We start from the raw sequence: 57,671 nt of genomic DNA on the forward strand, positions 1-57,671 counted from the left end.
TGCGACGCGCTTTCAGCGCGCGCTCCACCATCCCTTTACCGATAATCGGCAGCGGGCTGGCGGTGGAAGAGATAATGATGTCGGCATCGGCCAGACGGGTTTCGATATCGCCGAGGCCAATCACTTCTGCCCCCACTTCATCGGCCAGCAGCTGAGCGCGTTCGCGGGTGCGGTTGGCGATCATCAGCTTCTTGACGGAGTGTTCGCGCAGATGACGCGCCACTAACTCGATGGTTTCACCAGCGCCGACCAGCAGCACGTTAACGGTGCTGAGCGATTCAAAAATTTGAGGCGCGAGTGAACAGGCAGCGAAGGCGACCGATACGGCGCTGGCGCCAATCTCGGTTTCGGTGCGCACACGCTTGGCCACCGAGAAGGTTTTCTGGAACATGCGCTCCAGTTCACTGCTCAGCGCGTGGTCGCGTGACGAATCAACAAAAGCTTTTTTTACCTGACCTAAAATCTGTGGTTCACCCAACACCAGTGAATCCAGCCCGCTGGCCACGCGCATCAGATGGCTGACCGCCGCGTTATCCTGATGCCAGTAGAGGCTGTTGCGCACATCCTCTTCACGCAGATCGTGATAGTCACACAGCCAACGCACCAGCTTCTCCTGCAGGTCGGCTTGCTGCTCTACACTGAGGTAGAGTTCCGTACGGTTGCAGGTCGAAAGGACCACACCGCTCTGCACCATCGGCTGGGACAGCAGGCTATTCAGCGCCAGTTCCAGCGTGTCTGGTGTAAACGCAACGCGTTCGCGTAGCGCAACAGGTGCAGTTTTGTGGTTGATTCCGAGTGCAAGCAGCGTCATGTGATTCGGGTTGGGATATCCCAAGTGTTGTCAGGGTTTTGTGCAGCGCATTCTACAAGATGCCACAGGTCAAGAAAAGCCATACAAAGCCTATGACAGTAATAAGATTAAACTGATCGTGCGCAATTATTGCCATAACAGCATTGACGGCTTACATGCGGATGGTTAGCGTTACCGGTTACGAAGTAAAAACGTGTCTGAGGAGATGACCACGTGATGCATTTGCCCCCGCGCAAGTTACTGCGCCTTTTACCCCTTGCCAGCGTGTTACTGGCTGCATGTACCATTAACAAACCACAAGGTCCGGGCCCAAGCACCACGTCACCGCAATGGCAGCAGCATCAGCAAGCCGTGGCGAAAATCAGCCAGTATCAGACGCGCGGTGCGTTCGCTTACCTGTCGGATAAGCAAAAAGTGTATGCACGCTTTAACTGGCAGCAAACCGCTGCGGATCGCTATCGCCTGCTGCTGACCAATCCGCTTGGCAGCACCGAATTGCAGTTGGATGCACAAGGATCCGTGGTGCAGATCGTGGATAACAAAGGCAAGCGCTACGTGAGTAACGATGCCGAGAAGATGATTTCACAGCTTACCGGCATGGATATCCCGCTCGCCAATCTGCGTCAGTGGATGATGGGGTTGCCGGGCGATGCCAGCGATTATCAGCTGAATAACAATTACCAGTTGCAAAGCCTTAACTACAGCCGCAACGGTCAGCAGTGGAAAGTGAACATTTCTGATTACGACAGCAAAGTGAATCCGCCGCTGCCGGCCAATCTGGAGCTGTCTGAAGGCGGTCAGCGCATCAAATTACGCATGGATAGCTGGACCACCCAATGATCACCACGTGGCCCGCGCCAGCAAAACTGAATCTGTTCCTGTATATCACTGGCCGTCGTGCTGACGGCTACCACAATCTGCAAACGCTGTTTCAGTTCCTCGATTACGGTGACACGCTGGAAATCACACCGGACAGCAGCGGCAAGATAACGCTGCTGACGCCGCTGACTGGCGTGCCGGATGACGAGAATCTGATTGTGCGTGCTGCGCAGGCGTTAAAAACCGTTGCCGCTGCGCGTGGCACCTTGCCCGCGCAGGCCGGTGCCAGCATCGCGCTGGAGAAGCTTTTGCCGATGGGCGGCGGGCTTGGCGGCGGCTCTTCAGATGCGGCAACGGTGTTAGTGGCGCTGAATCATCTGTGGCAAACCGGATTAAGTGTTGCTGAGCTGGCGACGATTGGCATCAAACTGGGCGCGGATGTGCCAGTGTTTATTGGAGGTCACGCGGCCTTTGCAGAAGGCGTGGGCGAACTATTGCAGCCGGCTGAACCGGCAGAAAAATGGTATCTGGTGGCGCATCCAGGCGTGAGCATCGCGACGCCTGATCTGTTCCGCGATCCCGAACTGACGCGCGATTCACCAATCCGCACATTAGATGAACTGTTACAGCGTCCTTTTCACAATGATTGTGAGGCTGTGGCAAGAAAACGTTTTCGTAAGGTTGATGAGCTGCTTTCCTGGCTGCTAGAATACGCGCCGTCGCGCCTGACTGGGACCGGAGCTTGTGTGTTTGCTGAATTTGACACCGAATCCGACGCACGTCAGGTGCTGGAGCTTGCCCCGAAATGGATTTGCGGATTTGTGGCGCGCGGGCTTAACCTCTCGCCGTTGCAGCGCACACTTTCTGGGCTAAAAGCGTCTACGTGACAGTGTCACCCGTTCCAGACACTGCATGTTGCGCATTAACACACCCGTATGAACATGCTCTTTGGTATTCGCCGGTTACTCTAGAGCCGTTCATTCTCTGGACGCCAAGCCTGAGGTTCTTCTCGTGCCTGATATGAAGCTATTTGCTGGTAACGCCACCCCGGAACTAGCACAACGTATTGCCAACCGCCTTTACACTAGCCTCGGAGACGCCGCTGTTGGCCGTTTCAGTGATGGTGAAGTAAGTGTACAGATTAACGAAAATGTACGCGGTGGTGATATTTTCATCATCCAGTCCACCTGTGCCCCCACCAACGATAATCTGATGGAGCTGGTTGTGATGGTCGACGCCTTGCGTCGGGCTTCTGCTGGTCGTATTACTGCTGTCATTCCTTACTTTGGCTATGCGCGTCAGGACCGCCGTGTGCGTTCTGCTCGTGTACCGATCACCGCCAAAGTGGTTGCCGATTTCCTTTCTAGCGTGGGCGTTGACCGTGTTCTCACCGTTGACCTGCATGCTGAACAGATTCAGGGCTTCTTTGATGTCCCGGTGGATAACGTCTTCGGCAGCCCAATCCTGCTGGAAGATATGCTGCAAATTGGCCTGGAAAATCCCATTGTAGTTTCCCCAGACATCGGTGGCGTAGTGCGTGCGCGCGCCATCGCCAAACTGCTCAACGATACCGATATGGCTATCATCGACAAACGCCGCCCTCGCGCGAACGTTTCGCAGGTGATGCATATTATTGGTGACGTTGCGGGTCGTGACTGTGTACTGGTCGACGATATGATCGACACCGGCGGTACGCTGTGCAAAGCGGCTGAAGCGTTGAAAGAGCGCGGCGCGAAACGTGTTTTCGCTTACGCTACTCACCCAATCTTCTCCGGCAATGCGGTGGAAAACCTGCGTAAGTCGGTGATTGACCAGGTGATTGTCTGCGATACCATTCCGCTGTCTGAAGAGATGAAATCTCTGCCAAACGTGCGTACTTTGACGCTGTCTGGCATGTTGGCCGAAGCGATTCGTCGTATCAGCAACGAAGAATCAATCTCCGCGATGTTTGAGCATTAATTCATCGCGTGAAACCGGGCCTCGTGCCCGGTTTTTCTTTGCACCCAGCCCTCAATCTGACTCACCGATTAAGCCACTTTCCCCATTGATATTTGCGCGATAAATTTCGTTAAATCTCGCTATTCTCGCTGCCATCCACTCTTTTCTGGTGACTCGCATTGCCGCCCTTTAGCGGTCCAATGTTTAATGCTATTTTCTTCCCACTTTTTCCCCGAGCTCCGACCATTATGACTCTCGACCTCTACACGCTGTTTGTTTGCGAGCTCTTTGTGCTGGGGTTTTTGAGTATCATTTTAATTTTTGCCTGGATCGGTGCGCAGTACGATCGCGTATTGGGCTGCACCACGCTGGCGCTGGTTTTAACCCTGGCGGCGGTGTTCCTTAGCAGCTTACGCAGTGCGGGATTCCATTTTTTACCGGTCGCGGTCGGCAACGTCATGCTGTTGCTGGCTTATGGCAATCTGCTCAATGCCTTCCGCATCTTCTGCGGAAAAGCGATTGGCCTCAGCTGGTTAGGCGGCGGTTTGTTGTGGGCGATTTTGTGCCTGTTCCCCGCGTTTTATCACAGCCAGCCGAAGCGCGTGCTGGTGGTTTGCCTGCTGTGCATCATCTATACCGGCGCGCTAATCCGCTTGCTGTGGCGCGTGCGCGCGTCGTTGACCGTCACCTTCTGGCCGGCGCAAATCCTGCTATGGATCCATTTGCTGTTTCACGTGGCGCGTATCTTTCTGGACGATGCGGTGGCGATGCCGGTGCGCGGTGCGATTGGCGGTTCCAGCTTCTCGGTGTATGTGATTCTTGAATCGATCCTGTTTGTTATTGGCCTGAGTTTCACCATTCTGGCGATGGTCAACGAACGCACGCAAATCGCCCATAAACTGGCATCAATGCACGATCCGCTCACCAGCGTGTGGAACCGCCGCGCGCTATTCGAGCAGGCCGATAAAATGTTATTGCGCAGCGCGCGACAGTCACAACACTTTGTCTATAGCGCGGTGCTGTTCGATCTGGACCATTTTAAAAGCATCAATGACCGTTTCGGCCATCAGCAAGGCGATCAAGTGTTAATCGATTTTTGTCAGGTGGTGCAGGCGTTGATGCCGGAGAGTGGACATTTTGCCCGTTTGGGTGGCGAGGAGTTTGCTGCGATCATTCCCGGCGATGCCGAGCAGGCGCAGCGGGTATGTGAACGTATCCGTTTGGCGACACAGCTGTCGCAACCTAACGACGTGCGTTATACCGTCAGCATCGGTTATGCCACCGCGCTGCAGCCTGGCGAACCCTTCCCGCTGTTGCTGGCGCTGGCCGATGAAGCGTTGTACCGCGCAAAAGCCAGCGGCCGTAACCGCATCGAACGTTATCTCGCGCAGTTACAGCCGCTGCAGCAAACCGTACTCACTTAATGTGATGAGTGATTGCGACGGCAACGCTTATCGCCGTAATGACGTAACCAGTAATAACGATCTTCCACGCGCTCACGTCCGCTGACGCGCGCGCCCACCAGCCAAAGTAAAGCGCCAACGAAGATGCTGAACATCGCACCGTGCGCAAGGAATTGCGGCAGGTTGAGTGAAGGAAGCTGGTTGATAATGGAATAGCCGACGCCTAATACCATCGTCAGTAAACCCAAACACATCAAACCGTTACCTACAAAGCGGCAATTTTGACGTTTCATGATCCACCTCCATCCTTTTAAAAGCAAAACAGCACGTATGGTTAACTAGCCATAAGCTTAGGCAATACCTGCCGCTTAAGTTGCGTACAGGATCACATATCCTTCACAACCTTTGACAAATCTTTACCGCCAGCGCCTTGATTTCGATAGAAAATGATTAGTCACGTAGAGACATTATCTGTGGCGCGTGGCCTTTGTCATCCGTGCCACCAGGCAGTAAACTATCGCCCTTTCCGCAGCAAGACAGGATAAACATCGTGAGCAGCATTAAACTGATTGTGGGGCTGGCCAATCCCGGCGCTGAATACGCCGCAACCCGCCATAACGCTGGCGCCTGGTATGTCGATTTACTGGCGAGCCGCAACAATCAGTCGTTAAAAGACGAGCCAAAGTTTTATGGCTACACCGCGCGCCTGTCGCTGGCGGGAGAAGATGTGCGCCTGCTGGTGCCCACCACTTTTATGAATCTCAGCGGCAAAGCGGTGGCGGCGATGGCGACTTTTTATCGCATCGCGCCAGAAGAGATTTTGGTAGCGCACGATGAGCTGGATTTACCGCCGGGCGTGGCGAAATTCAAGCAAGGTGGCGGCCACGGCGGCCATAACGGCCTGAAAGACATCATCAGCAAGCTGGGCAACAACAATAATTTTCACCGTTTACGCGTGGGTATTGGCCATCCTGGCGACCGCAATAAAGTGACTGGTTTCGTGCTGGGTAAGCCGCCAGCCAGCGAACAAAAGCTGATTGATGATGCCGTAGACGAAGCGGTGCGCTGCACCGAACTGTGGCTGAAAGAAGACAAGATTAAGGCGATGAACCGCCTGCACGCGTTCAAGGCGGGCTAAGGCCAATTCCCGCGCCGCAGAAGGCAATTCTGTGTATAATGCGCGAAATTTTTTGAATCTGTCGGCGCTATTTAATAGCGCTGCGCACTCAGTGAGAAAGGTAATCAGACCATGGGATTTAAATGCGGTATTGTGGGCCTGCCGAACGTCGGTAAATCCACCCTGTTCAACGCGCTAACTAAAGCGGGTATCGAAGCAGCCAACTTTCCGTTCTGCACCATCGAGCCAAACACCGGTGTGGTGCCAATGCCCGATCTGCGCCTCGATCAGCTGAGCGAGATTGTTAAGCCACAGCGCGTCGTGCCCACCACCATGGAATTCGTCGATATCGCCGGTCTGGTGAAAGGCGCGTCCAAAGGTGAAGGCCTGGGCAACCAGTTCCTGACCAACATCCGTGAAACCGAAGCCATCGGTCACGTGGTGCGCTGCTTCGAAAACGACAACATCATCCACGTAGCGGGTAAAGTTAACCCGGCGGAAGATATTGACGTGATCAACACCGAGCTGGCGCTGTCGGATCTCGACACCTGCGAACGTGCGATTCAGCGTTGCCAGAAGAAAGCCAAAGGCGGCGACAAAGATGCCAAAGCCGAGCTGGCTGCGCTGGAGAAGTGCCTGCCGCATCTGTCAGAAGCGGGCATGCTGCGCGCACTGAATCTGGATGCTGACGAGAAAGCGGCCATCCGCTACCTCAGCTTCCTGACGCTGAAGCCAACCATGTACATCGCTAACGTCAACGAAGACGGTTTCGAAAACAATCCGTACCTCGATCAGGTGCGTGCGATTGCCGAAGCCGAAGGTTCGGTGGTGGTGCCAGTGTGTGCTGCCGTTGAGTCTGATATCGCTGAGCTGGAAGATGACGAGCGCGACGAGTTTATGGCTGAACTGGGCCTGGAAGAGCCGGGCCTGAACCGCGTGATCCGCGCCGGTTATGCGCTGCTCAACCTGCAAACCTACTTCACCGCAGGCGTGAAAGAAGTGCGTGCATGGACCATTCCTGTTGGAGCCACCGCGCCACAGGCGGCGGGTAAAATCCACACTGACTTCGAGAAAGGCTTTATCCGCGCTCAGACCATCGCATTTGAAGATTTCGTCGCGTTTAAAGGCGAACAAGGCGCGAAAGAAGCCGGTAAAATGCGCTCAGAAGGTAAAGAGTACATTGTAAAAGATGGCGATGTGATGAACTTCTTGTTCAACGTCTAATCTCTTAACCGCAATAAAAAGCCCAGTTAATTAACTGGGCTTTTTTTTATAACCAAAATCTCACGTCTTTCAGGCCGCTTTGTCCGTCATCGCCACCCGCGCATCCAACTCTTCAGGCGTTTTCAGGAATGGCGTCAATACCCCGCTCAAAACATAAAGCCCGGCATAAATCCCCAGCACCCCACCCGCACCCAGCGATGAGTAGAACAGTGCGGTGATAGCAGGAGCTATAAACGCGCCCAGACCTGCACCCAGATTCAGCACCGACATTGCCGCGCCTTTGCTGTCCGGGGCCAGCAACGGGAACAGCGCCGACAGCGGCACATAACCGGCCATGGTAATACCGCACAGGCACAGCACGAACGCCATCACATAGAAGTTGTGGCCCAGCACCTGCGGCACCGCCCAAACCAGAATCAGCACGGCGGCATAACCAAAGCCACCGACCCACATAATAGTGGTACGCCAGCCAAACTTATCGCCAAAGAAACCAAAGAACAGGTTGGCGAAAATCGCCACCAGGAACACCGCCGACCACATATGCAGCCATTCGGTTTTGCTGTAGCCGAAACTGATCAGATAGAGCGGCAGGAAGGTCGCCAGACCATATTGGGCGATGCCGTTGACCGATTTCACCACCAATCCCATCGCAATCACCGGACGCTGCAAAATGGTGATGCCTTTAATTAACTCCGCCGCGCTGAAGGGATGAATTTCAGATGCCGGAACCACGTCGCGGTTCACCCAAATGCCTAACACGGAGCCGACGACCACAAATACCATGCCGACCCACAGCACATGAATTTCGCCCATCACCGGCAATGCCAGCGAGGAGAAGAACGGACCGATGACGCTCAAACCCAGCGAGAAGGTAAACCAGAACCAACCCACTGCGGTAGAACGGCGCTCCACCGGCGTGCTGTAGTTAATCCAGATGAGAAACGAGTAGGCAAACAGTGGATAACCGATGCCGCGAATGGCATAAAACGGCAGCATCCAGGCCATGTGCATGGTCTTGAGGCCAACGCCGATAAACCCGATACTGCCGATAACAAAGGTGATCAACCCATACAGCATCACTTTGCGCGGGCCGAGGGTTTGCACCAGTACGCCGGTCACCCAGGCCGCCAGCGTCACGGTGACACCGTATGCGGTGATCAGATAAGAGGCTTGCGCGACAGACAGCCCTTTATCCACCAGCCAGATGGCAATCCACGCTTGTTCTACACCATCGCCGATCATGAATATCGCGAGGCCGATATAGCCCCAAAGCAAGTTTTTAGGCAAACCTATTTTGTCGAACATAGTTTCCCCCGTGTCAGACACTGACTGGTGGTAGTTAATAGAGGTAAGTTTTGATTTTGTTTTTATTCAGCGATGATTTTCATCAGCATGCCCTGCACTTTCAGCGCATCCTGGCTTTTAATCAGCTGATCGATTTCATCAATGCTCAGGCGATCAATAAAGCTGGAGAGCGCTTTATACATGCGAATGTTTTGCGCGCATTCGGCAACCGGATCTTCACGGCTTGGGAAGGTATCGAAATAGATCAGGCCGCTGAAGTTAACGCGTTTTGCGTAATAGATGTATTCCAGCGTCTGCATCAGGTGCACGGAACCCAGCATCAATCCATCATCAAAATGGCCATAACCATCATTCAGGTGGAAGCCCACCAGACGGTTTTTGCGTGCCGACTGGAACAGTGAGAAAGCGGGATTCTCTTTCTTCATGATCATGTGACAGAAATCGAGGGTAATACCGAGATTGTCGGAGCCTACATCATCAATCAGCATCAGCGTTGAAGAGACATCACCAATAAAGGAGAAGGTGCGCGGTTCATACGGCTTATATTCAAAACTGAATTGCATATCCGCGTGTGCCTGGGTCACGGTCTGCAGTGCGCTGACCAGCCACTCATAGGCGCGGAAGTAATCCTGCTGGAATGGATAATCGTAACCATCATAGCCAAACCACAGCGTGACGGTATTGCCGCCGAGGTATTTGCACATCTCTGCGGCTTCGAGGGTAATTTCGATCGCTTTTTTACGCAGTGCGGCATCAGGATTGGTGAATTCACCCTCGATGAACTCTTTGTTATAACGCAGAGCGATGCCGCCCACCTGCAAATTGTTATCAGCGATGGTCTGTTTAATCAGCGCTTTATCCTGACCAATAAAGTGCTCCGGATAATTCAGCTCAATATGCGTCAAGCCCGCAACGCTACCCATACGCGTAATAAGATCGCAAGTATCCATGTTGTTCTTCGCCGCAAACAGATCGGCTCTGGAGCGAAATGAATTTATACGTGATGAGAATTTCATTTTTTAAATTACCTTTAATGGGATTTCCATTTCCTTATAAATGAGAATATTCATCAGGTAAATGCGATCAGCTAAATACTACCGCTAATAAAATAAACGATAGATTTATAATAGTAAAAATTTTACTGCTAGAAAAATCATTGTAATACAATAGGTTAAATGGCCATTTTACTGTTAATGAAATAACAGTCGCAATAAGGATACTTTTATTTTACTAACAGTAAAATGCATCAGTAAAACGTTTTACAGTGTGTGATCCAGTTAACACTTTTCCCCTAAATGCCATGCTAGCTTAGCGACAACTTTTTTAATGGGCGCGCAAAATGCATAATCGACTTAAAGGCAATGAGATATTCCTGCTGGCTCGCACCCTTGCGCCTGAGCTGGGAAAAAAGGAACGTTCAATTGCACGTTTTATTGACGACAATCCGCAGTCTTTATCTAAAATGTGCATCACTGATATTGCGAATTATCTGAATGTTAGCGTCTCGAGCATTACTAAAGTATCGAAGAAACTCGGTTTTACCGGTTTTCACGATCTGAAAATCAATATCGCCCGGCAAGTCAGCACGCAGGAAGATATCATCGATATTCCGGTAATCCCGGATTCAGAAAAATATGTCGAGCAGGTGATTGAAAGCACCTTTTTAAATTCGGTGCTGGCACTGCAGGATTCCCTGAGCGTGATTAACAGTGCCGTGATAAAAGCAGTGGCGTATCTGTTTATTAATAAACCAGAAAGCGCACGCATAGTTATTGCCGGGTGCGGTGGTTCAGGTTCTATCTGTGATGACTTCAATCATAAGCTGCTGAAGATCGGCATCTTCTCGTCGGTGTTTAGTGACAGCCACAAGCAGCTGATGACCGCCTCATTGATGCAACCCGGCGATATCCTGCTGGCGATTTCTCACTCCGGCCAAACCACGGACATTATTCAGATGGTAAAAGCGGCGAATGAGAACGGCGCAGAAACCATCTGCCTGACCAATTATCCCAACAGCCCACTGAGTTTAATTGCCCGGCACTCGATTATCTCGTCGGTTAAAAACAATCCAATTACCGGAGAGAACGCCACCACGCGCATTGTGCATCTGAATATTCTGGATGCCATCTTTACCCTTATCGCCAGCAAGACCAGCGAAAAAAGTCAGACCAGTTTACACAACACCAGAAATGCGGTTGCGTCCAAGCGCACCGCCAATTAAGGGCCGAAATGATGAAACATAATATTGTTGTTATTGGCAGTCTTAACTACGACATTCTTGTCCAGCAGGATCGCCTGCCGGAAATTGGGGAGACGTTTACCGGCAACGAATTAATGTTGATGCCGGGCGGTAAAGGGGCAAACCAGGCGGTTCAGTGCGCCAAGCTGGGGCTGAACGTCAATATGGTGGGCTGTGTGGGCAATGATATTTATGGCAGCGAACTCATAAAATCGCTGAATGAAAACGGGGTATCGGTAGATAACATTAGCCAGCGCGGAAAAACCTCCGGCATTGGCATCGTGCAGATTCTGGAATCCGGCGATTATTGCAGCACCATTATTAAGGGCGCAAACTACCTGATTAGCGAACCCGATATTCACGATGGATTATTTAGCGATCGGCCTCTGTTAATCCTGCAGTCGGAAATTCCCGATCGTGTGGTTGAACGAGCCATCAGCGTGGCACGCCGTCATGATTGCCAGATTTTGCTCAACAACGCGCCGGCGCGCGAAATCTCTCCGCAGGCGCTGAGTCAGGTCGATTTACTGGTGGTGAATGAGACCGAAGCCAGCTTTATGAGTAAAACCGCTGTCACTTCGGTTAAAGAGGCGATGGCCTGTGCGGCAGCGCTACAGCAGAAGGTGAATGGCCGGGTGATTATCACGCTGGGCGAGAAAGGCGCGGTGTTATCCGGTGATGCCGGTGCCAGACATTATCCTGCCGTGTTCTGTCCGGATGTGGTGGATACCACCGGCGCAGGAGATTCCTTTATTGGCGGTATCGCCTATTGCCTGGTGAACAACATCGATCTGGAAGAAGCGATTCCTTTCGCGGCTGAAATCAGTTCCTGCTCAATCCAGAAATATGGCGGTCAGAGTTCTTTCCCGATGCTGCCTGATGTGGCGCACGCGCTGACGCAAAACCGCCAGCGCCTGTTTGGTTGAAAAATACGGACCTGAAGCTCTGAGCGGCACCTTTACATCATCAGACCATCAACTTCGCAACCTTCGTAAACGCCGATTAAGTACTGGCGCGCGCCACAAAGTGCCAGTCCATCATAATGCGTTGAGCCGGCGAATCAGGTTGATCGATCTTATTCAGCAGCAAGGTAAACGCCTTGCGCCCCATAGCGCGCGACGGCTGCGCCAGCGTGCTCAGCGGCGGCGTGACCATTTCGGCGAGGTCGGATCCATCAAATCCCGTCACCGCTATATCCTGCGGCACGCGTAGCCCGGCGGCATGAATGGCTGACAGCGCGCCCGCCGCTAAGGTATCCGACACGGCGAACACGGCATCTGGACGCTCGGGCGCTCTCAGCAAGGCTTCCATCGCCTGTTTACCGGCATTAAAACTCAGCTCGGTGGCGTACGTGATGGCCTGCCAGCTGCGTGCTTCATGGATAAGTTGCTGCTGATAACCCGCCTGCCGCAGCTGCGCATATTTATAGCTGAGATCGTGGTTGATTAAGGCAATACGCTGTCGTCCCCTGCCCGCCAGAAACGCCACGACGTGCTTTGATGCCTGCACATCATCAATGCCCACGCAGGAGACATCACCGGCATCGGCGTATTCCGCGCATTGCACCCACGGCGTTTCGCCAATCAGCTGCGCCAGTTCTGGCAACTTACTGAACGCATCCATAGTGATAATGCCATCCACCATTTTCCCGGCCAGCAATTGCAAACTGGAGCGGGAGCGCTCGATGTCTGAGCCAGAATTGCACAACAGAATGCGATAACTGTTTTTCTCCGCCTGCTCCTCAATGCCTTTCACCAACTCGGCGCAAAAGGGATTGGAGATATCCGACACCATCACGAGAATCATTGAGCTACGCGCAGTACGCAACTGACGCGCTAATAAATTTGGCTGGTAATTACTCGCTTTAATAGCGTGCAGGACTTTCTCACGATTCAGCGCTTTTACCGTATCGCTGTTATTCAGTACCCGTGAAACTGTTGCCACAGAAACGCCCGCTAAGCGGGCGATTTTTTGGATGGACATGCTTGCAACTCTTGCTCAGTCAGATACTACGGAGGCTAGCATAATTTCGCGCCCGCCTTAATCATGCGACTCTGCCGCACTCAGCCCCAACTGCGCGCGGATGCTGGCTGCCTGCTGCGGTTGTGCGGCAAAGTCATCGAATGCACGTTCGGCCACCGGAATGATGTGGCGACGAATGAAGTCGGCGCCCTCGCGCGCGCCGGTTTCCGCCTCTTTCAGGCAACACTCCCACTCCAGCACCGCCCACCCGGCATAATTGTACTGCGCCAGCTTGCTGAAAATGGCCGGAAAATCGATCTGTCCGTCACCGGGTGAGCGGAAGCGACCAGCACGATCTATCCAGCGCTGATAACCGCCATACACGCCGCTACGTCCGTTCGGCAGATATTCGGCATCTTTAACGTGAAAGGCCTTAATGCGCCGATGGTAGATATCGATGAACTGCAGATAATCGATATGCTGCAAGTGCAAGTGGCTGGGATCGAACAAGATGTTGCAGCGCGCATGATTGTTCACCAACGCCAGGAAGCGTTCAAACGTCACGCCATCATGCAAATCCTCACCGGGATGGATCTCGTAGCAGACATCAATGCCGTAGCGATCAAACTCGTCCAGCACCGGCAGCCAGCGCCGCGCCAGTTCTGAGAAAGCTTCACTCAATAGCTGAGGATTGTGTGGCGGCCACGGATAGAGATATGGCCAAGCCAGCGAACCGGAGAACGTCGCGTGGGCCTGCAATCCCAGGTTGGCTGACGCGGCCGCTGCCAGCTTCACCGTCTGAATCGCCCACGCGGTGCGCTTTTCTTTGTCGCCGTGCAAGGCGGCGGGGGCAAAGCCGTTGAAGGCGCGATCGTGCGCCGGATGGACGGCAATCAGCTGGCCTTCCAGGTGCGTCGATAATTCACTGATCTGCAAGCCGTAGTTGGCCAGCAAACCCGTCACTTCATCGCAATAGGTTTGACTGGTTGCGGCGCGCGGCAGATCAAAAATTAGCGGGTGATTACAAGGCATCTGCAGCGCCTTGTAACCGAGCGCAGAGGCCCATTGCGCCAACCCTGCCAGCGAATTAAATGGTGGCTGTTGCCCAATAAACTGCGCGAGAAAAATTCCCGGTCCTTTTAACGTTTTCACCTACACCTCCCGTCAATCAAACCGCTTCATCCCGGTATTTAAAGGTGAAGAGGAAAAGAACGGCGATCGCCGCCGCGGCAATCGCGGGGATCCACCAGAATGTTGCCCAGTTTTGCGCCGTGCCCTGTCCGGCAATCAGGCGGTTATACAGCGCGCCCGAGATCTGCGAACCCAGCAGCATGCCAATACCGTAGGTGAACATCACCACCATGCTCTGCGCCTGCCCTTTCACTTTCTCGCCGGCGATGCGGTCGGTGTAGATAAAGCCCACCACAAAGAAGAAGTCATAACAGACACCGTGCAGCAGAATGCCCATGTAGATCAGTGCGCGGCTTTCATCGTTCATGCCCATGGCAAACAGCGCGTAGCGCACAAACCACGCCACCATGCCGACCAGCAACATGTATTTGACGCCAAGGCGGCGGAACAGCAGCGGGATCACCAGCATGAAGACGATTTCCGACATCTGACCAAATGACATCGCGGTACTGACGTTACTCACGCCCGCATCCGCCAGCCAGGACGCGGTGTAGGCGTAATAGGTGCCGAGCGGGATGGAGATCAAGGTGGCGCAGAGAGCAAAGACGAAGAAGTGACGGATTTTCAGCAGCGCAAAGGCATCCGCGCAGAACAGATCGCGCACTTTTAGCGGCATGCCTTTCGCCGGTGCAGGCGTATGCGGCAGCGTGAGACTGTAAATTGCCAACGCCACCGAGCAGATTGCGGCCAGGGTGAAAATCGCGGTACTGGAGGCGATGCCGGTAACACCAATAAAGATGCCCGCCACAATCCAGCCAATGGTGCCGAACACCCGCACCACCGGAAAACTTTTGTCACTGCTGGCCAGGCTGTGAAAGGCAATGTTGTTAGAGAGCGCCAGCGTCGGCATAAAACACAGCGTATAGCCAAACAGCAAGCCAATCAGCAGCGCGCCGTTTTCGGCCACCAGCGCGCCCGGGACAAACCATAAAATCACCGCGCCCGCCAGGTTCATCACCGCCATGACTTTCTGTGAAGGGAAGAAGCGGTCAACCAACATGCCCAGCACAAACGGCGACAGTATTGAGGCGATCGGCCCTGCTGAGAAAGCATCACCAATCAGCAATGACATGTTGTGCTGCGTCATCACCAGCCCGAGCGTTACGGACCAGCTTCCCCAAATGAAAAACTGCATGAACATCATCAATGACAAGCGGGGAATCAGCAGACGCTGCTGCCTCACCGCAATCTCAGAACCTGTAGTTGTCGAAACCATGCTGACCTCGCGCCAAAAAGAAATCGATTACATTCCACAGAGAGAAACAAAGTAATCGATTACTTTGAGCAGTTCCTGGTGACCGATCACAATTCTTTTACAAGTGACCCGAGCATCACCGAGCGGCTTAGGCTGACAGTGATTGCACGCGCAGCCTTGCTGATTTGCACTATCCTGTGCGGGAGAGATTTTAATGACGATTCAGAGGAATGGGATGAGCGCCGATAACGAACATGAAAACAGTGCAGAAACGCTACTGCAAAGCGGGCAAGCCTGGAATGGCCAGCATATTGAACACTATCCAGCCGGTAAGCCCGAGATCACGGTGATGAAGATGACCATTCCTGCACATTCCGAGCTGCCGTGGCATACGCATCCTATGCCGAATACCGCGTATATTTTATCGGGATCGCTGACTATCGAAGACAAAGCCAGCGGCGAGACTAAAACGTTTAACGCTGGCGAAGCCTTTAATGAATCCATCGACATTGCCCATCGTGGTTTCACCACGGATCAGCGTGCCGAGCTGATTATTTTCTACGCCGGGGTTGAGGGCATGGAACTCTCTATTCCGCTGCCGGGTGAAGAAGCCGAATATTAATTATTCAGCAGCGCCTGTTTAAACGAATAGATATGCACCCGCGCCGCCTCTTCCGCTAGCTCGGCATTTCCCTGCTCCAGCGCCGCAATGATCGCTTCGTGTTCGGCGATGACTTCGTTCATGTGCGCAGCGCTGGAAAGCGTGGTGGCCCAGAAGCGCTGCGCCTGCGCGTGGATAATGCTGAGAATATCGGCCAGCCGACCGTTGGCGGCGATGTCCGCCAGTACCTGATGAAATTCGCGGTCCAGCAGCATCATCTGTTCGCGATCGCGTGAGGCGCTGGCATTGGCAATGCGCTGATTCATCTCCCGCAGATAGACGATCTGCGCCGCATTGACCCGCTGCGAAGCCAGCCGCAAGCACAGCGCCTCATTCACCAGACGCACCTCAATTAACTCCAGCGCATCATCAATTGACAGCGGCGACACCATCACGCCCTTGCGCGGGATAATCTGCAACAGCCCTTCCGTCTCCAGCCGATGCACCGCCTGATTCACCGGCGTTCTGCCCATCTCAAGATCATCCATCACCTGCGCGATATTGAGATAGTCGCCCGGTTTGTAGCGCAGCGTGATCAGCCGGTGCTTGAACGCCAGATAGGCGCGCTCGTTAAGCGAAATGCTTTTCGGGGTCGTCGGCGAGCTCACATTTTCAGCCATCACATTACTCATCACGCAAATCCTTATTAGGTAACTGAGACATATTACACAAAAACCTGGCATGAAAATGGCTAGATTGAAATGACAGTGAAATTTCACACGCATTTCTCACCTGGAGATCGATCCCATGCAATTACGGTTTACAACAGATTACGCCGATGCGGCAGTACTGGATGTTGAGATTAATCAACTTGTTATCGCGGGCTGGGTAGGACGCGATCAGGAAGCGGTGCTGCACCATATCAGGGAGCTGGAAGCGCTGGGCGTGCCCGCTCCTGGTGCAGTGCCGCTGTTTTATCGTGTCGCAACCAATCAATTAACTCAGGAAACGCAGCTGGAAGTGGTCGGCGATCAGACGTCCGGTGAAGCTGAACCCTTCGTGTTTTTCCATCGCGGCGAATATTGGGTTTCGCTGATTTCTGATCATACCGATCGTCATCTGGAAACGTTCAGCGTGGCGCTATCGAAACAGGCGTGCATCAAACCGGTGGCCGGTCACGCGTGGCGCATGACGGACGTCAAAGCGCACTGGGATCAGCTGGAGCTGCGCGCCTGGATCAACGTCAACGGTGATTGGGTGACTTATCAGCAAGGCGCCCTCTCCTCGCTGCTGACGCCACTTGATCTGCTAAGCCGCTATTTTGCCGCGGGCCAGGTTGAGGAAGGTTTCGCCATGTCGTGCGGCACGCTCAGCGCCATCGGCGGGATCCGTCCTTCCAGTGAATTCCGTATGGCGCTGCACGATCCGGTGCTGAACCGCACGCTGGAACACACTTACATCACGGGCTCGCTGCCGGTTATCGCCTGAGGTTCTCTATGACAACGTTATGGCAAGCGAGCCAGCAGCTGCTCGCCGGGCAAATCAGCCCTGAAACCCCGACCCAGCATGCACTGAGTGCAATTGCAGCGGAAAGCGGAGAAGGCAAACGCGTCTTCACCAAGGTGTATACCGCTGCTGCGCGCCAGCAGGCCGAACAAGCCGGCGCGCGCTGGCAGCAGCAACAGCCACGCAGCGCGATTGATGGTCTGCCCATCAGCATTAAAGATCTGTTTGATGTCGCCGGAGAAGTCACTACCGCCGGTTCCCGCTTGCTCAGCAACACCAGCCCAGCCACGGCGAACGCCAGCATGGTGGATCGGCTGCAGCAGGCTGGTGCCGTCATCGTTGGCAAAACCAATATGAGCGAGTTCGCCTTCACCGGCCTCGGCGTCAATCCGCATTACGGCACACCCGCCAATCCGTGGCAGCGCGCGCAGCAGCGCATTCCGGGCGGTTCCTCTTCCGGTGCAGCGGTGGCGGTGAGCGACGGCATGTGCCTGGCGGCGGTTGGCACCGATACCGGCGGTTCGGTGCGCATTCCGGCGGCGCTATGCGGCTTAACCGGCTTCAAACCGAGCGCCAGCCGCATAGATCAACGCGGAACGCTGCCGCTGGCGGCATCGCTCGACAGCATCGGTGTGATCGCTCACGACGTGCGCAGCTGCTGGTTGCTCGATAGCGTGATCGCCGATCGGCCCCTCACAATCGATGAGCGGAATCTGTCAGAAGCGCATTTCGTTATCCCGCAGACGCGCGTGCTGGCTGGCCTTGACGAACACGTCAGCGCCGCCTGGCTGCATGCGCTCGATGTGCTGCGCGCGCAGGGCGTGAAAATCACCGAGCTGCCGCTGCCAGAGCTGGCAGAACTGGATTCCATTAACGCGCGCGGCGGCATTACCGCGTGGGAAGCCTGGCAATGGCATCAGCATTACGCCCAATCCCAGCCAGAAGCCTACGATCTGCAGGTTCTGACGCGCATTAATCGCGGCAGCTTACTGAACGAAGAGGATGCCGCCGAACTTTACCAACTGCGCGCCGACTGGAAACAGCGCGTCGAGCAGGCGGTTGCGCCCTTCGACGGCATCCTGATGCCGACGGTGCCGTTGATCGCGCCCACGCTGACTGAGCTCGAGGATCCCGCGCGTTATATGCAGGTCAATCTGCTGATGCTGCGCAACACCAGCGTGATCAACATGCTGGATGGCTGTTCAATTTCTCTGCCTTGCCATCAGCCCGGCGCTGCGCCGGTTGGCCTGATGCTCTCTTCCACCCATGGCAACGATGCTGCATTACTCAGCTGGGCTGCCGCGATTGAAACCACCCTGAAACGGAGTAGCTGATCATGACTCAACCCCACGGCATGCTGTTTGTCGCCACCAATATCGATGCTGTAGATGAAGCGGATTTCAACCAATGGTACGACCACGAACACGTTGAAGAGCGCGTGGCCATCAGCGGCTTTCTTAGCGGCACGCGTTATCAGGCGGTGGATGCCGAACGCAAATACCTCGGCCTGTATGAAACCTCATCGCTGGAAGCCTTTACCAGTGCGGATTATCACGCCGCCTTCACGCGCCAGACCGAATGGTCGGTGAAGAACCTCAACAAAATGGTCAATCCGATGCGCCGCGTCTGCGCCATCTCGCATCAGCATGGACAAGGCACCGGTAGCCATCTGGCGGTGCTGACCTTAAAAGCGGGTACAGATGTTGCATCGCTGGGCAGCTGGCAAAGCAGCGTGCAGCAAACGCCCGGCTATATCGCCTCACGTTTACTGACGCCTGACACCACGCTGAGCTCGCCGCTGCCACGGGAAACCAGCGCAACGCGACCAATGCATCCGATGCTGCTGCTGACCTGCCGCGACGCCCAGGTGTGTAAAACCCTCGCCGCCGATGCCGCGCAGGCACTCAACGCGGACGTACAGCTCTACTCCCTCAGCTGGCAGTTAACCCAACAGGAGATGGCTCATGGCTAATACCGATTCAACCTTGCCGCACGCGTCAGGCGCGCGCGCCAGCCACAGCAAAACCGGTCGCCTCGCGGCGGCCAGCTCCATCGGTACCGCGCTGGAGTGGTATGACTTCACGGTCTACAACATCATGGCGGCGCTGGTGTTTAACCACGTGTTTTTCCCCAGCTTCGATCCGCTGGTCGGGACTATTTTGGCGTTTTCCACCTATGCGGTCGGCTACATTTCCCGTCCGGTGGGCGGCTTTATCTTTGGTCATCTCGGCGATGTCGCCGGGCGTAAAGCAGTATTGATCACCACCCTGGTGATTATGGGCGTCACCACCGCGCTGATGGGCCTGCTGCCTGGCTATGCGGTGTGGGGCATCTGGAGTCCGGTGCTGTTGGTGGCCTTGCGCTTTATTCAGGGTATTGCATTAGGCGGCGAATGGGCCGGTGCAGTGTTGCTGTCGATGGAGCATGGCGATGCCGACAAGCGTGGCCGTAACGCCTCGTTTGCGCAGGTAGGTCCCTCGTGCGGTACCTTGATTGGTACCGGATTTATCACGCTGGTAACGGTTGCGTTGAGCGGCGAGCAGTTTCAGGAGTGGGGATGGCGCATTCCATTCCTGCTGAGTCTGCTGCTGGTGATGTTTGGCTTATGGCTGCGTCGCGGCGTAGAAGAGACGCCAACCTTTGTCGCGATGCAGCAGGCGGAGAAAACCACGCATACGCCGCTGAAAGAGGTGTTTGTTCGCTATCCGCGTGAGCTACTGATCGCTGGCGGTTCACGTATCGGCTCCGACGTTTTGTACGCGTTGGTGGTGGTGTTTACCCTCACCTACGTCACCACCGTGCTGCAACTGCCGCGTCCGCTGGCGTTAATGGCCACTATGCTCGGCGCAATTGGCAATGCGATTACGGTGCCGATGTTTGGTGCGCTCTCCGACAAGCTCGGCCGTCGTCCGGTTTACATTGCCGGTGCGCTGCTGGCAATCGTTTGGTCGTTTGTGTTCTTTGTGCTGCTGGATAGCTCACAGCCGGTGCTGATTGTGCTGGCGGTCATTGGCGGCTTGCTGATTCATGCGGTGATGTACGGACCGCAGGCGGCGTTTGTCACCGAACAGTTCCCCAGCCACGTGCGCTACGCCGGATCGTCACTGGCTTACACGCTGGCGGGTATCATTGGCGGTGGCTTTGCGCCCCTGATCATTACGACCTTGTATAAAGAGATGGGCAGCACGCTGTGGGTATCGCTGTATGTCAGCCTGGCGTTGCTGATCACGCTGTTTGCGCTGTGGAAGGCGAAAGAGACCGCGCATCGCCCGCTTTAATCAGAGAGGTGTTTGGCGAGGGATTGCCAGACTTCAGCAGAGGAGAACAACAAGGCGCGGCACGCGCGACCCTATTAATGCAGTTTTTTCGCCAGGATACGAATGGCTTTCTCGCAGGCGACTTTAGTTTTGCTGTCGGTGGAGCGCAAACTTAGGCGATACAACGCGCCTATGAGTTCCTGAACGGTAAGCGCTTCATCAGGACGCAGGATACGTGTCACTACCCTGCCCACCAATGCGCGAATCTCTTCCGTAATATCTGAATCTTCGTCTTTCACTTGCCCTCCGTCTTTACGCTTCGCTTATTTAGGAAGTATCCGACTCCTAATTAGACAAATTTTAGTCCAGCAGCTTCATAACTAACTTGATGGTCTCTGGTTCATCTTTTACATCGGTGATCTTGCCCACAACGCGCATGCCAAAGGCGATGCAGAGGATCAATCCCGCGGCGGTGTCCACATCCAGATTGGGCGTCACTGAGCCATCTTCCTGGCCCAGTTTGAGCAGCGAGGCGAGGAAGTTTTTATTACGAATGACCGCTTCACTCACCAGTTGCGAAAGATCGTCATCCAGCACCTGCAGCTCTACCGCGCTGCCCACCACTAAACAGCCGGTGCGACCTTCCACCGCCCGCGCGGAATCAAGGTAAAACTGCAGCAGCTCGCCGAGCTTCTCGCGGCCGCTGGTGAACTGTGCCAGACGCTGGCGCAGATCGGCATTACGCACCGAAAGATAGCGTTCAAACACCAGCAGAAACAAGCTGCGTTTATCTTTAAAAGCCTTGTAGATGCTGCCCGCTGTCAACCCCATCGCTTCGCCCAGATCGTTAAGTGAAGCCGCATGAAACCCCTTCTGACGAAAAACAATCATGGCTTTGTCCAGAGCCTGTTCGATATCGAACTCTCTTGGGCGGCCACGTTCTCTGCTTTTCATGTCGGTGGGTTGCGTTTTACTCATACGGATGGCATCAGGGAATGCGGGTTTCCAAAAGTTGACGGAAATGTCTTATCGGCGGTTACTATATCGCAACCCACCCTTGCCTGTATAGCCGGGAAAAAATAATGCCTTACAGAGCAAAGAGTTAGTGAATCACTTTTGGCTATTAACGGTTTTTTTCTCCACGCTGGCTCACACAATCGCAAATTTATGAGTCAGCTCACAGCTCAGGCAAGCAAAGCGCAAATCCTGTGCCAGGATTAATTCACCCGCTGGCATCAGGCCAGCGAAGGGCAGCACACAGTCACCACGAAATAGGGAGATCAACATGAACGAAGATCGTATTAGCGGCAACTGGAAGCAGTTCAAAGGGAAAGTGAAGGAAAAATGGGGCGACCTGACCGATGATGACATGACCGTGGTTGAAGGAAAACGCGATCAGCTGGTCGGCAAAATCCAGGAACGCTACGGTTATGAAAAAGACCGTGCGGAAAAAGAAGTTAAAGAGTGGGAAGATTCGAATAAGTACCGCTGGTAACGCCGCGCCGTTATGCCGGACAACTTTGTCCGGCATACAGCGATCAGTGCTGTGTTGAGTCATCCGCCGAAACGTTTTTCGCTCTAAAGCTCATCACGTTCTCTTCCGATTGTTCAACCTTGTCGGCTGTGCTGCTGTTCGTCACCAGCTCTAAAGCCAGTCTGGCGATCCGTACCTCTTCCGCCGTCACACCCGCATGTATCATCTTCTCTAATTGCGCGAGCAGCGTGGTACGCGAAACCGGCGCATCCTGGTTAAATAATTCCATCACCGCATCACCAATCGCGATGTCGCATAACTGTTTGTCATTACTGTTTTTCATGGGCTCTCTGTAATCGTCTCAACCAACCCTGGCCGGAGGATCCTGACGTGGCTGAGCATACCCACTGAGAAAAAAACGTCAAATACAAAAAAATGTCGATGCAATCGAAAATGCTTCGACATACAACGCTTGCGGCAGCTGAACGTCACGCCGCAAACGTTAGTCTGGCTTAGCCGCCAACCCGCTCCTGCAGAGCAGCAGGATAACGTTCAACAATCACTCTGTAAGTTCCGCATCGCCGTGCAGCTCGCGCGCCATGATCGGCATGGCGGGCAGATAGATATCCGTGGAAAACGAAGTGATCACCATTAACCCACTCAGAATGAGGATAAACGGCAAACCACTCGACTTGACGGTAAAGGATTACGTACGCATTGAGGCGTGATCCATGTTGAATTCCAGCGAGATCGAATTCATCCATGTTAGCGGATGTGATTGTGAAGATAATGGCGTGAAATGACGTTGCGCCAGGGAGGAAAATCATTAATCAAAGTTGCCGCATATCGTGATCTGCTATGCCTGGAAATAATCCAGATGCCATGAGACACTCTGGCTCATCCTGTCAAAATATCTATTTCACGCCATGAAAACCTTTCTGATTATTGTGCCCGACGGCGGCATGCTGTTTGAAGCGGCGGGTATCGCCGATATCCTGATGCGCGCCAATCAGCATCTGCCGGTTGGCGTCGATCAGCAGCGCTATCGCGTCAGCCTCGCCACCACCCAATCGCATCAGGTGATCCATGGCCAATCCGGCCTCAATCTATTAGCCGACCTCAAACTGGCCGATCTCGATCCGCGCACTGCGTGGGACACCATCATGATCACCGGGCGAGGCGACAGCGTGGAAGAAGGCAATATGGTGGTCGATTTCATCAAGCTGGCGGCTCCGCAGGCGCGTCGCGTGGTGTCGGTATGTGGCGGCGCGATGCTGCTGGCGGAATCCGGCTTGCTGGCAGGTCGCCGCGCCACCACGCACTGGCGCTTGCTCGATACCTTGCAATCGCGCTATCCAGCGATTCAGGTGGAAGGCGGTCCGCTGTTTATTCAGGACGGACCGATCTGGACCTCCGGCGGCGTCAGCTCGGGCTTTGACCTGACATTAGCGCTGGTGGAAGAGGATTTCGGCTTTAGCGTGGCGCGTGATATTGCGCAGGACATGGTGATGTATCTGCGCCGTCCCGGCGGACAGATGCAGTTCAGCCGTTTTCATCTGCAGACGCCGAGCGGCATTGGCCCGATCGCTGAACTGCAGCGCTGGATCCGCGCCAACCTCGCCGAAGATCTCTCAGTCGAGAAACTGGCGGAGCGCGTCGCCATGAGCCCGCGCAACTTTACCCGCGTGTTCACCCGTGAAACCGGCGCGCCGCCCGCGCACTATGTGGCCGAAGCGCGTCTCGCCGCCGCGCGTGAACAGCTGGAGCAAAGCAACGACACGCTGGATCGCATCGCGCAACAGACCGGCTTTGGTAGCAGCATCAATTTACGCCGCAGCTTTGAGCGTCAGCTCCATCTCACGCCGGGCGAATATCGCCAGCGCTTCCACTGCCGGAAATTGGCGTAAAGTGATCCTTTTTTGGCGTTTACGCCATCACACCATCGGCTTAGAGTGACTCCAGCATCTTCGGAAAAGGAGTCAATCATGACTAAGATCGGCATTAACGGCTTTGGCCGTATCGGACGTAACGTTTTTCGTGCAGCGCTGGGCAGCGATGATATTGAAATCGTCGCCATCAACGATCTCACCGACAGTAAAACCCTCGCGCATCTGTTGAAACACGACTCCCTGCTCGGCAGGTTACCGGCGGAAGTGGAAGCCGGTGAAGGCGAATTACGCATTGATGGCAAAGCGGTGCGCGTGTTTAGCGAGCGCGATCCGGCGAATATTCGCTGGCGCGATGTCGGCGTGGATATCGTGATTGAAGCCACCGGCTTCTTCACCGAACGCGACAAAGCCGCAGTGCACATCACCAGCGGTGGCGCGAAACGCGTGATTATCTCCGCGCCGGGCAAGAACGATGACCTGACAATTGTGCTGGGCGTGAACGATCAACGTTACGATCCGCAGCAGCACTTTGTGGTGAGTAACGGCAGCTGCACCACCAACGGCTTAGCGCCAGCGGCGGCAGTGCTGCACCAGGCGTTTGGTATCGAGCACGGTTTAATGAACACCACGCATGCTTATACCAACAGCCAGGTGCTGCACGATCAGCCGGAGAAAGATCTGCGCGGTGCGCGGGCGGCGGCGTTGTCGATTGTGCCTTACTCAAGCGGGGCGGCGAAGGCGCTCGGTCGGGTGATTCCGGAGCTGGAGGGTCGATTGACCGGCTATTCCCTGCGCGTGCCGGTGCCGGTGGTGTCGATTGTGGATTTGACCGTAACGCTGAAACGCGACGTGACCGCAGAAGAGGTGAATGACGCGTTTAAAGCCGCGGCGGCAGAAGGTCCGCTGCAGGGTATTCTCGGATACAGCGACGAGCCGCTGGTATCAAGCGATTATCAGGGCGATGCCCGTTCATCGATTATTGATGGGCTTTCGACGCTGGTGATTGGCGGTAATCTGGTGAAGATCCTTGCCTGGTACGATAACGAATGGGGCTTCTCCAATCGTCTGGTGGATTTAGCGCGGTTGATGGTAAAACGCGGGTTGTAAGGTATAACGGTCGCCGTTAATGGCGACCGTTATCCTGGCTACTTCAACCCCATCGCATCCTTCAGGGTAAAGAACAGATCGGTCTGATCGGTCAAGCCCACCACGTTAGCCGCATGCGGGCCGTACGCCGCAATGCGCACCTGCGTGCCGGTGTGTTCCTGCGAATCCTCTTCTGAATTGCCGTAGCTGATGGTCATCACCGCGCCATCTTTGGTATTCACCGCTTGCGTCAGACCCGGCGCTTTGGTGCCATTCTCCACGATCTGGCTGCTGTGCGCGTGGTCGGCGGTCACCACCACCAGCGTGTCGCCATGTTCGCGCGCAAAGGCCAGCGCCTGCTGCACCGCTTCATCCAGATCAACGGTTTCACCAATCTGACCGCATGGATTGGCCGCATGATCCTGCTTATCAATTGACGCGCCTTCCACCTGCAGGAAGAAGCCTTTCTCATTAGTGCTTAGCAGATCGATGGCTTTTTTGGTCATCTGCGCCAGCGTCGGTACCGAAGCGGGACGCTCTTTATTCACTTCACAGGTCACCACCGGCTTATCAATGTTGCCGTGATAGCTGGCTTTCGGTCCCTGCCAGCGCACCGGCATATTGCCGTCGGCAAACAGGCCAAGCACCGGTTTACTCTGGTCGGCCTGCTGAATGGCGTTCATGCCATCGAGATTATCAACCCACTGATAACCCAGCGCCTGTGCCTGTTCGCGCAGGGTTTTACCCTGATACTCGCCAGCTTTGGCGGTTTCGCCGAAGGATTTTGCGCCGCCGCCCAGCGTGACGTCCGCACGGGTTTTTAGCATCTGCTCGGTAATCGATCCTTTACCGCCCTGCTCCAGCGCGTTAGTCGGGCACAATTCGCTGGTTTTCTCCGGGCCGTAGCATTTGCGCGAAGTGACGTGGGCGATCAACGCTGCTGGCGTGGCATCCTGCAGTTCAGCAGTGGAAACGTTGCCGGTGGCTTTACCGGCGGCTTTCGCCAGCTCAAGAATCGTTACCTGATCTTTGCCGTTCACGTCGACGCCAATCGCACCGTTATAGGATTTGGTGCCGGTGGCCCACGCGGTGGCCGACGCGGCGGAATCCGTCACGTAATTCGGCTTGTGGGTTTTCTTATCCAGTGAATAGTGCGTGTATTGACCGGTGAGCGGCAACGCATCAAGGCCGGGGAAGAAACCGCCTGCACCCCGCGCCTGATTACGCGCGGCGGTGATTTCCGAATCTCCCATGCCGTCACCAATCAGCAGAATCACGTTTTTCGCGGTGCTATTGCTTAATGACGCTCTTAGCGCTTCGGTCTGGTCGCCAGTGAGACGACGCGCGCCGCCGTGCTCGGTGACATCGCCGGTAGCAGCGCGGGAATAGTGTGCATCGTCTGCCACTGCTGATGTCGCGATCAGAGAAGCCAGCAGCGTAACCGTAAAGAGAGGTATCTGTTTCATTTATAAGCATCCTTTTCCATAGATATAACCAAATGTTTCCGCGGACAAGTCTGCGACAGTGCGGTGACATTTTTGTGACAGAGAGGGAATGATTTGATGACAGAATCGCCATGATGAGCAGGCCAACGGCAATACGCTCAGAGCTTAAGCGAATAGAACAAAAGGAGAAAATAGCGCTTGACCCTTTTCAGCGATCTCCCTATAGTAGCGCCCCGTTGACCCAGCGCGGTTGACAAAAAAATGTGGTGAGGTGTCCGAGTGGCTGAAGGAGCACGCCTGGAAAGTGTGTATACGGCAACGTATCGGGGGTTCGAATCCCCCTCTCACCGCCACATTCTAAAGAAGAGCCTGAACGAAAGTTCAGGCTTTTTTTTGCCTGTTTTCTGCGAGGGGGATTCAAACCCCCGCAGAGTTTGATAGCTGCGAATACCGGTTGGCTGCGGATTTTGCTATTCCTGCTCTTTTGACGATGTAGCTATCGTTTGGTAACTGGCGATAAGCTGCTTCAGGTGCATTTCCGCTTGTGTTAACTGATTCTGTGTAGCGTCATCGTCCGATTGCTGCAACACGCGCAGTTCCTCTTCCAGTGGCACCGTTCCGTTGAACGCCTGCGTCATATTGTAGACCGCTGTTTTCAGTTCGCTCACCGTCAGATATTTGCCGCGCTTCTCGTCAAGTCCATTCAGGCGCTGCGACAACGTGTTGAGCTGCTCCATGCCCTGTTGCCATCCCTGCATTTTATCTGCTGGCATTGCTGCCGCTTTAAGCTGCTTGTTCCAGCGTGCGCTCATCGTTTTAACCCCATCCGAATCAGGCAACAACAGGCTGGCCTGCATTACCAGCGCATTACCGAGCTGCAGATTCCAGTCCGGCGATACGTTTTGTAGCCGGTTCAATTGCTGCTGTGTTTGCTCCAGCCATGCCGTTTCGTTTAGCCATTCGGCGGAATTCGCCTGCAGCTCAGCCATCATTTCCGGTGTGAGAGGCGCAGGAAGTGGTGATATTGAAGCCAGTAATGCTTGCTGCAACGGAGATTCCTGCTTAGTTTTTTGCACAACCAAATAGCTTATAGCGGCGATAAGTGACACGCTCAGCAGCGTCGCGCCCACGCCATTGATAAATGCCCGACGCCGCAGCCGCCGCAAATCGGGTGCAGGCGCACCCGGAGAAGGAACGTACACCCAGCCGCTGACTTCTGCACTTGCTAACGTCAGTGCGGGCTTCTCAATCGGAACGACTTCAGGCAGCTTAGCCAAGGCATCAGGCTTAGATACTTCGCAGTGTTCCAGCATCCCCACCGCACTGCGAATGCGGTCCAGCAGCGGATCAATCTGACTAAGCTGACGCAGTTCAAGACGTTGCAGATGATCGCCGGCTTCGCTGAGCAAGCGCGCCGCCTGGCTCAGCGCCGTCAAGTCTGCATCGGTTATCGTTTGAGTACGCAGGAATTGCTGCAACCGACGACTCAGTCCCGCCAGCAGTTCGATACGTGAATGTGCCGGTTGCGGCCATAACGTCGGCCAATCGCGGGTAATCAATGCTACTAGCACCGCCAGGCCTTCCGTTATACCTGCCGTTCCTGCCGTGTTCGCGCGCGATAGCGTGTACCAGACCGCACTTTGCAGCTCGACACCGTTTTTTTCGAACAGCGTTAAACAGAGCATGGAGACGTGCGGCCAATCGACATCCGGACGCGCCGGATGCGTGAGTTTCTGCATTTCCTGGCGCAACGCGGCATATTCGGCAAACGCACGTGGATCGCCGCCGGTTTTAACGTAGCGAGGTTGAGATGAAGTCATTGCTGTGTTCCGAAAAGCCTTAATCAGGCAAAAAAATTAAACAGATGCCCTGGCATCCAGATATTGCTGCTGTTTCATGTGACGGATCATCACGCGCCCTTCCGGCATAAATTCGGTGCCGAAGCGCACCAGTCCTACTTCCTTTAACTCGGCATCAATCGCGTAGCGCAATTCGCCGGGCTGCGTTTGCTCCAACATCACAATGTCAACCCGCTTCAGACGCGGCTCATATTTCAGTAGCACGCCGGAAAGTGTGTGCATCAACTGGTGCGCGGTGCCGGGCATGCCCTGCAGGATGCGCGTCATATCCGGCAGGCCGTAATCCGGCAGGTGCGCCAGCGAACCGGCGCGGCTGTTGAGAATGCGCTGCATGTTATCCAGCACCGACAAAATCACTTGGTTCTCTTCGCCAACACGTTCCAGCTCCAGATCACCTTCAAAATTGCCGTACAGAATGTCGTAAAGTGAAGGTGTCATGATTACTCCTTCTTCACGGCCAGCAACGTCAACGTACCGTCGCCCAGTTCAATAATGCGCGCCTTGTCGGGATCGAGGTCGTCACGCGTTAGCACCAGCCGCCATTTCTCATTCTGCTGGTCCGGTGACAAAAACATGCCCGCTACTGCGACAAACTTTGCATTCTCTTCCATCGGCACATCAATACTCACTGACTCGCCGGGACGCACGCTCACCGATTTCTCCGCCACTAAATCGGTCTTCAGCGCCTGGCTGTCGGCGGCCAGCAGCGATGGATAGTCCGAGCTGTCGAACGCTTTACGATCCTTCAACTGCCAGACGCGCACCACGGTTGTCAGCGCTGCGCCCTGAGCATTGCGGTTAACACCTTCGCGCGCGACAAAGTCGAGGTGCAGCGTTTTAATCTGTTTGTAGAAAATGGCTCTGGTCATCGAAACAGTGCCGTCCGACACTTTCTGCGTCAGTCCGCATCCGCTGACGGCCAGCGCGAATATTATAGGGAGCAGGGTTTTACCAGCGGTAATCGCCTTCTTCATCGGTCTCAATCCTTGATGTGTTGACCCGGACGCGCTCATAGCGGCCGAGCTGAATAGTAATAACGTCATCTCTTTTAGAATGTGATGCGCTCAACTGGGGCAGCACGGCAGTGCGTCCCAGCAGCACTGCATCAGCTTCACGGCAGCTTAGCTGTGCATCGGGTAGCAGGCTGCGCTCCACGCATAGCTCCAGTCGCGCATCGAGCTTTGCTCCGAGGTAAACGTGCAGCATCGCCATAAAATCACCGTGCAGTTGTCCACCCGGCAGCCAGCCGCTGACTTCGTCGCGATTGCGCGTGAACAGCCGAATCAGCACCTGGCCGTTGACGTCGGTGGCGTGCGTGCCCATCACCGGGCGATTCTTCATGCTCACCGGCTTACGTACACTCATCGCCAGGACGTTTCGCTGCTCAATGCGGCGCGGCTCCCAAGGCTTTATCTCCGCTCGCGTATCCGGCGCCAGCAGGGTGACCAGCGAACTCACACCCTCACCGGTGCGCCCCGGCAGCAACATCACTGGCAGAAGCGCCAGGAAACGCGATACCGGCGTGGCGACGTTTTCTGCACAGCCTTTAATGCCGAGTCCGGCCAGTCCCAGCAAATACTGCGAGGTATTATCGCGACCGCCTTCTGCGAAGGTTGCCGGATAGGAATACTTGCGCCAGATACGATAGAACTGGGTGGTCAGGCGATGATTAAAGATATCGAGAAAATCCTGCATCGCCTCATGGCCATCGCGGCGCAGAGCGATGTCATCGATATAGCGCGTTGGCAACGGCGATTCGGTGCCGTACAGCCCCATAAAGTTGACGCGCACAGTCGGCGGCAAACCGGGACGGGCAGGATTTTCATAGCCGCGGATTTCGCCCGCCGGAAAGCCCATGCCCGGATGCGGACGGAAGCGTACCGGTTCATGGCGCACCTGCCAGCCGCTGCCGGGCACTGGCGCGTCGGGATCGCTTTGCTCAAGCAGCTGGCAGAAGCGGTAAAAGTTCATGTACGGCAGCCGGTCACCCAGCTGCGCAATTAGCCGGGCAGGCGCTGGCTGTGATTCTCTTTCCACCGGATGCATTTTCCTTCTGGCCGGATGATGAGGGAGAGCTGAATGAACTGATTCATGTCGGCGTAAAGTGACAGGAAGCGGTTGAGCATCTCGCCGAACAGGTTGATGTCACCGTCACCGGTGAAGCCATTGCTGTCCAACGTGATTTCCACTTCGAGACCACGCAGCAGATAACCGTTTTCAAAGCGCTGCAGACGGTGATGCTGCACGTCAAGAATGGCGTCGAGCTTGCGGTTACACAGCTCGTCATCCTGCCAGTTGTAGAGCGCAAGCGTGCCGCGTAGCACTTCTGCACTGCTCATCATATTGATGAAGCCAGAGCCGAGATGGCTCAGCACGCGCCAGTGAAAGCGATCTTCTGCCGGTGGATAAGCGGGCAGCGTTGGACGACACAGGTTGCGCACCGTTACCGGCGTCTGTAATACCTGTTCGCAGCGATCCAGCAGCGTGCTCTGCAGCGCCCGGCGCGGTAGCTGACCGTTAGTGCCGGTGATGCGCAGCGACAGCGTATCTTTGGCCAGCTCCTGCCCCGCTTCCCATTGCTGGCCGCCGAGAATGAGCCAGGTATCGTGTAGCCCGCTCACGCCTTTACGCACGCGGGTATGGAAGTAGCGCTCAGGTGCCTGTCGACGCATCATGCCGCCCTTGTGGCGGAAACTCGAGAACGGCACGTAATCTGCGCTGCCGCCAATGCCCGAACCGTTAACCGCATCCACCGCGTAGATTTCGGTATGGCCGTCCTGCAGTCGCTTCGGACGAAGCAGGTATTCGCTCTCCAGTCCGCTCACCGTCAGCGGATCGGCCTCCAGCGTGAACAGGTTGATCACCGGCACACAGTGCAGCCGCAGAGACTCATCCGTCACTGGCAGATCGCTCTGCCACTGCGCGCTAAACACCACCTCAATATCGAAATATGCAAGGCCCGGCGGCAGCGTGATTTTCTCCAGCCCGTTGAGATGAACAAAGCGGAATTTCTCCGGGAAGGTGAAGTATTCGAGCAGCAGCTGATAGCCACTGAAGGCGCTGTCGCCCTTAGGCCACAGCCGGTCATCGTCGCCAAATCCGCCGGGGCTGAACCAGCCGTCGAGCCGCGCACGCTCTTCCTGACCCGCAAGGCGGATATACAACGCCGCCTGGCGACGCGTCAGCATCTGGTGCAGCGCGTTACTGAACGGTACGTCTTCACCCAGCCAGAAGCGTAGGCGGCTCAGGTCGGTCTGATTCCAGTCAGCCTGACCGCTGCTGTTGATGCGGATGCGCAGCAGCGAACGCCCATCCGGCTCGGTTGCCATTGTCACGCCAGCGACTTCCAGCGGATTCAGCGTTAGCGCCTGCGTGGTGCGGTAGCGGCATACGGTATTTTTCGGGCCAACCGGACGCGAATAGACCTCCAGTCCGGCTGGCGCCACCTCCGCCATTTTCATTTTTGGCAGGTCTGGTGTCAGCGCCACCACCGACAGCGACGGAATGGTGCGCAAGTAGTGCGGCCACAGCATGCTGACCAGCCCTTCAGTCAGTTCCGGCAGATCGTCATCAATTTTCTGACGCAGGCGACCGACGGAAAAGGCAAAGCCCTCCAGCAGACGTTCAACAAACGGGTCCGGCGCGCCAGCGCGATCAAGGTTAAGCATCGCAGCGCGATCGGGATGCGTGGCGGCAAATTCTTTCGCGGCATCACGCAGGTAGCGCATTTCGGTATCGTAATAGCGCAGGGTGAGATCTTTCATTATTGAGCCATGAGTTGTTGCGTTAAGTATTAGAGTTTTGGTCTTTAGCTGGCACGATCAGCGTGGCCCACAATTGCTCGGTTTCTAATCCCGTTCCACTCAGCATAATCTGTGGGCCTTCATTTAAGGAGGAACTGGCACAAGCGATAGTAAGCCAGCATGCAGCAGGCCCCGGATAACCCAACGTGCTGTTAATGTCGTGCAGATCCTGTCCAATATTGAGCGGTAACGATAGCGCTTTAAGAGCCATTGCCACCCTCTGCTGCCATGAAGAATGTATGCCAACCAACCATCCGCTTTTGATTTGTTCAGTCGTGGCATCTCCCCACAGCGCAGCATGTTGCACCGCATAGTTCAGATCCTCCTCAGTCACACTGTAAGCCTGTTCAGGTCGATGCAATTGCGCTAGCGGTTTGGGCGAATCTGGCAAACCCGGATTTGCCAGCAGTAAATAAACTAGCGATTCAGCCGATCCTTCCAGCTGTATAGGGGAAAAATTGACGGCTAATACTAAAAGCAATGAGGATTTATTGCTGCGATGATCAAGCCACTCATCGATAGCTTGAAGTCCAGAACCATGCAGCCATTCAATCGCTTGCTGGATGTGAGCATCGTTAAAATGTTGCTGCCACATTTTTTGAAAATTGATATCCGGCATGCCGATGTGATTTTCCAGTAGTAGATGCAGCGGTAAATCAGATGGAAACGATGCTAACGTCTTACTCAATTGATTAATTGTTGCGCTCATTGTTTGGTTAAGTATTTGCTCCGGCGATTGATCAGCCGTGGCATTTAACCGGCTATGTCTAATACCACGTTCGCTTTGCCATGAAGGCTGGGTTTTCAGTGCCTGCTGTTTTTGTTGGATCGCCTGCCATTGTTTTTTACCATCCTGATCATCAGGAAAACGCAATGCAGTATGAAGGCTGACGTCTAAGATGTTGAGGTAGCGCTGACCCAATTGCACTTGATGCTGAATAGCCTTTTCTCTTTTAGCATTCAGTTTATCCACTGTTGCAATATCACAGGAATAATAAACCATTCGCAAGACTAACAGTGTCAACCAAATAGCGGCTGGAATCACTAATGCTTTTTCCCAAAAGGCTTCAGCATCGATGGCTTTATTTTCCAGGTTTACTGACATTTGATAAGCGGTGCCTGATACCAAAAACAGAGCGAGTAATAATAGCCAGATCCACCATCTTGGTAATTCAGGTTGTTTGAGCGCAGTAGGTACCTGCCTGAGGTTGATTGCCATAATTACTCTGCCACAGCTTGTGTCAGGCTGGAGATTAATTCACAACCACACGCACACCGATGCCCCTGAAATGCCACTGGCACACCATTATCTTTAAACGTAGCATGGCCCTCAGCAATAAAATTCTTACCGTGACCAATAATAGGACAAATAACCGCATCCCCCTTACGTGCTGCGCCGATACCAGAAAATTTCATTGTGGTTGAACCTTCCAACACCGTGCCGCCACCATTATGGCTATCGCCTAAACGGATAATTCCTTTCATTAAATCACTCCTTTAAACTGAGAAAACGCCAACATTTTTTTGCGGCAATACATTTAAATAAAACAAACCATAATATTTAAATCTCAGCAATTAAACGCCATGCCATCATTTTTTCTTCAATCACAATTTTGTCCTCAAATGGCCAGGGACGAGTGACAACGCGCCGTACTCTGTCAGCTGGCAGAATATCTCCCTGATTAAAGCGCACTATCCTCTGAGTATTTAGGCTGTTGTAATCCCACCATTCCATTTCCCAATATCCACTCACGGGACACACCTCACCATTACGGCATGATAGCTTGATGGAATCATCACGAACAAAATGTGGTGACTCTGGTAATGGTTTGCCGGTAGCAGGATCGAGCTGTTTATCCCGCGCCATTTGGTTAATGAGTGCTTCACTGGGCTTTTCAGGTGGAATATTGGCTTCTCTTTCTTCCAGCCATTTCAACTTTCCATCCCAGGCGGGTAACGGTGCGGGTGGAAGTGGCACAATTTCATCTATTTCTGGGACTGTAGGATTGGTATAGGAGTATCTCTCAAGAACATCCCATATTATTTCGTAGCGCCTTACTCGCTCCTTATCCATCTCCTGCCCCATATAGTAAAGTTCATTATTTAACTCTGGCCCATCAAAACCACTTGATAGAAAGCTAGCTGCACTCGAGTTTCCTGCTTTAACTCCAAGTTGAAAAAATTTCAGTGCAGAATTAAAATCTGCACGATTCTGGTAATAAATACCTAAATTACGAGCAGTCTTACCTTCACCTTGCTCAGCTGCGCAACGGCGAAATTGAATACTAATATCAGGTGCCACATTACTTGGTGCTAATTTCTCTCCGACATATGCTTGAGCCTGAGGGCTACCTTCATCTGCAGCTTTACGCATGTAACGTAATGCCATCTCTTGATCCCGCTGCAACCCAGCTATGCCATGTTGAAGATAGATTGCAATAAAGTAATACCCAGCTCCTACACCTGCGTCTATCAACTGCTGGCTCAAACGCAGTCGTTCTTCGTCATTAATAATAAATCGGCCTTGTAATGCACCATTTTGAAGATTTATATTTGCTTTTAAATTTCCGTTTTCAGATGCTATACGATAAAGGCGAGATACTTCAGCCTCAATTGAAACATTCTGATTAAGTTGATTATTTTTCTGTAACCAACGAGCATATGCAAACAATTTTTCTGATTCATTTTTTGAATCAGAAATCATCTGATGCTTACATGTGAATTCTAATTTCATCTTAACTGAACTTAATGCATTCATTTTCTTAGTCTCATTGAAAGCTGAGTTAATATTTATTTCATCACATGCCGTAAGAAAAAAAACAACACAAAGAATTAGTCTCATCATCAATCTAGATCGCTTAATGTATTTTCATTGTATTGAAATTCAATAATTGAGCATAATGGATTCATCAAGCCTTCGCCATGCTGACTTGATTTAATTCGATCAGAATTTTGCGCCATTAAATCCTCCCATTGCTTAAAGGCTACCTTAACATCATCCTGCCCACCCAAATTATTCGTATGCAGATTCCATAATCGCTTCCTCATCTTCTTGGTTACTGGCGCATTACAATGCGCAATATTCATTTCACTATCGACCTGCATACTTCGTGTGTTGATATTGGCTGAACCATGGGTGGTAAAAACATCATTGATAATCATCAGTTTTGAATGAATATATACTGGCATCCAGTTATTTCCCTCTGAATCAGGTGCCACCAGCGAACAGACGTGGATTTTTAATCCCGGATGCTCTACGGGGACAACGACACTATTGTCTATTTCCTGCATTTTCGCTTTGACTTCCGCCTCTTTATCCTTTCTTTCCTTAATATATTTTATTTTTTCATCAAGTGAGGCATCAATCGATGGCGGATTTGGCATTTCATTCCACAGCGCCTCTTTACGTCTTAATTTGGTAATACCTGGAATGGTATCTGCCCGGCCTAAACTCTCCAGCATGCGTTGCGTATTAACTGTACCGGCTCCAATACCGCCATCAGTCACATTAGTGGTAACAAAAACATAAAGCGAGCCGTGCTTACCCGGATCGCGCCCTCCTCGAGTTTGATCCGCAGCGACTTTCTTGATCAATTCTGCCAGTGGTGGCCAGCGGAAATACTGGTTTTCAATATAGATAAACTGTGTGGCGTTATTTGTTGCCTGTAAATAGAGTTTCTCAATATCGCGCTTACCTGCCTGCGCCTGGGTGCGCAGCAATTGGGCCATAATCGGCGAGCCAAGTGATTTTTGCGGCCTCATGTTTTTAGCCGCCTCACTGGCATTACGCTGCCACAGAAGATTCTGCCCGGTTTCTTTCTGCCAGGCGGTCGCGAAATTATGGTGTAAATGTTCCAGGACTGGCCCGGTTACCCGGCTTGAAATATCCTGGCGTGGCAGTGCACCGGTAGCACCTTTATTCGGTTCGGGTGCATGAGCACCCCGATATCTGGCTGAGTGTGCATCAGTATCCCAGTACTCATCCAGCATGTTATGTCCCATCACAAAACCCACGGCCCTCTCGGGCAGTTCATAATCCACTAATACGGTTTTTTGATGATGTGTGACAGTTCCTGCCATAGTAGCAATCGTTGAGTTACTCAGGTTTTTATCAAGAGCCTTAAATTTTGCCTGGTATGCAATTTCAGCACGATCCCTCGCATTAAAACCACGGCTAACAAAATGTGGAAAAGGATAAAGTTTCTCAAGCGTGGTTTCTTTTCCCCGGACCATCTCCTTCATGGTATTAAAGCGCGCAGAGGTTTTAAACCACCAGCAGTCATAATCAAATTGTGTATCGGTAGAAGTCTGACCTGCGCGGTTTCTTACTATCGGCAAAAACTTTCCAGGTAAGTTTGCTTCATCACCAAATCCGGCAGTATTAAACGGCATTTCCCAGGCCAGTATTCTTACTTCAACGCCACGCTTTTCAGCAATATCAATCAATAATTGCCCAATACAGGGTGCTTTGCCATCACGCACAAAATACATTGAAGGCTGAAAACCCCAGCAAATAATATCCACTGATTTGCGCGCATTTTCGATGGCATGATGCACTGCACCAAATGCTTCCTCACCATTAATCAGCGGAAAATAGGTCGCCGGTAAAGGTTGATATTCGCTGCCCTGTACAAACCACGGCGGTGTAATCACACATTGCTGGGTTATATCAGTTGCAATAGGTGAAACGATATCTGACTGACTCATGCGTCTTTTTCCCTGTCATTAATACCATCAAGTAATGCGGCATAAAGCGAGCGGTGCCCGGTGTGCAAATCCGGAGTATTTATTTCATATGCACTTTGCGAGTGATGATGATGAATGCCGCGATTTGCCAGCATGCCCCTCTTTATTACTGAAGAATTAAAATATAACGTTTATGGCATGCCGCCAGACTTCGGACGTCAAAGTTAGGTAACATCAGAACTTTTAAAAGAACACCTTAAGCTTCAGCGATTAAACGCCACGCCATCATTTTCTCTTCAATCACAATTTTGTCCTCGAATGGCCAGGGACGAGTGACCATGCGCCGTACTCTGTCAGCTGGCAGAATATCCCCCTGATTAAAGCGCACCATCCTCTGAGTATTTAGGCTGTTGTAATCCCACCATTCCATTTCCCAATATCCACTCACGGGACACACCTCACCATTACGGCATGATAGCTTGATGGAATCATCACGAACAAAATGTGGTGACTCTGGTAATGGTTTGCCGGTAGCAGGATCGAGCTGTTTATCCCGCGCCATTTGGTTAATGAGTGCTTCACTGGGCTTTTCAGGTGGAATATTGGCTTCTCTTTCTTCCAGCCATTTCAACTTTCCATCCCAGGCCGGTAATGGTGCGGGTGGCAATGGAACTATTTCATTTATTTCTGGAACTTTGGGATTAGCATACGAGTAACGGGATAAAATTTTCTTAATATCATTATAACGTCGAGATCTTTCTTTATCTTCCTTTAAATTCAAATAATAAATATCATTTTTTTTATCAATTCCATCAAAGCCATTGGATAAATAACTAGCCGAACTTGAATCCCCAGCAGCCACCCCCAATTGAAATAACTCTATTGCACTATCAAATTCACCACTTATTTTATAATTAATAGCCAAAGCGTTTGCAGCATTACCTTCTCCTTGTTCAGCAGCGCAACGACGCAATTTTCGACTAATGCTTGGTGCCATTTTTAGTGGGGCGAGCTTATTACCTATATAAGCCTGAGCTTGTGGGTTACCTTCATCCGCAGCTTTGCGCATATAACGTAACCCCATATCGGTGTCTTGCTGAAGACCTGCAACTCCATGTTCCAAAAAGAGAGCTATAAAATAATATCCAGCACCAACTTTTTCATCAATTAGTTGCTGACTTAAACCCAACTTCTCTTGATCACGAAGAAAAAACTGACCTTTTAAAGAACCATTTAGCAAATTGATAATAGCTTTAGCATTGCCATTTCCTGCTGCTATGCGGTACAAGCGCTCTATTTCAGCATATACAACTTCATCCTGTTTAAGTTGGTTGTTTTTTTGTAACCAGCGAGCGTAGTCAAACAATAATTTTGCTTCAGATTTTCCATCACTCAAAGTCTGATGCTTACAGAGAAAGTCTAAATCGAAATTAACCTTTGTTAAATGATTCATGGCATAGCTCTTTTTTAATAAGGGTTCATCATCCAGTTCAAAAGCAAAAAGCAGAAAAGCAACAATCATTAAAAACTTCATATTTAGTCCAAGTCACTAGATTTTGCACTTTCATATAAAAAAGGAATAATAGAAGCTCTAGGCGAATTCTCCACATCCATTAACCCTTGATTTTCTTTTATCAGATCATTCCAGTTGTCAAAAGCAATTCTGGGATCATCCTGCCCACCCAAATTATTTGTATGCAAATTCCACAACCGCTTACGCATTGCCTTAGTTACCGATGCATTACAATGTGCAATATTCATTTCACTATCGACCTGCATACTGCGGGTATTGATATTAGCTGAACCATGAGTGGTGAAAACATCATTAATAATCATCAGCTTTGAGTGAATGTATACAGGCATCCAGTTATTAGCTTCTGAATCAGGAGCCACCAGTGAACAGACATGTATTTTTAAACCAGGATGTTCAACAGGAAGAACAACACTGTTCTCTATTTCCTTTTCTTTGGCCCTGAGTTCTGCCTCTTTCTCTTTTCTTTCCTTAATATATTTCATTTTCTCATCGAGAGAAGCATCAATTGAGGGTGGAGCTAGCATCTCATTTCGTAACGCTTCCTTACGTCTTAGCTTAGTGAGTTCAGGTATGGAATTCGCACGTCCCAGGGTTTCCAGCATGCGTTGCGTATTAACTGTACCGGCTCCAATACCGCCATCAGTCACATTAGTGGTAACAAAAACATAAAGCGAACCGTGTTTACCCGGATCGCGCCCTCCTCGAGTTTGATCCGCAGCGACTTTCTTGATCAATTCTGCCAGTGGTGGCCAGCGGAAATACTGGTTTTCAATATAGATAAACTGTGTGGCGTTATTTGTTGCCTGTAAATAGAGTTTCTCAATATCGCGCTTACCTGCCTGCGCCTGGGTGCGCAGCAATTGCGCCATAATCGGCGTGCCAAGTGATTTTTGCGGCCGCATGTTTTTAGCCGCCTCACTGGCATTACGCTGCCACAAGAGATTCTGCCCGGTTTCTTTCTGCCAGGCGGTCGCGAAATTATGATGTAAATGCTCAAGAATTGGTCCGGTTACCCGACTGGAAATATCCTGGCGTGGCAGAGCACCGGTCGCGCCTTTATTCGGTTCGGGTGCATGAGCACCCCGATTTCTGGCTGAGTGTGCATTAGTATCCCAGTACTCATCCAGCATGTTATGGCCCATCACAAAACCCACGGCTCTCTCCGGCAGTTCATAATCCACTATTACGGTTTTTTGATGATGTGTGACAGTTCCTGCCATAGTAGCAATCGTTGAGTTACTCAGATTTTTATCAAGAGCCTTAAATTTTGCCTGGTATGCAATTTCAGCACGATCCCTCGCATTAAAACCACGGCTAACAAAATGAGGAAAAGGATAAAGTTTCTCAAGCGTGCTTTCTTTTCCCCGGACCATCTCCCTCATGGTATTAAAGCGCGCAGAGGTTTTAAACCACCAGCAGTCATAATCAAATTGTGTATCGGTAGAAGTCTGACCTGCACGGTTTCTTACAATCGGCAAAAACTTTCCAGGTAAATTTGCTTCATCACCAAATCCGGCAGTATTAAATGGCATTTCCCAGGCCAGTATTCTTACTTCAACGCCACGCTTTTCAGCAATATCAATCAATAATTGCCCAATACAGGGTGCTTTGCCATCACGCACAAAATACATCGAAGGCTGGAAACCCCAGCAAATAATATCCACTGATTTGCGCGCATTTTCGATGGCATGATGCACCGCACCAAATGCTTCCTCACCATTAATCAGCGGAAAATAGGTCGCCGGTAAAGGTTGATATTCGCTGCCCTGTACAAACCACGGCGGTGTAATCACACATTGATGGGTTATATCAGTTGCAATAGGTGAAACGATATCTGACTGACTCATGCGTCTTTTTCCCTGTCATTAATACCATCAAGTAATGCGGCATAGAGCGAACGGTGCCCGGTGTGCGAATCCGGAGCATTAATTTCTTCTGCAGGTTGCGAGTGATGATGATGAATGCCGCGATTTGCCAGCATGACCCTCTTTATTACTGAAGAATTAAAATGTAACGTTTATGGCATGCCGCCAGACTTCGGACGTCAAAGTTAGGTAACATCAGAACTTTTAAAAGAACACCTTAAGCTTCAGCGATTAAACGCCACGCCATCATTTTCTCTTCAATCACAATTTTGTCCTCGAATGGCCAGGGACGAGTGACCACGCGCCGTACTCTGTCAGCTGGCAGAATATCTCCCTGATTAAAACGCACTATCCTCTGAGTATTAAGGCTATTGTAATCCCACCATTCCATTTCCCAATATCCACTCACGGGACACACCTCACCATTACGGCATGATAGCTTGATGGAATCATCACGAACAAAATGTGGTGACTCTGGTAATGGTTTGCCGGTAGCAGGATCGAGTTGTTTATCTCGTGCCATTTGGTGAATCAGTGCTTCACTGGGCTTTTCAGGTGGAATATTGGCTTCTCTTTCTTCCAGCCATTTCAACTTTCCATCCCAGGCGGGTAACGGTGCGGGTGGAAGTGGCAAAATTTCATCTATTTCTGGAATGGAAGGGTTTGCATAAGAATAATCATTCAGAATTGTACTTATAATTTCATATCTTTTAGTACGTTCAGTATCTTTTTGTTGCCCTAAATAATTAATTTTTTCTGATATTGTCGGACCGTCAAAACCATGTTTTAGGAAGCTTGCAGATGCTGCATCACCTGCAGAAACGCCTAATTGGAATGCTTCAATGGCAGCCTCAAATTGCTTGTTTAATTGATAGTAAATCCCTAAGGAAAGCGCAGACCTTCCTTCTCCTTGCTCTGCTGCACAACGGCGGAGTTGTAAACCAATCTCAGGAGCAATATCTTTTGGTGCTAATTTATCACCAACATAAGCCTGCGCTTGTGGATTTCCTTCATCAGCAGCTTTACGCATATATCGTAAAGCCATCTCTTGGTCTTTCTGTAAACCTGCAACACCATGCTGAAGATAGATCGCAACAAAATAATACCCAGCACCAATGCCATGATTAATTAACTCCTGACTCATACGCAAACGCTCATCATCTTTTAAATAAAAATATCCTCTAAGTGAACCATTTTGTAAGTTTATGTTAGCTTTAGCATTACCATTCTCTGAAGCAATACGATAAAGGCGTTCTACTTGAGAGTACACGTTCTCATCTTGTTTAAGTTGATTATTTTTTTGCATCCAACGCGCATAGTTAAATATAACCTCTGCATCAGGCGATGACTCAATCATTTTTTGCCGGCTGCAAACAAACTCTTTTTTATAATTTAAATTTAACAATGAATCCATGGTGCCTTTACCTATCAATGAAGCATGTCCCCTGCTCTGATCGCAGGCAATAAGCAGTAAAATAAAACACAAAATATTTTTCATGATTAATCCAAATCGGTTAACTTTGTTTCAGCATAGTAAAACTCAATAAGAGAAACTTCTGGAGGGTGATGTTCACCGTCAAAAACCTTATTACTTTGAATTAATCTATCCCATTCTATGTATGCTTCCCCTGCATCATCCTGCCCACCTAAATTATTAGTATGCAAATTCCACAATCTCTTCCGCATCACCTTTGTTACTGATGTATTACAATGAGCAATATTCATTTCACTATCAACCTGCATGCTTCGAGTATTGATATTGGCCGACCCATGCGTGGTAAATACATCATTGATGATCATTAACTTAGAGTGAATATATACTGGCATCCAATCATTTGGATCAGAGTCAGGTGCAACTAAAGAGCAGACATGAATTTTTAACCCGGGATGTTCTACTGAAACAACCACACTATTATCAACTTCCTTTTCTTTTGCTCTGATTTCAGCTTTTTTCTTATCTCGCCCCTGAATATATTTTAATTTATCAGCGTAGGTTGCATCAATAGATGGTGGAGTTGGCATTTCATTCCACAACATCTCTTTACGTCTTAATTTGGTAATTCCAGGTATAGTATCAGCACGCCCCAAACTCTCGAGCATACGTTGCGTATTCACTTTGCCAGGCCCAATTCCCTGCTCACTCACATTGGTTGTAACAAAAAGATATAGTGATCCGTGTTTTCCTGGATCGCGTCCTTCACGAGTCTGATCTGCTGCGACTTTCTTGATCAATTCTGCCAGTGGAGGCCAGCGGAAATACTGGTTCTCAATATAGATAAACTGCGTTGCATTGTTTGTTGCCTGCAAATAGAGTTTCTCAATATCTCGCTTACCTTCCTGCGCCTGAGTGCGCAGCAATTGTGCCATTAATGGAGCACCAAGCGATCTTTGCGGCTTCATTTTTTTAGCCACTTCACTGGCGTGACGCTGCAACAAGAGATCCTGCCCGGTTTCTCTCTTCCATGCAGTCGCGAAATTATGATGCAAATGCTCTAGTATTGGTCCGGTTACCCGGCTGGAAATGTCCTGACGTGGCAGTGCACCAGTCGCACCTTTATTCGGTGGGAGTCTATTCTCACCTCGATTAGCAGCTGAATGCGCGTCTGTGTCCCAGTATTCATCCAGCATGTTGTGACCCATTACAAAACCAACCGCTCTCTCCGGCAGTTCATAATCCACTAACACTGTTTTTTGATGGTGTGTAACACTCGCTGCCATAGTAGCAGTGCTCATATTGCTCAGATTTTTATCAAGGCTATTGAACTTAATCTGATAAGCAATTTCCGCACGCTCATCTACATTAAAGCCACGGCTGACAAATTGTGGGAACTGCTGCAGTTTTTTTGGTGTAGTTCCTATTCCACGCGATATCTCTTTAATGGTGTTAGCAAGCGCATATTTTTCAAACCAATCCTGATCAAAAGAAAATTGATCATTAGTCGAGGTTTGACCCGCTCTATTTTTAACTCCAGTAATAAATTTACCCGGCAAATTAGCTTCACCACCAAATCCAGCGGTATTAAACGGCATTTCCCAACCTAGGATCCTCACTTCAATGTCACGCTTCTGTGCAAGATCTTCTAATAGTTGCCCAATACAGGGGGCTTGACCATCACGCACAAAATACATTGAAGGTTGAAAACCCCAGCAAATAATATCCACTGATTTGCGCGCATTTTCGATGGCATGATGCACCGCACCAAATGCTTCCTCACCATTAATCAGCGGAAAATAGGTCGCCGGTAAAGGTTGATATTCGCTGCCCTGTACAAACCACGGCGGTGTAATCACACATTGATGGGTTATATCAGTTGCAATAGGTGAAACGATATCTGACTGACTCATGCGTCTTTTTCCCTGTCATTAATACCATCAAGTAATGCGGCATAGAGCGAACGGTGCCCGGTGTGCGAATCCGGAGCATTAATTTCTTCTGCAGGTTGCGAGTGATGATGATGAATGCCGCTATTCGCTAGAACACCTTGCTCTGGATTGCGATAAGTGGCGGCGACGGGAATCTGGTAGCTAACACCGTTTGCCATTACCAAGCGATAAGATTTCGTCACGGTTTGATGTTCAACCGGTAAATTGCCGGTGTTATCCAGCACGCCCTGTTTTATCGCTGCTCCATCGGCGTACAACGTATACGGCATGCCAGCCCAGCTTCCGGCTTCTGCATCAGGTGACATTGGTACTTTGAGATTCAATAATTGCTTAGCGGTGGATTGGATTTCGGGATATTCAGGATGTTCCGCCGTCATACTTGCCGGTCCGCTATAGGCGAAATCTGCTGATTTCACCGCAAAGTCACCATCGGTGCCCAACTCAATTTTGCACGGATCCAGCGTAATGTAGCTTCCCCCGGCATTCAGCACGATTTTCTTTTTAGCAATGATATGAATTTCTTCTTCGGTGCTGGTAATTTCCAGTCCTTGCCTTGCAAGCAATTGCAATTGATCGTTCTGCGCCTGAATCGAAACCGGCCCCTGATTTGCTAATAGCTTGATACCCATCCTGCGCACAAATACATTCAGTCCCTCGCCCACACCGATAAACATGCGTTTGACGATGCCAACATCAGCGTCTGCCTCTGCGGTGGCGATTAAGTTCTTTGCCGCTGCAAGCTGTAAATGTTTACCGCTGGTTAACGCGATTCCCTGCGGCGCACTAAGCAGTGCGACTGCTTGCTTGAGCTGTTCTAACTCTTCGCGCATGAAATTAAGTTGAGTTTCCACTTGCGCAGGTTCTGCGCCTGCGGCTTTTCCATCATCAGCTAACTGCTGCATTTGATTGCCTGCATTGTGCAAGCGGTTAAGTGCATCCTGCATCTCAAGCACTTCTGCACCAGCGCCAGGTTGCTTATCTGCACTTATAAAAATACCGCTTCCAGCACGAATCCCGCCCCACTTGTCCGTGCGCAGTTCAAAACCTTCACCGCGTTTGGCTCTCGAGGAATCCACCAGGTGCCCCAGGCTTAGCTGTGATTTACCACCATACTCGGTGCTGAGTTTGACGTGCTCTTCACCGCGCTTATCTTCCATGCGCAGTTTGTTTAAACCTGCGGTGCGGATAACGTTGCGTGTGTTGTTCTTTTCGGTGACGTGGTCGACATGGCGCGAATCATGAAGCGCGTGAGCAATATAAGGCTGGTCAGGATCACCTTCGCGGAAGGCTATCGCTACTTCCGTTCCCTGAATCAGTGGGAAGTGGAAGCCATACATATCGCCGCCATAAGGTTTGGCGAGTCGCACTGGCATGCTCTCCTGCCCGCGATCTTTGCTCTCTTCATCCGCATCAAACACCACACGATAAAGACCTGAAGCGTCCTGCCAGGCGTAGATATCATTATCTTTTGCGCTAGTGACTCGCGCTGTCATGGTGCCGCTGACTTTAGGGCGTACAAGCATTGCTGGACGCCAGCAAATTGTTTCACTGTATGGCACGGCGCCAATCGTCACTCGCATGGCTGATTCCCGACTGGCAACGAACTTCAACTTTATAATTAGCAGTGGGTTATGCAGCAACTCTGGCAAGGTTGAAGGAACACTATTGTCGGTTATTATCAGCGTTTGCCCAGCAGCCAGAGAGGGATCGGTGCTTATTGCTGTAATGGATGTTCGGCTAGCGAGGAAGCGTTCATGATCCAAACGTGCATAGAAGTTTGCGGTTTCTGCAGCTGGTGTGTACTTGTCACCAGATTGCGGATGGCGAGGTCGATAATGATAAACCTTGCCATAATTAGTTTCATCGCCATCGCCCCGTGTCATATCCGCTTCCGCAGACCGTAAAATATATTGCGCCTCACGATGGTTATAATCTTTAGCGGATACGCTAGCTTCCACAACCTGATGATTAAGATTTAGTTCCCAGATCGAATCTTTTCCGCCATCACCCATACCTGAAGGGCTGTTAAGCGGCAGCGATTTGACAGTATTAAATGACACCTGACTGTCACCAAAATGGATTACTTCAGTGCGCGCATCCTCCTGTAAGCGAAAGTAGAAAAAAATTCCTACTTCAGCCAGTAAACGTTGAATAAATTTTAGATCACTTTCCTGGTACTGATTAATTTGTTCGCGCTTTGGATAGCTTTGCTTCAGGCTAAATTGGTATTGCCAGGCTTCCAGACCATGTTCAGTAAGTATTTTCGTTACCACTTCAGGCACTGATTTATTGACGAAAAATCGATGACTGTGGAATTGTTTACCTAGCAGTGAAACAAATGGCTCAATAATAATTTCATAGCTTACTTGATCGCGTGAACCTTGCAATCGCCGAAAGTGAGTTATCACTCCGTGTATGACTTTAACGATTTTTTCAGGCAATACCGATTTCAGCTCATCTGAGGTAGCTTGCATATTTAACCAGACTTTTTTCCGCAGCATCTGCTGAGGCTGTATGTCGCCAGCATCGCTGGTGAAACGAACTGTGTAACGATACAGTTCGCTCATCTCCTCCTTTCCCTCAATCTCTTCAACATCAGTACTAAAGGTGCTGCCCGGTAAATCGAGATAATAGCGATTTAATGAGACCGACAAAACTTTCTGTAGAATACCGGATGTATTCATCATGTCCTCCATGACGTAAAGATACTAATAATTAAGTTTAATAGTGAATCTTAAAAATCTTACACAGAGCTCTAATTATTTATTCAGAGATAAACCGGATGCAGATGGAGCAAAGGCTTACTGCATAGGTATAATAAAAACAGACTTACAGGAAAGAAAAAAACACTTCCTATAAACAGGAAGCCAAACCACCAACCTGAGCGGCCAATATCGTGCATGCGTCGAATTCCCAGCGACATAAAAGAAAAATAATGATTACGCTGAAAAATGACATAACAGTCGCAAGACCAATTCCACAAAATATAACCACCCATAAATCAACCCAAATAAGAGCAATAAGAAGCACGGCGCCTGAGCATAAAGATGGGAGCGTGCTGACCAGAATAAATGACCAGAATTCCTTGCGCGTGGCGCAGTTTTTATAATCGAATGTTTTACGCCAGGCTCCGGCGTAACATTCCGCTAAGCGGTCGTTCATCATTTAATCCCTAACAGTTAACCCACCTATCGGATACGGCGCGCCAGCCCGGTCTATTTTGTCCTTCTTAGTGCTATCAGGTTGCGTGGCGGAAAATTCCTTAGCGGCATTATGCAGCTAGCGCATTTCGGTGTCGTAATAGCGCAGGGTGAGATCTTTCATTACGGCACTCTGATTGTTTTTTTATTGCGTTAATGTGGAAGCGGTGATGGCTCTACTGAGGCTTGCAGCACAGATATGTCAGGAAAAAAATAACGCTCAAATTCAATACCAGGCTTGCCCAAATCGATATAGAGAGTTCGATATCCCATGAAAAGTGATTTGCAATACTGTTGACCATAGCACCAAGAAATACAGGAATAATAAAAATATTGCTGAGTAGCAGGCTACTAAATCACCAGCCACTCCTGCCGATATCATGTATTCTTCTTACGCCTAAGGAGATTACAGGGATGATAAGGATGCATATAAATAACAGTTGAAGAGAAAAACCCATTGAAAGGAACAACAAGACATCAACTATGCCACTGCCGGTCAGAGTCAGCATTCCAGTTATTGCTGAATATAAATTCAAAGCTAATAAGTTTACCAAAATGAAAACCCAAAACTCTTTCCGACTTGCGCATCCATTATAATTAAATATGTTTCGCCCCCCACCGATGTAACATCTGATGATGCATCTAATCATCTCACCCTCTTATTAGATTGATGAATATCCCTATCCTATTACTACTTTGCAGTGAGTAGATATAGCGGAATAAAAACAACATCCCCAATTAACGTGACAGGTGTCAATGCAAGTTTTAAGGCTAACGAGCCACTGTCGAACTTATCGTAACGATATGATGAATAAAATCGCACCTGATAGCTTTCATCGAGTGATGTTGTCTGAGGGAAAGATGAACCTAACCTCATTCTATTGATAATGATGCCCTCAACGGTCACTGAACGCTGTAAATAACCGTCCACTGATGAAAACCGCTTATCCTCAAGCGCTTTCTTTTGTGATTGAGTTAATGCAGTTACAGGTTTTCGAGTTCTAACGCTCATTGTTTGTTGGAATTCTGCATTAGTGTTCTTACTGTAGTGGCCTTTGAGATTCATATCGATAAATTTATCATCATTGTTCATTCTTAATGGCACTTTCTTCATCAAATCGTTCAATGCCAATAATTCATTACCGTTAACCGTCACAAAATAGATATTATCGTCCCCAACGAATCCTACGCCTTCATCTGGAAGTCTGATAATGTCTTTTCCAGTGCCATTATCTTCTTCAGTCAGATTTACATTTTTATACTCAAACATCCCGCTAATTCGATCAGAGAAATTCATTTCTCGCACAGTTGTTGATCGGGTGTCACTTAAGCTCCATAAGTAATAAGTACAGCCTGTTAATGAAAAAACCATCATTACAATAATCGCGCGTAAAATCAGCATAATAAATCCCTTTTGTTTTAACCCAGTAACACCACAGCGCGTGCCGCATCGATATGAACCAGCCCAGCTAACAGTTGTTCCATTTCCGGCTGCACTCGCGCTTTATCCGCTTCACTGCGCCCAGCGCGGGCGCGCATTAATTTCAGCCTTCTTGATTTCACTTCAAACAGCAGTGACGGTTCCCACTGACCGAGCGTCATGTCATCTGCGCTGTTATCCAGCCCGCTAAGCAGGTGTAGCGCCATTTCCTGACGGCCAAACTGCTCGGCGACGCGCGCCATCAGCAGACGCAGCAGCCACTGCTGTCGCGGTAAAGCAGTTCCCGGCCGATGCTGCAGCCATGTCAGCGCCGTTTCGATACCTTCGCGATCGGCTAGCTCTACGGCTTCGCTTTCCAGTTGCAGAATGTCATCCTCATTGCTGGCACCGGGAGAAGCTGACGCCCCTTCGCCCCAACCGGGTTCGGTGTTCATGACCTGCTGCTGTATCCAGCCGAGCGTCACCTCATCGGCAAACGGCGTACCGTCGCTGAACGCCAGCGTTTCCAGCCCGGTCAGGCGCGACAACAGTCCTTTAAGATCGTCCTGCACGATGGCGGCAAGCGTGGTGTTGCCGGCGCGCGTCAGCGCCTGATGGATGTACCACTGCAGGTCAAGCCAGAAGTGGTTGCCGCCGCGCGAGAACAGGCTGTCAGCCTGCTCGGTCAGTTCCTGCCAGCTCTGCTGCAGCCAAAGACGTTTAAGCTGAGCGCGCTGGTCTGCCTTAGGCGGTTCGATACGACTTTTGCCGTCGCCGGAAAGCGGCGGCAGTTGCAGCAGCGTATCGTGGCGCAGGGATTTCATCAGACGGTGCGCAGCAAGCCAGCCGCCGGGTTGATCACGCAGGTATTTCGACAGCGTGCGCGCCTGATCCAGCAGCTCGCGTCCGGAGGCTATCGCCCCCATCTGTGGCGCAGCCGGACCGCTGGTTTGATGCTTATCACCCTCACCCGCCGCCTGTGGCACCACCGCATCCGGGCCACCCGCTTTAAGCAGGCGATTTTCCAGCGCCGCATACAGACTGCCCAGCCCGGCACCGCCGTGCTCCAGGCTCGCGTCCTCAATCAACAACAGTGCGCCAGCGATACGCAACGCATCCTGTTTGGTGACTTCTGGATAAAGTGAAAGTGTGTCGAGCATGCGCGAACCGGCGGGCCAGCGCAGCGCGGCTTCACGGCTGCGCGCGCGTTGTGGATGCAGGCTGCTGCCAAACTGCGTCAGTAGTCCGGCCATTAATGACAAGCCATCAGCCAGCCCGGCTTCGCCATCAAGTTGCAGGCGTGCCCAGCTGTACCAGGCCGCCACGCGGATGTCTTTCGTAACAGAGGTGAGTAGGTTTTCCGCCAGCTCGCAGATAAGCGCGGTGTCCGCCCCGGAAAGGCGGTTCACCTCCTCCTGCATCTGCTGAAAACCGTCGTGATAGGTCGGGTCCTCACCAGCGGGATTGTCCGCCGATACCGGCTGCAGCCAGTTATTCCACTGTGCGATTTGCTGTTTTGCCTGAGCGCGCAGCGTCTCAGCGTCTTCACCACAGGCGCTGATAAGAGATTTAAGCGGCATTATTCGTCCTCCGTGACGTTAAGGTCTTCCGGCGCGATAGTTGTGGCGCTCTGGAGAAAAATATCGGATGGCAGCGTGAAGTTGCGCAGCCGCAATAGCGCCAGCGGGCCATCACCGGCTTCGGTGCGCAGAATGTAATTCAGCGTGCGGCCATCGGGCGCGGCCCAGCTCAGTTGCCAGCTGCTGCTGATGCCTGGATTAGCGGTAACCTGCGCCTTATCCAGCAGGCGGATTAAGCCCCAGCCACCCGGCATGTCGCCATATAATCGTGTACCCGCCTCGGTGCTGACCCAGCTCAGCGTTGCGCCCGGCGCTTCGGTATCCGCCGGCCAGGTGAAACGTTTCCAGGCCGGCATCTGGTTCACGTACTCCAGCTTCTGGCTGTCGATGGTCAGCGTCGTCTGCGATACGCCTGCCGCCGTGCCGGGACGCAGCTCAAAGTGCAGTCCCGCTTCACCGGTGGTGAAAACCACGTCGGAAATCTGACTCAGTTGGTTAATCGCTTTCAGGAATGCCGGGTTGAAGGTCAGCCCCTGCGCGTTGATGCTGTCCGGCACCCAGCGTGTGCCTTCGCGGTGCAGCACGCCGTTAAGTCGCGTTTGCAGGAAGCGGGTGATGCGGCCGGTATCGCTGTTGAGATACTTCGCCAGCAGCGGCAGAGAAACTTCGCTGCTGACGTTTTTGAACGGATAGCGACCGCCAAAGGCACTGTTCCACTCGCTCACTACCGCCTGTTGCCACTGGACGTTGAGGCTTTCCGCCGCCGGACTTAATACCTGCTGCCAGGCCTGCTCCATCGGGCGCACAAACACTGTCTGCCCGAAGCCGCTCCACTCCTGTCCCAGACCAGCAGCAATCAGGCTGCCGTAGTCGCGGGTTTCAGTCAGATCGACGGTTTTGCCCTGGAACACCGTCTGCGCCAGCGTCTGCGTCATCGCCTGCGGGTCGGCGGCGTTGGTGACCTGCTGCAGACGCAGGCGCACCTGCGTGACGCGGGTGAGGAAAGTGCGCAGATTCATTGACGACGAGCTGCCCTGCGCTTCGGTCAGCGACAGCAGCGGACCAAAGGTGGCATCCAGCGGACCGCTCGGCCCGGCATTCTGATCAATTGCCGGCAGCTTCTCTTTGCTAAACAGGTTCTGCGCCGACTTCACCAGCGAGTCGGCGAGCGCCCCGCCGGTCTGACCGGTACGCCCCTGCACGTTCAACGTGTTCATCAATGCCACCAGCGGCGACTGACGCACGTCGGCCATCAGCGTCAGCTGGTCAATGGCATCCGACAGCGTCGGCGCGGGCTGCAGGCGCAGGCTGTTGAGGAAGTTCAGCCAGGCCGCACTGTAATCGGCGAAGTAGCGGCTAGTGAGCTGCGCTTCCAGTACGTCGGGCGAGGAGGATTTGCCGGTCGCGGGCGGATTGTCGCCCAGCACCCAGTCCATCTCCTCGCGGCGGGCATTGGCCACTTTATCAATCGCGGGTTTCACGCCGTCGTCCCATGCCTGACGGGTGAACATACCCGGTACCACTTCATCAGTGCTGAACAGCAGCGCCGCATCGGTATCGCCAGTCATGTCAGTAAGGCGCATATCGGCATAATTGCGCGACACCTGCGCCAGCACCTGCTGATACAGACGCGATTCGCTGTTGCTGACGCCAAGCTGACGCACCAGTAGCGCGCGCACCTGGCCGGTCAGTTCCGGGTCCGCCTTTAGTTTCCATTCAGGATGCGCAACCAGGCCTGCGCCGTAAAACGCCATTAAGCCGGGCGCTGTGCCCTGCCAGTAACCTGTAGCCACATCTGCGCGCTGCGCCCAGTCCTGCATCAGCGCCTGGCTGAACCATGCTGAATCCATGCGTTCAGGGCGCACCAGCATCAGCCACAGCTTGAGCTGGGCGTAAGCCGGTTTGGCGAGCGTGTCGCGCAGCGGGCTGTCGGGCGGAAGGTCAGCGATCGTCTGCAGCTCCTTACGCAAATGCGTGGCTGCCGCATCGCGCAGTAACGGCAGCGCCGCCTGCGCGTAACGCGGCCACAGTGCCGCCAGCAGCGCGTCGTTTTGATTCAGTCCAAGACGGCTGTACCAGAGCGCACCGTGCTCCGCACGATGTTGCAGGCGCTGCATGGTTTTCTGCAGGTCAGAAAGCGCCATCAGACGCTGCTGCAGAGGTTGTCCGGTATCGGCCGCCTGCATTGCCTGCGTGTGGGCGTTGCTGATAACGCTGCTGTTGATGGTGAACGACACCAGCAGGCCCGCGCCCCAGGCAATCACCGCCAGGCACGCCACGGATGCCAGCAGGCGCGACCAGGAAAAGCCGCGACGCTGCGGACGCAGGTGCGCGGGCAACGAAGTGAATGTAGACGGCAGCGCATCCCAGCGATTATCGCGGCCCCAGTGATTGGGTACTGCGCGCTCTGCACCTTCAGACGGTGGACTAAATACCAGCCCCGCCAGCGGAAGCGGTCGATACGGATTCTGCAGTGGTGCAATCAGCGCGTTAAGTGTTTCAGGTTCACGCGTCAGTTGGTCTGCCAGGCTAAGCAGGAAACGATGCTGCGGCGAACCTGCCGCCTGCTGAATGCCCTGGGTGGTGAGCTGCGCTGCCAACTCCACCAGTAACTTGTCTATTTTGCCTGTGGTAAGAGTCTGAACGCCCACCGCCTGAGTCATGCGGCCCTGCTGCTTTTCGGCGCGCGGATGCAGTGACCAGACATAAAGCGGCAACCGCCAGCCCAGCTTCTCATAGCGTGCCGATAACGCGTGCGCGGTGGCATCCATCGCGGCGGCAGAAGGTAATGCTGTGGCAGGTACGCCCGAAGTGTCGGCAAGATGATCAACGGCGGAGGTAACCCAGATCATCGCATCAGCCGGACGACGACGCAGACGTTTGAGGGCCGTCAGCCAATTTTCATCGAGTGAGGATGCGGGATCGCCTCCCCATAGTAATAATGTGCCGCGATCTTCCTGCCAGAGCTGAGTTGTAAGACCTGGAGTCAGTTGCTCCACTTCAGCGGCAGTACCGGTTATCAGCAGGATGCGTGTTTTACGTCCCCAGGGCCGACCGTAGAGGTTACGCATGGCGTTACGGATGGTATCAACGGTGACATTGTGGGGCGGAGTCTGCCTGACGCGGCCTTCATCAGCGGGTAACACATTTTTACGTTTTGCCTGTAACCGTGACCACTGTAATTTCATTGCGAGGCCGATTGTTTTGCCATGAAAAACGATCAGAAGCAGGAGCAGCGCTACAGCAATTCCTAACAGCTTTGGTCCAATGCTGTAAAGCCCGATCATCCCGCCCTTTGTCCAGATGACCAGCGCTATTGCCGCAGCAATCAACACAGTAAGGCTAAGGCGTCCCCAGTTGCCACGCCACACTGAACTATCCTTCGCCATTCATCATATTTCCTATAGTTACGGTATTTATAAAACGTTTCTCACTATCCCTTGAAAGCATCAGGCAGTTCTCTTTCGTCAGCGCAGCAATATCGCCGGCGACAGCTGCCAGAATCCAAGGTGAAAAAGGGCCACTAAGTCCAGCGTACTTCTCCAGCCAGTGGCATTGCTCTGGCCTCCAGGAGCCTTCATATTTGTTGGCGCAGGCCAAGAGAGTAGAAAAGTCATCGCCCCACTTCATGCTGTCACCCACAATTGCAGCCGTAGTGATCGCCTGTGACTGAATGGAAAAAAAGGTATCGAGTTCTGCCTTCAATGTTATGCCCGTATCAAGCGACATAGGCCGAAGCAAGCGCGCATGATGGCTAAGCCTGTATTTTGTAGCCACATCATCAGAGGTCAGTAGGAGGGCTGCCAGCGCGTCACTGTATTTATCCCTGCCCTGAGTCTGATGAACCAGAATCAGATCCACATCCAGGGTCGGCGATTTAAGCCGCTCTTCGAGAGAGAGAAAAGACTTTGATTTCAAAATATTCACCACAGAAACCGGACGAACAGAAGACATATTTTTCTGCCAGGCTTCAGAGAAGTTTTTCCGCAGCAATAGATCTTCACTTTGTGAATCAGTTAACAGTGTGACATTAAGGGGTAAATCAGTTGGAAGTTTTTCTAACGCATCGCGAACGCTGCAAATTAATAAAGAAAGCCCATTTGTATTTTCCTGAAAATTGATGCGAATGGCTTGCTTAATAAATTGCTCGACATCCGGAAATGCCTGAAGCAGAGTTCCCGATGTCAGGTAGCGGGGGAGAATGGCACCGTGGTGCAGCACTGCGATATGACGGTTCGCCCACGTAGACCATTGTTGCTGGGCATAATTGGCTTCATCTAATTCAAATTGATACTTATCAAGAACATTATTATAACGCCAACCGCGTAGGCAAATGAGGACAAACCAGACAAATAAAGGACCTGCAGTAACTAACCACAGATTATACTTTTGGATTTCCCCTAACATCTGGTTAGCATGAAGCACAAATAACAGCACTCCAGTGACTAGAGCAGAAACACCAACAATAAGCCACATGATAAGTGAAGGTTCTTTGGGTAAACCTGCAACATTAGATTTCTGACGTTCCCAGCCCATCACTTATCCTATTGCGCAATCCGGCGCACTGGAAATAACCTGGCAACCACATTCACAATGGCAGCCGTCCACAACAATCGCTTTACCATCAGATAACCACTCCGTAGAGCCTTCAATAATCTGATTAGTACCGTGATCCTTTACCGGACAACTTATTTCATCTCCTATGAGAGCTACTTTTTTACCATTGGCGATCATGGTTGATGATGCCGATATAACCTGACCTCCATGTGTTGTTTTATCGCCGAACAAAACAAATCCCTTGGACATATATCTCCTTATCATAAAATTTACAGTTTATTACTTAGCGAGCTTTTGTTTCACAAAATCATATTTTGTTTTTTCTGAATTAGGAAAGTGATGGTCTACGATTTTTTCACCATTTGGATAGATGAGAGTAAAACCCTCTCCTTTTTTTGCAGGAGGAATAGCCGTCACAAGCATATCTGGATGGAAAGTAGGCTTAAAAACAATGCTATTCGCATCATAAACACGGTAAGTCAACATTGGTTGACCTTTTATAGTTAGTGTTAATGTACCTTCAGCAGAGTTCTTCCTAATTAGAGGGAAGTAGTTTTTTTCAATTTCTACGGCACCATAGACATTGTCATAATTTCCATCCCCTCGAGGAGGTGCATTTTTATCAAAAACAAAAACAATATCTGCTGGTATATTATTCTTAACATTTCCGCCAAAATGTTTCATGTTATGATATTGAAAATCAAATTTTATATTGCTCAACTTCCATTCACACCTACCTCCACCATCTATGGCAATACTACTACTTACCTTGTAGCTTCCCGTTTCTTTATAAAAAGGAACAGTCAAAAGGTGATAACCTGCCCGGGTCGTTATCCCCCCCGAAGAAGTGAATATTTTATCTCTGCATTTTTCAGAGCGGTAAATTATATCCATTGGTAAAATATCTACCTCTACTGGTTTAACTACCGATATTTTAACCGTCTTACCATTTGTTGGTGGGGATAGTTCCTCGCCTCGCGAACAGCCGCTCAGGATTAAGAGCGGCATCAGGCATAGTATATTTAATATTTTCATTACTCATATTCCTTACTTTCGCACAGAAACGTTCCAGGGCAGCTCTTCCATCAGGCATTTGCTCTGTTACTCTCAGGTGTCCCACGACTAAGCCGTGCAACGTACAAAACAGCCGGTTAATTTATTTTTAGAATAATGTAATGAAACGAGTGGCGGGTGATTTTTCGACATTTATAAATTCAATTCATTAAATTTAGTTTCTTAAAATTAATCGGGTCAGGTCCATTGGCATTGGTCGTTTGAGTTCCATCAGGATAAGTCGTAATCGAGTCCTCACCAAACTTCTCTGGTCCTAAAAAATTAATAATCTTTTTAGAATGAACCTTGGGTTTGAAAACAATAAGTTCAGAATTACTAACTCTATAATTTAACATATCTTCATTTATTAACCTGAGGATTTTAGCATGGTCTATCATGCGGTCATTTCTGATGAGTGGGTAATAATCATCTCTTATTTCAACGTTGCCAGACACGTTCATATAGTGCCCATCTCCCCGGGGGGGAGGATTGTTATCAAAAACAAAAACGATGTCATTGGAAATATTACTTTTAATATCAACCCCAAATTTCTTCACATCACTAAATTTAAACTGAAATCGTATATTACTGAGTTTCCATTCACACCTACCACCACCATTAACGAAGACATTGCCACTCACTAAATCATCAACGAACTCTTGTTTAAAAGGGACTGTCAGTAGGCGATAACCAGCACGGGTAGTTATTGAACCCGCAGAGGTGAAAACTTTATCTCTGCATTTTTCAGAGCGGTAAATAACATCCATCGGTAAAATATCCACGTCGGCAGGTTTAACTACCGATACTTTTACAGTCTTACCTCCAAATGGAGGAGATAAATCTTCGCTAAACACACAACCGTTTAGTAATAATAATGATGGTAAGAGTAATACATTTATCATATTCATTCGTTTAATTCCTTTTTTGTCTTGCCGAAACGATCCAGAATAGCATCTGACTCTGGCATCCGCTCTGTTACTCTGATGGTTTCTGCTACTAAACCCTGTAATGCAGAGAACATCCGGTTTCTTTCCTTTTCATCATCAGGAATACCAGAATCTGACATCTGTTTCTCAAATGCGATCCTGCTTTCTTTTCGTTTCAGAGTGATATCATAAGACACCAACTCCACCAGTTGATTGTTAATATATGGCAGATAGGCTGAAGACATAGAGTGATTTCCAGGGTCGGTAAGTATAGAATCCAGATCCGGATTGGTATTTTTAGGGAAAAACTTCTTCATGCTTTCAATATTTAATGATCGAATAAATTGCAAGTTGTGATTTCTTGCCGAAATACTTTTATCTTCAGCCAGGGAAGGAATTAAATAATATTTTGTTTTTTTAGGTAATCTATACTTTATTCTGCGACATCTGGGAGCACTCATAGAGCCTTCGCATTGCAGGCTTTCCACCACCTGTGTGGTGTAATAGAACAGCACAATATCACCATGATGCCAAAAGCTGTCGCCGACGGTTACACCAGAGATTTTCTGCGAAAGCAACTCAGCTACAGACCATGTAAAACCCAGCATGGTGCCAACTGGGCCATAAATCTCATAAAACCAGTTATACAGGTTCACATCCATCGGAACGCTAGTAATGCTATCTGAGTCATTAACGTGTCGGTAGTGAGTAACTTCCGAAAGCTGTAAGGTGGCATCAGCAGTGAAAACCCTCGGCATTCCATAGGTGTATAATAGTGGTTTTGTCGATTTTAACTCAGCAGCATGAATTAATGCTAATGCTCCACCTAAACTATGTCCGCAAAGAAAGTGCTCTTTATCATCAATTAAAGAATCTAATTCTTCAAAATTTGCCTTGCCCTTATTTTTAGCATATTCAAAAGCATCTAAAAATCCTTTGTGGATTTTACCCATCGGGGCAAGATAGGACGGGCACTTTTGTGGGCTAAATGTGATGTCAGTTAACCAGTCTCTCAACTCTTGAGTACCACGCCAAGCTACAACGACATGTTCATCATTTGAGACATAAAATAACTGAGTATCATGCTGAATGATATTCCCGGCAGTGGTAACGAAGCGTGGGTTGATGTATCGCTGACTGAAGGGGACGTCTTTAACCACGGCATAATAGTCGTTTTTATCACTTAATTTTGGGGCCGTGGATAGATCAATATATGCCTGTTTGAAATACTGAATGATCTTTTCTTCTGTTGAATAAGAAAGATCGGCCATTATCCCTAGATTATAAGCATTAACTATCGAGTAATCTGTTTGATGGTGCAGTATCAGTGACCAGGCCCGGA

Annotated in this window: 54 protein-coding genes, 1 tRNA gene and 1 pseudogene (2 of these 56 cut by a window edge); 17 read left to right on the plus strand and 39 right to left on the minus strand. The window is 51.2% G+C overall.

The features are described 5' to 3' along the window. Positions 1 to 811, minus strand: the 5' portion of a protein-coding gene (gene hemA / locus PO881_RS11230; protein WP_280171778.1) for a glutamyl-tRNA reductase. Its footprint begins 446 nt before the window's first position; the window shows 811 of its 1,257 coding nt (coding positions 1-811); the start codon lies at positions 809 to 811; the stop codon falls past the left edge of the window. Between the two features lie 216 nt (positions 812 to 1,027). On the opposite strand from hemA, the gene lolB reads away from it, so the two are divergent. From lolB to PO881_RS11250, 4 genes are all read left to right on the plus strand, one after another. Next, positions 1,028 to 1,651 carry a lipoprotein insertase outer membrane protein LolB gene (gene lolB, locus PO881_RS11235; RefSeq protein ID WP_101764109.1) on the plus strand — a complete coding sequence of 208 codons (624 nt, stop codon included), beginning with the start codon at positions 1,028 to 1,030 and terminating at the stop codon, positions 1,649 to 1,651. Further along, positions 1,648 to 2,517 (plus strand): 4-(cytidine 5'-diphospho)-2-C-methyl-D-erythritol kinase, encoded by an 870-nt coding sequence (ispE, locus tag PO881_RS11240; RefSeq protein ID WP_280171779.1) that lies wholly within the window; start codon positions 1,648 to 1,650, stop codon positions 2,515 to 2,517. The genes lolB and ispE overlap by 4 nt, the downstream gene beginning before the upstream one ends. A 124-nt stretch (positions 2,518 to 2,641) precedes the next feature. After that, on the plus strand, positions 2,642 to 3,589 hold the full coding sequence (gene prs / locus PO881_RS11245) for a ribose-phosphate diphosphokinase (RefSeq protein WP_006118899.1): 948 nt from the start codon (positions 2,642 to 2,644) through the stop codon (positions 3,587 to 3,589). A 227-nt stretch (positions 3,590 to 3,816) separates the two neighbouring features. After that, positions 3,817 to 4,992, plus strand: a complete 1,176-nt coding sequence (locus tag PO881_RS11250; RefSeq protein ID WP_280171780.1) for a GGDEF domain-containing protein — start codon at positions 3,817 to 3,819, stop codon at positions 4,990 to 4,992. Here PO881_RS11250 and ychH read toward each other — a convergent pair. Beyond that, positions 4,989 to 5,264: a stress-induced protein YchH gene (gene ychH, locus PO881_RS11255; protein WP_061723496.1), complete on the minus strand. Its 276-nt coding sequence runs from the start codon at positions 5,262 to 5,264 to the stop codon at positions 4,989 to 4,991. The two genes, PO881_RS11250 and ychH, sit on opposite strands and share 4 nt — an antisense overlap. Positions 5,265 to 5,521: 257 nt before the next feature. Here ychH and pth point away from each other — a divergent pair, with 257 nt between their 5' ends. Both pth and ychF read left to right on the plus strand, forming a co-directional pair. After that, the gene (pth, locus tag PO881_RS11260; protein WP_008107639.1) at positions 5,522 to 6,109 is read left to right on the plus strand and encodes an aminoacyl-tRNA hydrolase; all 588 of its coding nucleotides are present in this window, start codon (positions 5,522 to 5,524) and stop codon (positions 6,107 to 6,109) included. A 111-nt stretch (positions 6,110 to 6,220) separates the two neighbouring features. Then, positions 6,221 to 7,312 carry a redox-regulated ATPase YchF gene (gene ychF, locus PO881_RS11265; RefSeq protein WP_008107633.1) on the plus strand — a complete coding sequence of 364 codons (1,092 nt, stop codon included), beginning with the start codon at positions 6,221 to 6,223 and terminating at the stop codon, positions 7,310 to 7,312. Positions 7,313 to 7,381: 69 nt separating this feature from the next. On the opposite strand, the gene PO881_RS11270 is transcribed toward ychF, so the two are convergent. Together PO881_RS11270 and PO881_RS11275 are read right to left on the minus strand one after the other, a co-directional pair. Beyond that, positions 7,382 to 8,617 carry an MFS transporter gene (locus PO881_RS11270; RefSeq protein ID WP_101764105.1) on the minus strand — a complete coding sequence of 412 codons (1,236 nt, stop codon included), beginning with the start codon at positions 8,615 to 8,617 and terminating at the stop codon, positions 7,382 to 7,384. A gap of 62 nt (positions 8,618 to 8,679) precedes the next feature. Further along, positions 8,680 to 9,633, minus strand: a complete 954-nt coding sequence (locus PO881_RS11275) for a sugar phosphate isomerase/epimerase family protein (RefSeq protein ID WP_101764104.1) — start codon at positions 9,631 to 9,633, stop codon at positions 8,680 to 8,682. Between the two features lie 323 nt (positions 9,634 to 9,956). Between PO881_RS11275 and PO881_RS11280 the strand changes: the two genes are divergently transcribed. Then, positions 9,957 to 10,838, plus strand: coding sequence for an SIS domain-containing protein (locus tag PO881_RS11280; protein ID WP_137385979.1), 882 nt, complete (start codon positions 9,957 to 9,959; stop codon positions 10,836 to 10,838). Between the two features lie 11 nt (positions 10,839 to 10,849). Further along, entirely contained in the window at positions 10,850 to 11,782 is a 933-nt protein-coding gene (locus tag PO881_RS11285) for a ribokinase (protein ID WP_192411964.1), read from the plus strand. Between the two features lie 76 nt (positions 11,783 to 11,858). On the opposite strand, the gene PO881_RS11290 is transcribed toward PO881_RS11285, so the two are convergent. From PO881_RS11290 to PO881_RS11300, 3 genes are read right to left on the minus strand one after another with little or no spacing between them, the layout of a single operon-like run. Next, entirely contained in the window at positions 11,859 to 12,839 is a 981-nt protein-coding gene (locus tag PO881_RS11290; protein ID WP_137385980.1) for a LacI family DNA-binding transcriptional regulator, read from the minus strand. A 57-nt stretch (positions 12,840 to 12,896) separates the two neighbouring features. Then, positions 12,897 to 13,970: a sugar phosphate isomerase/epimerase family protein gene (locus tag PO881_RS11295; RefSeq protein ID WP_192411659.1), complete on the minus strand. Its 1,074-nt coding sequence runs from the start codon at positions 13,968 to 13,970 to the stop codon at positions 12,897 to 12,899. 16 nt (positions 13,971 to 13,986) lie between these two features. Continuing rightward, positions 13,987 to 15,225 carry an MFS transporter gene (locus PO881_RS11300; protein ID WP_277973708.1) on the minus strand — a complete coding sequence of 413 codons (1,239 nt, stop codon included), beginning with the start codon at positions 15,223 to 15,225 and terminating at the stop codon, positions 13,987 to 13,989. Positions 15,226 to 15,439: 214 nt separating this feature from the next. Between PO881_RS11300 and PO881_RS11305 the strand changes: the two genes are divergently transcribed. Beyond that, positions 15,440 to 15,826 carry a cupin domain-containing protein gene (locus PO881_RS11305; protein WP_167391207.1) on the plus strand — a complete coding sequence of 129 codons (387 nt, stop codon included), beginning with the start codon at positions 15,440 to 15,442 and terminating at the stop codon, positions 15,824 to 15,826. Here PO881_RS11305 and PO881_RS11310 read toward each other — a convergent pair. Further along, a complete protein-coding gene (locus PO881_RS11310) occupies positions 15,823 to 16,497 on the minus strand; it encodes a GntR family transcriptional regulator (protein ID WP_137385984.1) in 675 nt (224 codons plus the stop codon). The two genes, PO881_RS11305 and PO881_RS11310, sit on opposite strands and share 4 nt — an antisense overlap. A 115-nt stretch (positions 16,498 to 16,612) precedes the next feature. Between PO881_RS11310 and PO881_RS11315 the strand changes: the two genes are divergently transcribed. From PO881_RS11315 to PO881_RS11330, 4 genes are read left to right on the plus strand one after another with little or no spacing between them, the layout of a single operon-like run. Further along, positions 16,613 to 17,293, plus strand: coding sequence for a DUF2848 domain-containing protein (locus PO881_RS11315; protein ID WP_277973709.1), 681 nt, complete (start codon positions 16,613 to 16,615; stop codon positions 17,291 to 17,293). 8 nt (positions 17,294 to 17,301) lie between these two features. After that, positions 17,302 to 18,645: an amidase gene (locus PO881_RS11320; protein WP_280171781.1), complete on the plus strand. Its 1,344-nt coding sequence runs from the start codon at positions 17,302 to 17,304 to the stop codon at positions 18,643 to 18,645. Between the two features lie 2 nt (positions 18,646 to 18,647). After that, the gene (locus PO881_RS11325; protein WP_280171782.1) at positions 18,648 to 19,283 is read left to right on the plus strand and encodes a DUF4286 family protein; all 636 of its coding nucleotides are present in this window, start codon (positions 18,648 to 18,650) and stop codon (positions 19,281 to 19,283) included. Beyond that, positions 19,276 to 20,589 carry an MFS transporter gene (locus PO881_RS11330; RefSeq protein ID WP_137385988.1) on the plus strand — a complete coding sequence of 438 codons (1,314 nt, stop codon included), beginning with the start codon at positions 19,276 to 19,278 and terminating at the stop codon, positions 20,587 to 20,589. Before PO881_RS11325 ends, PO881_RS11330 begins: the two co-directional genes overlap by 8 nt. Before the next feature lie 74 nt (positions 20,590 to 20,663). Here the strand turns inward: PO881_RS11330 and PO881_RS11335 are convergent, their stop codons facing one another. After that, positions 20,664 to 20,867: a hypothetical protein gene (locus tag PO881_RS11335; RefSeq protein WP_101764092.1), complete on the minus strand. Its 204-nt coding sequence runs from the start codon at positions 20,865 to 20,867 to the stop codon at positions 20,664 to 20,666. A gap of 61 nt (positions 20,868 to 20,928) precedes the next feature. Then, a complete protein-coding gene (locus tag PO881_RS11340) occupies positions 20,929 to 21,522 on the minus strand; it encodes a TetR/AcrR family transcriptional regulator (protein ID WP_277973711.1) in 594 nt (197 codons plus the stop codon). Between the two features lie 331 nt (positions 21,523 to 21,853). On the opposite strand from PO881_RS11340, the gene PO881_RS11345 reads away from it, so the two are divergent. Continuing rightward, a complete protein-coding gene (locus PO881_RS11345) occupies positions 21,854 to 22,063 on the plus strand; it encodes a CsbD family protein (RefSeq protein WP_007892931.1) in 210 nt (69 codons plus the stop codon). A gap of 43 nt (positions 22,064 to 22,106) precedes the next feature. On the opposite strand, the gene PO881_RS11350 is transcribed toward PO881_RS11345, so the two are convergent. Together PO881_RS11350 and PO881_RS11355 are read right to left on the minus strand one after the other, a co-directional pair. After that, complete coding sequence (locus PO881_RS11350; protein ID WP_101764090.1) at positions 22,107 to 22,385, minus strand: hypothetical protein; 279 nt, start codon at positions 22,383 to 22,385, stop codon at positions 22,107 to 22,109. A 222-nt stretch (positions 22,386 to 22,607) separates the two neighbouring features. Further along, positions 22,608 to 22,724: pseudogene (locus tag PO881_RS11355) on the minus strand (Bcr/CflA family drug resistance efflux transporter); the annotation flags it as partial. 244 nt (positions 22,725 to 22,968) lie between these two features. Here PO881_RS11355 and PO881_RS11360 point away from each other — a divergent pair. Together PO881_RS11360 and gap are read left to right on the plus strand one after the other, a co-directional pair. Further along, the gene (locus tag PO881_RS11360; protein WP_280171783.1) at positions 22,969 to 23,949 is read left to right on the plus strand and encodes a helix-turn-helix domain-containing protein; all 981 of its coding nucleotides are present in this window, start codon (positions 22,969 to 22,971) and stop codon (positions 23,947 to 23,949) included. A gap of 78 nt (positions 23,950 to 24,027) precedes the next feature. After that, on the plus strand, positions 24,028 to 25,038 hold the full coding sequence (gene gap / locus PO881_RS11365; protein ID WP_280171784.1) for a type I glyceraldehyde-3-phosphate dehydrogenase: 1,011 nt from the start codon (positions 24,028 to 24,030) through the stop codon (positions 25,036 to 25,038). A gap of 38 nt (positions 25,039 to 25,076) precedes the next feature. On the opposite strand, the gene phoA is transcribed toward gap, so the two are convergent. Then, positions 25,077 to 26,483 (minus strand): alkaline phosphatase, encoded by a 1,407-nt coding sequence (phoA, locus tag PO881_RS11370; RefSeq protein ID WP_110866367.1) that lies wholly within the window; start codon positions 26,481 to 26,483, stop codon positions 25,077 to 25,079. Between the two features lie 244 nt (positions 26,484 to 26,727). Between phoA and PO881_RS11375 the strand changes: the two genes are divergently transcribed. Beyond that, positions 26,728 to 26,815, plus strand: a tRNA-Ser gene (locus PO881_RS11375). A gap of 117 nt (positions 26,816 to 26,932) precedes the next feature. Here the strand turns inward: PO881_RS11375 and PO881_RS11380 are convergent. The 26 genes from PO881_RS11380 to PO881_RS11505 form a co-directional block, all read right to left on the minus strand. After that, the gene (locus PO881_RS11380) at positions 26,933 to 28,282 is read right to left on the minus strand and encodes a VasL domain-containing protein (protein ID WP_280171785.1); all 1,350 of its coding nucleotides are present in this window, start codon (positions 28,280 to 28,282) and stop codon (positions 26,933 to 26,935) included. A gap of 36 nt (positions 28,283 to 28,318) precedes the next feature. Beyond that, positions 28,319 to 28,759 carry a type VI secretion system baseplate subunit TssE gene (gene tssE / locus PO881_RS11385; protein ID WP_192411649.1) on the minus strand — a complete coding sequence of 147 codons (441 nt, stop codon included), beginning with the start codon at positions 28,757 to 28,759 and terminating at the stop codon, positions 28,319 to 28,321. Between the two features lie 2 nt (positions 28,760 to 28,761). Continuing rightward, complete coding sequence (tssJ, locus tag PO881_RS11390; protein ID WP_192411648.1) at positions 28,762 to 29,295, minus strand: type VI secretion system lipoprotein TssJ; 534 nt, start codon at positions 29,293 to 29,295, stop codon at positions 28,762 to 28,764. Then, on the minus strand, positions 29,270 to 30,367 hold the full coding sequence (tssG, locus tag PO881_RS11395; protein ID WP_277973715.1) for a type VI secretion system baseplate subunit TssG: 1,098 nt from the start codon (positions 30,365 to 30,367) through the stop codon (positions 29,270 to 29,272). Before tssG ends, tssJ begins: the two co-directional genes overlap by 26 nt. Beyond that, the gene (gene tssF, locus PO881_RS11400; protein WP_277973716.1) at positions 30,322 to 32,085 is read right to left on the minus strand and encodes a type VI secretion system baseplate subunit TssF; all 1,764 of its coding nucleotides are present in this window, start codon (positions 32,083 to 32,085) and stop codon (positions 30,322 to 30,324) included. The genes tssG and tssF overlap by 46 nt, the downstream gene beginning before the upstream one ends. 22 nt (positions 32,086 to 32,107) lie before the next feature. After that, positions 32,108 to 33,343 (minus strand): hypothetical protein, encoded by a 1,236-nt coding sequence (locus PO881_RS11405; protein ID WP_277973717.1) that lies wholly within the window; start codon positions 33,341 to 33,343, stop codon positions 32,108 to 32,110. Positions 33,344 to 33,345: 2 nt separating this feature from the next. After that, positions 33,346 to 33,609 carry a PAAR domain-containing protein gene (locus PO881_RS11410; protein WP_277973718.1) on the minus strand — a complete coding sequence of 88 codons (264 nt, stop codon included), beginning with the start codon at positions 33,607 to 33,609 and terminating at the stop codon, positions 33,346 to 33,348. Positions 33,610 to 33,685: 76 nt separating this feature from the next. Beyond that, a complete protein-coding gene (locus tag PO881_RS11415; protein ID WP_280171786.1) occupies positions 33,686 to 34,969 on the minus strand; it encodes a DUF6396 domain-containing protein in 1,284 nt (427 codons plus the stop codon). Then, a complete protein-coding gene (locus PO881_RS11420) occupies positions 34,969 to 36,831 on the minus strand; it encodes a phospholipase D-like domain-containing protein (RefSeq protein WP_280171787.1) in 1,863 nt (620 codons plus the stop codon). The genes PO881_RS11415 and PO881_RS11420 overlap by 1 nt, the downstream gene beginning before the upstream one ends. Continuing rightward, the gene (locus tag PO881_RS11425; RefSeq protein ID WP_192411642.1) at positions 36,828 to 36,965 is read right to left on the minus strand and encodes a hypothetical protein; all 138 of its coding nucleotides are present in this window, start codon (positions 36,963 to 36,965) and stop codon (positions 36,828 to 36,830) included. Before PO881_RS11425 ends, PO881_RS11420 begins: the two co-directional genes overlap by 4 nt. Before the next feature lie 101 nt (positions 36,966 to 37,066). Next, complete coding sequence (locus PO881_RS11430) at positions 37,067 to 38,344, minus strand: DUF6396 domain-containing protein (protein ID WP_280171788.1); 1,278 nt, start codon at positions 38,342 to 38,344, stop codon at positions 37,067 to 37,069. Between the two features lie 2 nt (positions 38,345 to 38,346). Beyond that, positions 38,347 to 40,191 (minus strand): phospholipase D-like domain-containing protein, encoded by a 1,845-nt coding sequence (locus PO881_RS11435; protein WP_280171789.1) that lies wholly within the window; start codon positions 40,189 to 40,191, stop codon positions 38,347 to 38,349. After that, positions 40,188 to 40,325 carry a hypothetical protein gene (locus PO881_RS11440; protein ID WP_192411639.1) on the minus strand — a complete coding sequence of 46 codons (138 nt, stop codon included), beginning with the start codon at positions 40,323 to 40,325 and terminating at the stop codon, positions 40,188 to 40,190. The genes PO881_RS11435 and PO881_RS11440 overlap by 4 nt, the downstream gene beginning before the upstream one ends. Before the next feature lie 101 nt (positions 40,326 to 40,426). Continuing rightward, on the minus strand, positions 40,427 to 41,707 hold the full coding sequence (locus PO881_RS11445) for a DUF6396 domain-containing protein (protein ID WP_280171790.1): 1,281 nt from the start codon (positions 41,705 to 41,707) through the stop codon (positions 40,427 to 40,429). A gap of 2 nt (positions 41,708 to 41,709) precedes the next feature. Beyond that, on the minus strand, positions 41,710 to 43,554 hold the full coding sequence (locus PO881_RS11450) for a phospholipase D-like domain-containing protein (protein ID WP_280171791.1): 1,845 nt from the start codon (positions 43,552 to 43,554) through the stop codon (positions 41,710 to 41,712). After that, positions 43,551 to 46,280, minus strand: coding sequence for a type VI secretion system tip protein VgrG (gene vgrG, locus PO881_RS11455; protein WP_280171792.1), 2,730 nt, complete (start codon positions 46,278 to 46,280; stop codon positions 43,551 to 43,553). Before vgrG ends, PO881_RS11450 begins: the two co-directional genes overlap by 4 nt. Before the next feature lie 80 nt (positions 46,281 to 46,360). Beyond that, on the minus strand, positions 46,361 to 46,516 hold the full coding sequence (locus PO881_RS11460; RefSeq protein ID WP_225614389.1) for a DUF805 domain-containing protein: 156 nt from the start codon (positions 46,514 to 46,516) through the stop codon (positions 46,361 to 46,363). Next, a complete protein-coding gene (locus PO881_RS11465; RefSeq protein WP_225614411.1) occupies positions 46,447 to 46,758 on the minus strand; it encodes a hypothetical protein in 312 nt (103 codons plus the stop codon). Before PO881_RS11465 ends, PO881_RS11460 begins: the two co-directional genes overlap by 70 nt. 726 nt (positions 46,759 to 47,484) lie before the next feature. Further along, positions 47,485 to 48,195, minus strand: a complete 711-nt coding sequence (locus PO881_RS11470) for a hypothetical protein (RefSeq protein WP_192411634.1) — start codon at positions 48,193 to 48,195, stop codon at positions 47,485 to 47,487. A gap of 17 nt (positions 48,196 to 48,212) precedes the next feature. After that, on the minus strand, positions 48,213 to 49,796 hold the full coding sequence (tssA, locus tag PO881_RS11475) for a type VI secretion system protein TssA (RefSeq protein WP_280172896.1): 1,584 nt from the start codon (positions 49,794 to 49,796) through the stop codon (positions 48,213 to 48,215). Next, entirely contained in the window at positions 49,793 to 53,182 is a 3,390-nt protein-coding gene (locus PO881_RS11480) for an ImcF-related family protein (protein ID WP_280171793.1), read from the minus strand. Before PO881_RS11480 ends, tssA begins: the two co-directional genes overlap by 4 nt. Continuing rightward, the gene (locus tag PO881_RS11485; RefSeq protein WP_280171794.1) at positions 53,169 to 54,329 is read right to left on the minus strand and encodes a hypothetical protein; all 1,161 of its coding nucleotides are present in this window, start codon (positions 54,327 to 54,329) and stop codon (positions 53,169 to 53,171) included. The genes PO881_RS11480 and PO881_RS11485 overlap by 14 nt, the downstream gene beginning before the upstream one ends. A 3-nt stretch (positions 54,330 to 54,332) precedes the next feature. Beyond that, complete coding sequence (locus tag PO881_RS11490; RefSeq protein WP_280171795.1) at positions 54,333 to 54,599, minus strand: PAAR domain-containing protein; 267 nt, start codon at positions 54,597 to 54,599, stop codon at positions 54,333 to 54,335. Between the two features lie 30 nt (positions 54,600 to 54,629). Next, positions 54,630 to 55,385, minus strand: a complete 756-nt coding sequence (locus tag PO881_RS11495; protein WP_280171796.1) for a hypothetical protein — start codon at positions 55,383 to 55,385, stop codon at positions 54,630 to 54,632. 179 nt (positions 55,386 to 55,564) lie between these two features. Continuing rightward, positions 55,565 to 56,311 carry a hypothetical protein gene (locus PO881_RS11500; protein ID WP_280171797.1) on the minus strand — a complete coding sequence of 249 codons (747 nt, stop codon included), beginning with the start codon at positions 56,309 to 56,311 and terminating at the stop codon, positions 55,565 to 55,567. Beyond that, on the minus strand, positions 56,308 to 57,671 hold the 3' portion of the coding sequence (locus PO881_RS11505) for a lipase family protein (RefSeq protein ID WP_280171798.1). It continues 511 nt past the right edge of the window; 1,364 of the gene's 1,875 nt are visible here — the last part of the coding sequence; its start codon lies beyond the right edge, outside the window; its stop codon occupies positions 56,308 to 56,310. Before PO881_RS11505 ends, PO881_RS11500 begins: the two co-directional genes overlap by 4 nt.

The sequence above is a fragment of the Pantoea sp. SS70 genome, assembly GCF_029866845.1.
Taxonomy (GTDB): domain Bacteria; phylum Pseudomonadota; class Gammaproteobacteria; order Enterobacterales; family Enterobacteriaceae; genus Pantoea; species Pantoea leporis.

What these genes read in the sequence shown, in the direction of transcription:
- lolB (WP_101764109.1), top strand. Translation starts at nt 1,028, where the DNA reads ATGCATTTGCCCCCGCGCAAGTTACTGCGCCTTTTACCCCTTGCCAGC.
- ispE (WP_280171779.1), top strand. Translation starts at nt 1,648, where the DNA reads ATGATCACCACGTGGCCCGCGCCAGCAAAACTGAATCTGTTCCTGTAT.
- PO881_RS11250 (WP_280171780.1), top strand. Translation starts at nt 3,817, where the DNA reads ATGACTCTCGACCTCTACACGCTGTTTGTTTGCGAGCTCTTTGTGCTG.
- ychH (WP_061723496.1), bottom strand. Translation starts at nt 5,264, where the DNA reads ATGAAACGTCAAAATTGCCGCTTTGTAGGTAACGGTTTGATGTGTTTG.
- ychF (WP_008107633.1), top strand. Translation starts at nt 6,221, where the DNA reads ATGGGATTTAAATGCGGTATTGTGGGCCTGCCGAACGTCGGTAAATCC.
- PO881_RS11270 (WP_101764105.1), bottom strand. Translation starts at nt 8,617, where the DNA reads ATGTTCGACAAAATAGGTTTGCCTAAAAACTTGCTTTGGGGCTATATC.
- PO881_RS11275 (WP_101764104.1), bottom strand. Translation starts at nt 9,633, where the DNA reads ATGAAATTCTCATCACGTATAAATTCATTTCGCTCCAGAGCCGATCTG.
- PO881_RS11280 (WP_137385979.1), top strand. Translation starts at nt 9,957, where the DNA reads ATGCATAATCGACTTAAAGGCAATGAGATATTCCTGCTGGCTCGCACC.
- PO881_RS11285 (WP_192411964.1), top strand. Translation starts at nt 10,850, where the DNA reads ATGAAACATAATATTGTTGTTATTGGCAGTCTTAACTACGACATTCTT.
- PO881_RS11290 (WP_137385980.1), bottom strand. Translation starts at nt 12,839, where the DNA reads ATGTCCATCCAAAAAATCGCCCGCTTAGCGGGCGTTTCTGTGGCAACA.
- PO881_RS11300 (WP_277973708.1), bottom strand. Translation starts at nt 15,225, where the DNA reads ATGGTTTCGACAACTACAGGTTCTGAGATTGCGGTGAGGCAGCAGCGT.
- PO881_RS11305 (WP_167391207.1), top strand. Translation starts at nt 15,440, where the DNA reads ATGAGCGCCGATAACGAACATGAAAACAGTGCAGAAACGCTACTGCAA.
- PO881_RS11310 (WP_137385984.1), bottom strand. Translation starts at nt 16,497, where the DNA reads ATGAGTAATGTGATGGCTGAAAATGTGAGCTCGCCGACGACCCCGAAA.
- PO881_RS11315 (WP_277973709.1), top strand. Translation starts at nt 16,613, where the DNA reads ATGCAATTACGGTTTACAACAGATTACGCCGATGCGGCAGTACTGGAT.
- PO881_RS11320 (WP_280171781.1), top strand. Translation starts at nt 17,302, where the DNA reads ATGACAACGTTATGGCAAGCGAGCCAGCAGCTGCTCGCCGGGCAAATC.
- PO881_RS11325 (WP_280171782.1), top strand. Translation starts at nt 18,648, where the DNA reads ATGACTCAACCCCACGGCATGCTGTTTGTCGCCACCAATATCGATGCT.
- PO881_RS11330 (WP_137385988.1), top strand. Translation starts at nt 19,276, where the DNA reads ATGGCTAATACCGATTCAACCTTGCCGCACGCGTCAGGCGCGCGCGCC.
- PO881_RS11340 (WP_277973711.1), bottom strand. Translation starts at nt 21,522, where the DNA reads ATGAAAAGCAGAGAACGTGGCCGCCCAAGAGAGTTCGATATCGAACAG.
- PO881_RS11345 (WP_007892931.1), top strand. Translation starts at nt 21,854, where the DNA reads ATGAACGAAGATCGTATTAGCGGCAACTGGAAGCAGTTCAAAGGGAAA.
- PO881_RS11350 (WP_101764090.1), bottom strand. Translation starts at nt 22,385, where the DNA reads ATGAAAAACAGTAATGACAAACAGTTATGCGACATCGCGATTGGTGAT.
- PO881_RS11360 (WP_280171783.1), top strand. Translation starts at nt 22,969, where the DNA reads ATGAAAACCTTTCTGATTATTGTGCCCGACGGCGGCATGCTGTTTGAA.
- gap (WP_280171784.1), top strand. Translation starts at nt 24,028, where the DNA reads ATGACTAAGATCGGCATTAACGGCTTTGGCCGTATCGGACGTAACGTT.
- phoA (WP_110866367.1), bottom strand. Translation starts at nt 26,483, where the DNA reads ATGAAACAGATACCTCTCTTTACGGTTACGCTGCTGGCTTCTCTGATC.
- PO881_RS11380 (WP_280171785.1), bottom strand. Translation starts at nt 28,282, where the DNA reads ATGACTTCATCTCAACCTCGCTACGTTAAAACCGGCGGCGATCCACGT.
- tssE (WP_192411649.1), bottom strand. Translation starts at nt 28,759, where the DNA reads ATGACACCTTCACTTTACGACATTCTGTACGGCAATTTTGAAGGTGAT.
- tssJ (WP_192411648.1), bottom strand. Translation starts at nt 29,295, where the DNA reads ATGAAGAAGGCGATTACCGCTGGTAAAACCCTGCTCCCTATAATATTC.
- tssG (WP_277973715.1), bottom strand. Translation starts at nt 30,367, where the DNA reads ATGCATCCGGTGGAAAGAGAATCACAGCCAGCGCCTGCCCGGCTAATT.
- tssF (WP_277973716.1), bottom strand. Translation starts at nt 32,085, where the DNA reads ATGAAAGATCTCACCCTGCGCTATTACGATACCGAAATGCGCTACCTG.
- PO881_RS11405 (WP_277973717.1), bottom strand. Translation starts at nt 33,343, where the DNA reads ATGGCAATCAACCTCAGGCAGGTACCTACTGCGCTCAAACAACCTGAA.
- PO881_RS11410 (WP_277973718.1), bottom strand. Translation starts at nt 33,609, where the DNA reads ATGAAAGGAATTATCCGTTTAGGCGATAGCCATAATGGTGGCGGCACG.
- PO881_RS11415 (WP_280171786.1), bottom strand. Translation starts at nt 34,969, where the DNA reads ATGATGAGACTAATTCTTTGTGTTGTTTTTTTTCTTACGGCATGTGAT.
- PO881_RS11420 (WP_280171787.1), bottom strand. Translation starts at nt 36,831, where the DNA reads ATGAGTCAGTCAGATATCGTTTCACCTATTGCAACTGATATAACCCAG.
- PO881_RS11425 (WP_192411642.1), bottom strand. Translation starts at nt 36,965, where the DNA reads ATGCTGGCAAATCGCGGCATTCATCATCATCACTCGCAAAGTGCATAT.
- PO881_RS11430 (WP_280171788.1), bottom strand. Translation starts at nt 38,344, where the DNA reads ATGAAGTTTTTAATGATTGTTGCTTTTCTGCTTTTTGCTTTTGAACTG.
- PO881_RS11435 (WP_280171789.1), bottom strand. Translation starts at nt 40,191, where the DNA reads ATGAGTCAGTCAGATATCGTTTCACCTATTGCAACTGATATAACCCAT.
- PO881_RS11440 (WP_192411639.1), bottom strand. Translation starts at nt 40,325, where the DNA reads ATGCTGGCAAATCGCGGCATTCATCATCATCACTCGCAACCTGCAGAA.
- PO881_RS11445 (WP_280171790.1), bottom strand. Translation starts at nt 41,707, where the DNA reads ATGAAAAATATTTTGTGTTTTATTTTACTGCTTATTGCCTGCGATCAG.
- PO881_RS11450 (WP_280171791.1), bottom strand. Translation starts at nt 43,554, where the DNA reads ATGAGTCAGTCAGATATCGTTTCACCTATTGCAACTGATATAACCCAT.
- vgrG (WP_280171792.1), bottom strand. Translation starts at nt 46,280, where the DNA reads ATGATGAATACATCCGGTATTCTACAGAAAGTTTTGTCGGTCTCATTA.
- PO881_RS11460 (WP_225614389.1), bottom strand. Translation starts at nt 46,516, where the DNA reads ATGTCGCTGGGAATTCGACGCATGCACGATATTGGCCGCTCAGGTTGG.
- PO881_RS11465 (WP_225614411.1), bottom strand. Translation starts at nt 46,758, where the DNA reads ATGATGAACGACCGCTTAGCGGAATGTTACGCCGGAGCCTGGCGTAAA.
- PO881_RS11470 (WP_192411634.1), bottom strand. Translation starts at nt 48,195, where the DNA reads ATGCTGATTTTACGCGCGATTATTGTAATGATGGTTTTTTCATTAACA.
- PO881_RS11480 (WP_280171793.1), bottom strand. Translation starts at nt 53,182, where the DNA reads ATGGCGAAGGATAGTTCAGTGTGGCGTGGCAACTGGGGACGCCTTAGC.
- PO881_RS11485 (WP_280171794.1), bottom strand. Translation starts at nt 54,329, where the DNA reads ATGGGCTGGGAACGTCAGAAATCTAATGTTGCAGGTTTACCCAAAGAA.
- PO881_RS11490 (WP_280171795.1), bottom strand. Translation starts at nt 54,599, where the DNA reads ATGTCCAAGGGATTTGTTTTGTTCGGCGATAAAACAACACATGGAGGT.
- PO881_RS11495 (WP_280171796.1), bottom strand. Translation starts at nt 55,385, where the DNA reads ATGAAAATATTAAATATACTATGCCTGATGCCGCTCTTAATCCTGAGC.
- PO881_RS11500 (WP_280171797.1), bottom strand. Translation starts at nt 56,311, where the DNA reads ATGAATATGATAAATGTATTACTCTTACCATCATTATTATTACTAAAC.